56 protein-coding genes (2 of these 56 only partly in view) are annotated in these 56,807 nt (G+C 54.4%); 45 read left to right on the forward strand and 11 right to left on the reverse strand.

What is annotated here, in order from left to right:
- From ACTVIM_RS04885 to ptsP, 10 genes are all read left to right on the forward strand, one after another.
- A protein-coding gene (locus ACTVIM_RS04885) for a hypothetical protein (protein ID WP_445613850.1) crosses the window boundary here: on the forward strand, window positions 1-527 show its 3' portion. The gene continues 43 nt to the left of window position 1, outside the view; the window shows 527 of its 570 coding nt (coding positions 44-570); its start codon lies beyond the left edge, outside the window; its stop codon occupies window positions 525-527.
- A 564-nt stretch (window positions 528-1,091) separates the two neighbouring features.
- Window positions 1,092-1,841: an SDR family NAD(P)-dependent oxidoreductase gene (locus ACTVIM_RS04890; RefSeq protein WP_445613851.1), complete on the forward strand. Its 750-nt coding sequence runs from the start codon at window positions 1,092-1,094 to the stop codon at window positions 1,839-1,841.
- Between the two features lie 59 nt (window positions 1,842-1,900).
- The gene (locus ACTVIM_RS04895; RefSeq protein WP_445613852.1) at window positions 1,901-2,146 is read left to right on the forward strand and encodes a YueH family protein; all 246 of its coding nucleotides are present in this window, start codon (window positions 1,901-1,903) and stop codon (window positions 2,144-2,146) included.
- A gap of 44 nt (window positions 2,147-2,190) precedes the next feature.
- Window positions 2,191-3,453, forward strand: coding sequence for an ATP-binding protein (locus ACTVIM_RS04900; protein WP_445613853.1), 1,263 nt, complete (start codon window positions 2,191-2,193; stop codon window positions 3,451-3,453).
- A 192-nt stretch (window positions 3,454-3,645) separates the two neighbouring features.
- On the forward strand, window positions 3,646-4,794 hold the full coding sequence (locus ACTVIM_RS04905) for a cation:proton antiporter (protein WP_445613854.1): 1,149 nt from the start codon (window positions 3,646-3,648) through the stop codon (window positions 4,792-4,794).
- Window positions 4,795-4,839: 45 nt separating this feature from the next.
- The gene (locus ACTVIM_RS04910; protein WP_445613855.1) at window positions 4,840-5,130 is read left to right on the forward strand and encodes a hypothetical protein; all 291 of its coding nucleotides are present in this window, start codon (window positions 4,840-4,842) and stop codon (window positions 5,128-5,130) included.
- A gap of 258 nt (window positions 5,131-5,388) precedes the next feature.
- A complete protein-coding gene (glcT, locus tag ACTVIM_RS04915) occupies window positions 5,389-6,246 on the forward strand; it encodes a glucose PTS transporter transcription antiterminator GlcT (RefSeq protein WP_033843409.1) in 858 nt (285 codons plus the stop codon).
- 325 nt (window positions 6,247-6,571) lie between these two features.
- Window positions 6,572-8,587, forward strand: a complete 2,016-nt coding sequence (gene ptsG / locus ACTVIM_RS04920; protein ID WP_445613856.1) for a glucose-specific PTS transporter subunit IIBC — start codon at window positions 6,572-6,574, stop codon at window positions 8,585-8,587.
- 115 nt (window positions 8,588-8,702) lie between these two features.
- Entirely contained in the window at window positions 8,703-8,969 is a 267-nt protein-coding gene (locus ACTVIM_RS04925) for a phosphocarrier protein HPr (protein ID WP_144973457.1), read from the forward strand.
- The gene (gene ptsP / locus ACTVIM_RS04930) at window positions 8,969-10,690 is read left to right on the forward strand and encodes a phosphoenolpyruvate--protein phosphotransferase (protein WP_445613857.1); all 1,722 of its coding nucleotides are present in this window, start codon (window positions 8,969-8,971) and stop codon (window positions 10,688-10,690) included. The genes ACTVIM_RS04925 and ptsP overlap by 1 nt, the downstream gene beginning before the upstream one ends.
- Before the next feature lie 44 nt (window positions 10,691-10,734).
- On the opposite strand, the gene yyaC is transcribed toward ptsP, so the two are convergent.
- Both yyaC and ACTVIM_RS04940 read right to left on the reverse strand, forming a co-directional pair.
- Window positions 10,735-11,286 carry a spore protease YyaC gene (gene yyaC / locus ACTVIM_RS04935; RefSeq protein ID WP_445613858.1) on the reverse strand — a complete coding sequence of 184 codons (552 nt, stop codon included), beginning with the start codon at window positions 11,284-11,286 and terminating at the stop codon, window positions 10,735-10,737.
- Between the two features lie 90 nt (window positions 11,287-11,376).
- Window positions 11,377-12,045: a GNAT family N-acetyltransferase gene (locus tag ACTVIM_RS04940; protein ID WP_445613859.1), complete on the reverse strand. Its 669-nt coding sequence runs from the start codon at window positions 12,043-12,045 to the stop codon at window positions 11,377-11,379.
- Between the two features lie 233 nt (window positions 12,046-12,278).
- On the opposite strand from ACTVIM_RS04940, the gene ACTVIM_RS04945 reads away from it, so the two are divergent.
- The 14 genes from ACTVIM_RS04945 (at window position 12,279) to ACTVIM_RS05010 (ending at window position 28,981) form a co-directional block, all read left to right on the forward strand.
- Window positions 12,279-14,255, forward strand: a complete 1,977-nt coding sequence (locus ACTVIM_RS04945; protein WP_445613860.1) for a methyl-accepting chemotaxis protein — start codon at window positions 12,279-12,281, stop codon at window positions 14,253-14,255.
- Window positions 14,256-14,509: 254 nt separating this feature from the next.
- Entirely contained in the window at window positions 14,510-17,362 is a 2,853-nt protein-coding gene (locus tag ACTVIM_RS04950) for a 2-oxoglutarate dehydrogenase E1 component (RefSeq protein ID WP_445613861.1), read from the forward strand.
- A 31-nt stretch (window positions 17,363-17,393) separates the two neighbouring features.
- The gene (gene odhB / locus ACTVIM_RS04955; RefSeq protein ID WP_445613862.1) at window positions 17,394-18,668 is read left to right on the forward strand and encodes a 2-oxoglutarate dehydrogenase complex dihydrolipoyllysine-residue succinyltransferase; all 1,275 of its coding nucleotides are present in this window, start codon (window positions 17,394-17,396) and stop codon (window positions 18,666-18,668) included.
- A gap of 202 nt (window positions 18,669-18,870) precedes the next feature.
- A complete protein-coding gene (locus tag ACTVIM_RS04960; RefSeq protein WP_445613863.1) occupies window positions 18,871-19,092 on the forward strand; it encodes a hypothetical protein in 222 nt (73 codons plus the stop codon).
- 84 nt (window positions 19,093-19,176) lie between these two features.
- A complete protein-coding gene (locus tag ACTVIM_RS04965; RefSeq protein WP_324697014.1) occupies window positions 19,177-19,962 on the forward strand; it encodes an SDR family oxidoreductase in 786 nt (261 codons plus the stop codon).
- Between the two features lie 132 nt (window positions 19,963-20,094).
- Window positions 20,095-20,961, forward strand: coding sequence for an NAD(P)-dependent oxidoreductase (locus ACTVIM_RS04970; RefSeq protein ID WP_445613866.1), 867 nt, complete (start codon window positions 20,095-20,097; stop codon window positions 20,959-20,961).
- Window positions 20,962-21,325: 364 nt separating this feature from the next.
- Window positions 21,326-22,537, forward strand: a complete 1,212-nt coding sequence (locus ACTVIM_RS04975) for an acyl-CoA dehydrogenase (protein WP_033022047.1) — start codon at window positions 21,326-21,328, stop codon at window positions 22,535-22,537.
- Between the two features lie 19 nt (window positions 22,538-22,556).
- Window positions 22,557-23,339: an SDR family oxidoreductase gene (locus ACTVIM_RS04980; RefSeq protein WP_445613867.1), complete on the forward strand. Its 783-nt coding sequence runs from the start codon at window positions 22,557-22,559 to the stop codon at window positions 23,337-23,339.
- Between the two features lie 26 nt (window positions 23,340-23,365).
- On the forward strand, window positions 23,366-24,985 hold the full coding sequence (locus tag ACTVIM_RS04985; RefSeq protein WP_445613868.1) for a long-chain-fatty-acid--CoA ligase: 1,620 nt from the start codon (window positions 23,366-23,368) through the stop codon (window positions 24,983-24,985).
- 135 nt (window positions 24,986-25,120) lie between these two features.
- Window positions 25,121-25,450, forward strand: a complete 330-nt coding sequence (locus ACTVIM_RS04990; RefSeq protein ID WP_445613869.1) for a hypothetical protein — start codon at window positions 25,121-25,123, stop codon at window positions 25,448-25,450.
- 36 nt (window positions 25,451-25,486) lie between these two features.
- Entirely contained in the window at window positions 25,487-26,056 is a 570-nt protein-coding gene (locus tag ACTVIM_RS04995) for a TetR/AcrR family transcriptional regulator (protein ID WP_033022050.1), read from the forward strand.
- Between the two features lie 103 nt (window positions 26,057-26,159).
- The gene (locus tag ACTVIM_RS05000; protein WP_445613870.1) at window positions 26,160-27,218 is read left to right on the forward strand and encodes a phosphotransferase family protein; all 1,059 of its coding nucleotides are present in this window, start codon (window positions 26,160-26,162) and stop codon (window positions 27,216-27,218) included.
- Window positions 27,219-27,227: 9 nt separating this feature from the next.
- Window positions 27,228-28,010, forward strand: coding sequence for a 2-phosphosulfolactate phosphatase (locus ACTVIM_RS05005; RefSeq protein ID WP_445613871.1), 783 nt, complete (start codon window positions 27,228-27,230; stop codon window positions 28,008-28,010).
- Entirely contained in the window at window positions 28,007-28,981 is a 975-nt protein-coding gene (locus tag ACTVIM_RS05010; RefSeq protein ID WP_033022058.1) for a quinone oxidoreductase family protein, read from the forward strand. Before ACTVIM_RS05005 ends, ACTVIM_RS05010 begins: the two co-directional genes overlap by 4 nt.
- A 467-nt stretch (window positions 28,982-29,448) precedes the next feature.
- Here the strand turns inward: ACTVIM_RS05010 and ACTVIM_RS05015 are convergent, their stop codons facing one another.
- Both ACTVIM_RS05015 and ACTVIM_RS05020 read right to left on the reverse strand, forming a co-directional pair.
- The gene (locus tag ACTVIM_RS05015) at window positions 29,449-30,606 is read right to left on the reverse strand and encodes an aminotransferase A (RefSeq protein ID WP_445613872.1); all 1,158 of its coding nucleotides are present in this window, start codon (window positions 30,604-30,606) and stop codon (window positions 29,449-29,451) included.
- A gap of 155 nt (window positions 30,607-30,761) precedes the next feature.
- Window positions 30,762-30,989, reverse strand: a complete 228-nt coding sequence (locus ACTVIM_RS05020) for an IDEAL domain-containing protein (RefSeq protein ID WP_033022062.1) — start codon at window positions 30,987-30,989, stop codon at window positions 30,762-30,764.
- 198 nt (window positions 30,990-31,187) lie between these two features.
- On the opposite strand from ACTVIM_RS05020, the gene corA reads away from it, so the two are divergent.
- The 5 genes from corA to ACTVIM_RS05045 all read left to right on the forward strand — a co-directional run bounded on the left by corA (window position 31,188) and on the right by ACTVIM_RS05045 (window position 37,125).
- On the forward strand, window positions 31,188-32,180 hold the full coding sequence (gene corA, locus ACTVIM_RS05025; protein WP_445613873.1) for a magnesium/cobalt transporter CorA: 993 nt from the start codon (window positions 31,188-31,190) through the stop codon (window positions 32,178-32,180).
- Window positions 32,181-32,248: 68 nt separating this feature from the next.
- Window positions 32,249-32,899, forward strand: a complete 651-nt coding sequence (locus ACTVIM_RS05030) for a glycoside hydrolase domain-containing protein (RefSeq protein ID WP_445613875.1) — start codon at window positions 32,249-32,251, stop codon at window positions 32,897-32,899.
- A gap of 165 nt (window positions 32,900-33,064) precedes the next feature.
- Window positions 33,065-34,696: a diguanylate cyclase gene (locus ACTVIM_RS05035; protein ID WP_445613876.1), complete on the forward strand. Its 1,632-nt coding sequence runs from the start codon at window positions 33,065-33,067 to the stop codon at window positions 34,694-34,696.
- Window positions 34,697-35,722, forward strand: a complete 1,026-nt coding sequence (locus tag ACTVIM_RS05040; protein WP_445613877.1) for a HEAT repeat domain-containing protein — start codon at window positions 34,697-34,699, stop codon at window positions 35,720-35,722.
- Entirely contained in the window at window positions 35,722-37,125 is a 1,404-nt protein-coding gene (locus ACTVIM_RS05045) for a glycosyltransferase family 2 protein (protein WP_445614307.1), read from the forward strand. Before ACTVIM_RS05040 ends, ACTVIM_RS05045 begins: the two co-directional genes overlap by 1 nt.
- Window positions 37,126-37,306: 181 nt before the next feature.
- Here the strand turns inward: ACTVIM_RS05045 and ACTVIM_RS05050 are convergent, their stop codons facing one another.
- Both ACTVIM_RS05050 and ACTVIM_RS05055 read right to left on the reverse strand, forming a co-directional pair.
- A complete protein-coding gene (locus ACTVIM_RS05050; RefSeq protein WP_445613878.1) occupies window positions 37,307-37,741 on the reverse strand; it encodes a YkyB family protein in 435 nt (144 codons plus the stop codon).
- 162 nt (window positions 37,742-37,903) lie between these two features.
- Window positions 37,904-38,053 carry a hypothetical protein gene (locus ACTVIM_RS05055; RefSeq protein ID WP_445613879.1) on the reverse strand — a complete coding sequence of 50 codons (150 nt, stop codon included), beginning with the start codon at window positions 38,051-38,053 and terminating at the stop codon, window positions 37,904-37,906.
- A gap of 166 nt (window positions 38,054-38,219) precedes the next feature.
- Here ACTVIM_RS05055 and fadH point away from each other — a divergent pair, with 166 nt between their 5' ends.
- The 10 genes from fadH (at window position 38,220) to ACTVIM_RS05105 (ending at window position 46,473) form a co-directional block, all read left to right on the forward strand.
- Entirely contained in the window at window positions 38,220-38,987 is a 768-nt protein-coding gene (fadH, locus tag ACTVIM_RS05060; RefSeq protein WP_033022072.1) for a 2,4-dienoyl-CoA reductase, read from the forward strand.
- A 446-nt stretch (window positions 38,988-39,433) separates the two neighbouring features.
- Window positions 39,434-40,651, forward strand: a complete 1,218-nt coding sequence (locus tag ACTVIM_RS05065; protein ID WP_033022074.1) for an EAL domain-containing protein — start codon at window positions 39,434-39,436, stop codon at window positions 40,649-40,651.
- Window positions 40,652-40,701: 50 nt separating this feature from the next.
- Entirely contained in the window at window positions 40,702-40,935 is a 234-nt protein-coding gene (locus ACTVIM_RS05070; RefSeq protein WP_445613880.1) for a hypothetical protein, read from the forward strand.
- Between the two features lie 298 nt (window positions 40,936-41,233).
- The gene (gene abbA / locus ACTVIM_RS05075) at window positions 41,234-41,431 is read left to right on the forward strand and encodes an antirepressor AbbA (RefSeq protein ID WP_033022080.1); all 198 of its coding nucleotides are present in this window, start codon (window positions 41,234-41,236) and stop codon (window positions 41,429-41,431) included.
- 101 nt (window positions 41,432-41,532) lie between these two features.
- On the forward strand, window positions 41,533-42,009 hold the full coding sequence (gene cbpB, locus ACTVIM_RS05080; RefSeq protein ID WP_033022081.1) for a cyclic-di-AMP-binding protein CbpB: 477 nt from the start codon (window positions 41,533-41,535) through the stop codon (window positions 42,007-42,009).
- Between the two features lie 97 nt (window positions 42,010-42,106).
- Window positions 42,107-42,979 carry a LysR family transcriptional regulator gene (locus tag ACTVIM_RS05085; protein WP_445613881.1) on the forward strand — a complete coding sequence of 291 codons (873 nt, stop codon included), beginning with the start codon at window positions 42,107-42,109 and terminating at the stop codon, window positions 42,977-42,979.
- Window positions 42,980-43,052: 73 nt separating this feature from the next.
- On the forward strand, window positions 43,053-43,763 hold the full coding sequence (gene dapD / locus ACTVIM_RS05090) for a 2,3,4,5-tetrahydropyridine-2,6-dicarboxylate N-acetyltransferase (RefSeq protein WP_033022086.1): 711 nt from the start codon (window positions 43,053-43,055) through the stop codon (window positions 43,761-43,763).
- A 57-nt stretch (window positions 43,764-43,820) separates the two neighbouring features.
- Window positions 43,821-44,957, forward strand: coding sequence for an N-acetyldiaminopimelate deacetylase (locus tag ACTVIM_RS05095; protein ID WP_445613882.1), 1,137 nt, complete (start codon window positions 43,821-43,823; stop codon window positions 44,955-44,957).
- Window positions 44,958-45,002: 45 nt separating this feature from the next.
- The gene (locus tag ACTVIM_RS05100; protein ID WP_033022091.1) at window positions 45,003-45,245 is read left to right on the forward strand and encodes a YkuS family protein; all 243 of its coding nucleotides are present in this window, start codon (window positions 45,003-45,005) and stop codon (window positions 45,243-45,245) included.
- Window positions 45,246-45,810: 565 nt separating this feature from the next.
- Entirely contained in the window at window positions 45,811-46,473 is a 663-nt protein-coding gene (locus ACTVIM_RS05105) for a potassium channel family protein (protein ID WP_033022093.1), read from the forward strand.
- A 271-nt stretch (window positions 46,474-46,744) separates the two neighbouring features.
- Here ACTVIM_RS05105 and rnjA read toward each other — a convergent pair whose 3' ends face one another.
- From rnjA to ACTVIM_RS05120, 3 genes are all read right to left on the reverse strand, one after another.
- Window positions 46,745-48,412, reverse strand: a complete 1,668-nt coding sequence (rnjA, locus tag ACTVIM_RS05110; protein WP_033022095.1) for a ribonuclease J1 — start codon at window positions 48,410-48,412, stop codon at window positions 46,745-46,747.
- Window positions 48,409-48,624 carry a DNA-dependent RNA polymerase subunit epsilon gene (locus ACTVIM_RS05115; RefSeq protein WP_033022097.1) on the reverse strand — a complete coding sequence of 72 codons (216 nt, stop codon included), beginning with the start codon at window positions 48,622-48,624 and terminating at the stop codon, window positions 48,409-48,411. The genes rnjA and ACTVIM_RS05115 overlap by 4 nt, the downstream gene beginning before the upstream one ends.
- Before the next feature lie 135 nt (window positions 48,625-48,759).
- Complete coding sequence (locus ACTVIM_RS05120) at window positions 48,760-48,894, reverse strand: hypothetical protein (protein ID WP_268746098.1); 135 nt, start codon at window positions 48,892-48,894, stop codon at window positions 48,760-48,762.
- A gap of 185 nt (window positions 48,895-49,079) precedes the next feature.
- On the opposite strand from ACTVIM_RS05120, the gene ACTVIM_RS05125 reads away from it, so the two are divergent.
- Window positions 49,080-49,856, forward strand: coding sequence for a Cof-type HAD-IIB family hydrolase (locus ACTVIM_RS05125; RefSeq protein WP_033022099.1), 777 nt, complete (start codon window positions 49,080-49,082; stop codon window positions 49,854-49,856).
- A gap of 51 nt (window positions 49,857-49,907) precedes the next feature.
- Here ACTVIM_RS05125 and def read toward each other — a convergent pair whose 3' ends face one another.
- A complete protein-coding gene (gene def, locus ACTVIM_RS05130) occupies window positions 49,908-50,462 on the reverse strand; it encodes a peptide deformylase (protein WP_033022102.1) in 555 nt (184 codons plus the stop codon).
- 524 nt (window positions 50,463-50,986) lie between these two features.
- Here def and pdhA point away from each other — a divergent pair.
- The 5 genes from pdhA (at window position 50,987) to ACTVIM_RS05155 (ending at window position 56,248) form a co-directional block, all read left to right on the forward strand.
- Window positions 50,987-52,096 carry a pyruvate dehydrogenase (acetyl-transferring) E1 component subunit alpha gene (pdhA, locus tag ACTVIM_RS05135; protein WP_445613883.1) on the forward strand — a complete coding sequence of 370 codons (1,110 nt, stop codon included), beginning with the start codon at window positions 50,987-50,989 and terminating at the stop codon, window positions 52,094-52,096.
- A 3-nt stretch (window positions 52,097-52,099) separates the two neighbouring features.
- Window positions 52,100-53,077, forward strand: a complete 978-nt coding sequence (pdhB, locus tag ACTVIM_RS05140; protein ID WP_445613884.1) for a pyruvate dehydrogenase complex E1 component subunit beta — start codon at window positions 52,100-52,102, stop codon at window positions 53,075-53,077.
- A gap of 71 nt (window positions 53,078-53,148) precedes the next feature.
- Window positions 53,149-54,444 carry a dihydrolipoamide acetyltransferase family protein gene (locus ACTVIM_RS05145; protein ID WP_445613885.1) on the forward strand — a complete coding sequence of 432 codons (1,296 nt, stop codon included), beginning with the start codon at window positions 53,149-53,151 and terminating at the stop codon, window positions 54,442-54,444.
- Window positions 54,445-54,448: 4 nt separating this feature from the next.
- The gene (gene lpdA, locus ACTVIM_RS05150; RefSeq protein WP_445613886.1) at window positions 54,449-55,861 is read left to right on the forward strand and encodes a dihydrolipoyl dehydrogenase; all 1,413 of its coding nucleotides are present in this window, start codon (window positions 54,449-54,451) and stop codon (window positions 55,859-55,861) included.
- Window positions 55,862-56,005: 144 nt separating this feature from the next.
- A complete protein-coding gene (locus ACTVIM_RS05155; protein WP_033022113.1) occupies window positions 56,006-56,248 on the forward strand; it encodes a hypothetical protein in 243 nt (80 codons plus the stop codon).
- Window positions 56,249-56,469: 221 nt separating this feature from the next.
- Here the strand turns inward: ACTVIM_RS05155 and ACTVIM_RS05160 are convergent, their stop codons facing one another.
- A protein-coding gene (locus ACTVIM_RS05160) for a DUF1885 family protein (protein ID WP_033022115.1) crosses the window boundary here: on the reverse strand, window positions 56,470-56,807 show its 3' portion. It continues 40 nt past the right edge of the window; only the last 338 of its 378 coding nucleotides appear in the window; its start codon lies beyond the right edge, outside the window; the stop codon is at window positions 56,470-56,472.

The raw sequence follows: 56,807 nt of genomic DNA on the forward strand, positions 1-56,807 counted from the left end.
CTGCCGGCTATAGCGGCGAGACGGGCCCGGCCGAGCCGGCGATGCCGATGACCTACTATCCAGCGATGGTGCCGTACAGCTACTGGTGTCCGCCGGCGATGCCGATGGCGCCGTTGGTCAGCCCGGCTTATATGGGCGGGCTTGAGAGCTCGGATAGTTTCGACAGCCCAGACAGTTCGAACCTGATGCCGCCGCTCAGCCTAGGAACCATGCCGAATGTGGCGCCCGCTTCGGCCGGGTCGATGGGCGGAGAAGACAATGCGCCGCCTGCCGGTCATATGACTCCGTACGGGAGCATGGCGCCAGCTGTCGGCATGGGAGGCGGCCCGGCGCCAGCGTTCATTCCCTATATGTCGACGGGGGTGACGCCGGCTGCTGTCCCTAGTGCTGTCCCGTATGCGCCGATGTACTATCCGGTGCCGCACTCCACCATGCCATACGGTGGTTACGCCGCGCCGTGGCTGCCGTCATATGATGGCGGTCCCACCCCTTACGCCCCTGGATGGTCGACGCCGTATATTCCATAACTCATGGAAAAAGACCGCGATAAAGCGGTCTTTTTTTTGTGGGTGGACTCCGTGTCATTGCGCCGAAAAGGTCGGTGAAAACTGGCTGCCACAAGCAAATCTGCGTCATGGCGCCAAAAAAGAAGGCTCATTTCACTAGACTTTTCTAACCGGGAAACAAATGGAATCGCACGATTTTGTACGAAGTCACCGTCCCTCTAGAAGGGCGGTGATTTACTCGCGCAACTGCTCCCCGGCATTGTTTTTCAAATAGAAAAGCCTTACAACAATGCAAACTTTTTTTCGTCAACTAAAGGCAACCAATGTTTTTCATCAGCCTCCGAGCAGGGCGGTGATTTGCTGGCCCCACCGCTTCTTAGGATCGTTTCTCAAGTAGAAAAAACTTGCTGCATCAGTCTCTATGTTCACACGTTCCATCACCGATCAAGGCAAACAGCGGTTTTTCACCAGCCTCCTAAGGAGCGGGCGAATGTTTTGTGACGCTTCTGAATGGTATAATAAGCGGTAGTTTCCCTAGCAAGAAAGGATGGAATTTTTGAGAATGCGGAAAGGAGAACGGGTGGAATGGGAATGAAGGAAAAGACGGTGATTGTCACGGGTGGAGCAAACGGAATTGGCAAAGCCATCGCCATAATGTTCGCCAAAAACGGAGCGAATGTTGCCATCGTCGATATGGATGCGGAAAACGGGGAAAGGCTAGCCGAACAGCTGCGAGCGGAAGGGAGGCATGCGGCGTTTGTGAAAGCGGACGTGCGCCGGGCCGCTGAGATTGAGCGGTTTGTCAAGGAAGCGGCCGATCGTTTTGGCGGCATTGACTATTTGATCAACAACGCCGGCGTTTCGCGCTGGAAATCGCCGTATGAGTTGACCGTCGAGGAGTGGGATGACGTGTTGGCGACGAACTTGCGGAGCGCCTTTTTGGCTTCGCGTGAGGCGGCGAAATATATGCGCCGCAACGTCAAAGGAGGGGCGATCGTCAACATCGCCTCGACGCGGGCGCTGATGTCCGAGCCGAATTCGGAGGCGTATGCCGCGTCAAAAGGCGGGCTCATCGCGTTGACCCATGCGTTGGCGGTGTCGCTTTCCCAAGATCGCATCCGCGTGAACTGCATCAGCCCTGGCTGGATTGAAACCGGCGATTACCGCCAATTGCGGAGCATCGACCACGAACAACATCCGGCCGGCCGCGTCGGTCAACCGGATGATATCGCGCGCGCTTGTCTGTATTTGTGCGATGAAGAAAACGATTTTATCACCGGGACGAATCTCATCATTGATGGGGGAATGACAAGGAAAATGGTGTATATTGAGTAGGGAGCAGGGGTTTGCTAAAATAAATAAAATGGGAAGTCTTCAAAAGGTGGGATGAGGGAATGAAAATCCGCAAAACGCCGGTCGTGGACGGACAAGCTCCTACGCGCGTTTATCTTTATGAAAACCGAAAAGAGGAGTACATTCTTCTCGCTATTCCGGCGCTTGAGTGGTCCTTTTCATTCTCTTATGAGGAGGAAACGGAAGAGACGGTGCGGCGGTTGGAGGCATCGTTGGAAAAACGGCTCGGTCGCGAGCGCGCCGCCTTGCTGGCGGAGCAGCTGCTCGGTTGGGCGCGGGAAATGTAGCCCGGCGGCCCACGATTTTTGCATGTTAGGGGTTCGATGGGGACGTGTTCAACAAATCAAAAGTCATGGCAACCTATATGATCGGCAGTGTAGTATGGATCGTTGCCACCGATGTCTTGCTCAACGTGCTGCCGGTCGGCCGCGGCGTCTATACGGTGCTCAGCGCGGCCAAAGGAACGGTGTTTGTGTTGCTGTCGGCCGTGTTTTTGTATCAGCTGCTAAAAAAACGCGAGCAGCTGGAAAAAACGGAGGAAAACGAGCAGCAACTATTGACGCTCATTAACTCGATGCCTGATTTTGTTTGTTTTAAAGACAGCGAAGGACGATGGCTGCGCGTCAATGATTTTGGCCGGCGGCTGTACGGCTTGGAACAGATCGACTATATCGGGAAAACCGACCGCGAACTCGGCGAACGAATGCCGTTTTTCCAAAAGGCGTTTGAGCAGTGCATAGAATCGGATCGCGAGGCATGGGAAAGCGGAACGGTGACGCGCCGCGAAGAATCGTTCGAGACGCCGGACGGGGAAATGAAAACGTTTGATGTGATTAAAGTGCCGCTGTTTGAAGAAAACGGCAAGCGCAAGGGGCTGTTGACGATCGGCCGCGACATCACTCAACAAAAACGAGCCGAGGAGTTGTTGCGCAAGAAAGAAAAGCTGTCGGTCCTCGGCGAACTCGCGGCAGGCATTGCCCATGAAATCCGCAACCCGTTGACGTCCATGAAAGGGTTTATTCAAGTGATGCAGGAGACGCGGGAAGTAAACGATCACTATATGCGCATCATGTTGAGCGAACTCGACCGCATCAACCAAATTGTCAGCGAACTGTTGGTGCTGGCGAAGCCGCAAAGCCACGATTACCGCCCGTTTTTGCTTGGCGAGGCCCTTTCGTACGTGATCAGTTTGATCGGCCATGAGGCGACGTTAACCAATGTTTCCGTATCGGTCCATAACAACGCTCCGAAAGCGTATGTGCACGGCGATCAAAACCAAATTGTCCAAGTGCTTTTGAACATTATGAAAAATGCGGTCGAAGCGATGCCTAACGGCGGAACCTTGTATGTCCGCGTTTCTGAAGCTGAAGGGAGCGTCTGCATCGATATTGCCGACACCGGCATAGGCATTCCGAAAGAGCGGTTGCAAAAAATCGGCGAACCGTTCTTTACTTTGAAGGAAAAAGGGATGGGGCTCGGGTTGACGACGAGCATGAAAATTGTCCAAGAGCATAAAGGGACGATGCGGATTGAAAGTGAAGTGGGGAAAGGGACCGTCGTTCATTTAACTTTTCCGTCCGCCCGTGCATCTTAGGCGAACACATCGTTCGGAAGGGGCGAAAAAGATAAAGGGACAAACAGAAGGGAGCGCCGAATGGGAAGCGTTCTATAATCGGTTAAGCGAAACAGATAACAGAAGGGGCGGCCGCCATGTATGAAAACTGAAACCTTCCGCGCATGATAAACGTAATCAAGAAAGGAAAACTGCGCGAGAGGATGTGATGGAATGCTCATCGCCCAACTGGCTGTCATTTTATTCGCCGCCAAACTGGCCGGCGATGCGGCCGCGCGTCTTGGTCAGCCTGCTGTGCTTGGCAAGCTGCTGATCGGCATTGTGCTTGGGCCAAGCATGCTCGGAGTGATTGAAAATACCGATTGGTTGCACGAACTGAGTCAAATCGGTGTCATTTTGCTCATGTTTATCGCCGGCCTTGAAACGGATATCGACCAGTTTAAGCGAACGGGAAAAGCCGCGTTTGCCGTTGGTGTGCTCGGCATCGCTGTTCCGTTGCTGGCCGGGTATGCGGCCGGAGCAGCGCTCGGCATGGAGACGGGAGCGGCCTTATTTTTAGGTCTTTTATTATCGGCGACGAGCGTCAGCATTTCGGTGCAGGCGCTGAAAGAGATGGGACGCTTGCAGTCCAAAGAAGGATCGGCAATTCTTGGCGCCGCGGTGATTGATGACGTATTGGTTGTGATCGCTTTGGCGTTTTTGTTGAGTCTTACCGGCGGCGATGTCGATCTCGGCGCGGTTGTGTTGAAAAAAGTGGTCTTTTTTACCGTTGCGGTATTGCTCGCTTGGAAAGCGGTCCCGCTCATCTTGCGGTGGTTTGCCCCGCTGCGCGTGACGGAAGCCGTCGTCTCAGCCGGGCTGATCATCTGCTTTGCCTTCGCTTGGTTTGCCGAAGCTACCGGAGTGGCGGCGATCATCGGCGCTTATATCGCCGGGCTTGGAGCCAGTTTTACCGATTATCGGGAGGAAGTGTTGGATAAAGCTGAAACGATTGGGTATGCGTTGTTTGTCCCCGTCTTTTTTACCTCCATTGGGGTTGCAGCCGACTTTTCCGGGGTTTGGCAACATTGGCCGCTCATTTTCGGTTGGAGTGTGCTGGCCGTTTTGACGAAGCTCGTCGGTGCCGCGCTGGGGGCAAAATGGGCCGGGTTTTCGTGGGGAAGCTCGTTGGCGGTCGGTGCCGGCATGGTGTCGCGGGGCGAGGTCGCGCTCATTATTGCCGGCATTGGCTTGGAAGCCGGGCTGCTTGATGATGAGTTGTTTGCGACCATGATCATCGTCGTGCTGGTCACGACCATTGTGACTCCCCCGCTTCTCAAAGCGATTTTTAGCCGCTTGCAACCGGTTCGCCGGACCGCGTAAACAAGCTGACGGGCCGGCGATGAAGGGGGAGGATGTTGGCTTCGATTGAGAAACGAATGGAATCAGCAGTATTTTGCCTTAAATCACCAACCTTCTAGGCGATTGCTGTGGTTGCTGCTCAAAAAGCCGGGGCTGACGGAAAGCTGTCGAAAGGAGGGCTTTTTCCGTCCGCCCCGGTTTGATGGTGATGAGCGGTTTTTTTTCGCTTGTTTCGTTGTATCGACGCTGTCTTTAGCGAGTTCCGCTTCCGCTTTCGAGACGGTTGGATTGGCTACTTCTTGGCTGACCTTATTTTGTCTTCCTTTTTTGGACATCTCTGTTTCTCCTTTCATGTAAGCAGCCGCTTCCCGCTATCTAGCGGCAAGATGTTGTTTAGCTCTCGGTTTGGTCCGAATGGGATGAACCTGTTCGTTCATCGAGAGGTAAGGCATCCCATTCCCTCCCATCCGCGCCCTCTTGATAGTATGGAGAAAAGGGCGGCGTCTCATCCGGCAACGCACGATCTTTTTTCATTGAGTCTGACGGCCGGTCCGGTTTATAATGAGTTCGCATAGGCTCCGAAGCAAACGATCCGCATAGAAAGGAGGAGCTCGATTGGCACAGCCGTTTCGCGTCGAAAAAGCACTGAACAACAATGTGTTGATCGCCTCCCACCCGGCGTATGGCGAAGTCGTTTTGATCGGCAAGGGGATCGGCTTCGGCAAAAAACGGGGGGATGAAATTGCCGAGAGCGCAGTGGAAAAATGTTTTGTGCTGAAAAATGAGCGTGAACAAGAGCAGTATAAAAAGCTGCTGCCTGAACTGAGCGAGGAATTGATCGCCTTGATGAACGAGGTGATTCAGCATATTACACGGCGCGTGGACGCGCCGCTCGATGAGCATATTCACGTGGCGCTGACCGACCATATCGCCTTTACGCTCAAACGGCTCGAGCAAGGGCTTGACGTCAAAAACCCGTTTTTGGCGGAAACGAAAAGTTTGTATCCGCTCGAATATGAAATCGCTGGCGAAGTGGCCGGCATGATTGAACGGCGGCTTGGCGTCGTGTTGCCGGAAGGGGAAACAGGCTTTATCGCTCTTCATATTCATAGCGCCATTTCGAAGCAAACGGTATCGGAAGCCAACCAGTATTCGCAGCTGATCGCCAAGCTTGTTGAGATCGTCGAACAGCAGCTCGGGGTTGAGATCGACCGCGAGAGCATTCATTATTTGCGATTTGTCCGCCATTTGCGCTATGCGATTGAGCGGATGAAAAAAGGGGAAAAAGTCGAAGAACCAAAAAATTTGTCGAAAATCTTGAAAGAAGCGTATCCGCTATGCTACAATTTAGCGTGGAAGCTGATCAAAGTCATGCAGCAAACGATTCGTCAGCCCGCAGATGATGCGGAGGCGGTCTATTTGACGTTGCATTTGCAGCGGCTGGCGGAGAAAAAAAGCGAAACAACGGCATAACGCTGCCTTGCTTTACGTGTTACTGATTCGATCAGGCATGAGTAAAGAGGGCAAAAAGGGACGAAAGCAGCTGGCGTTTGCTGGCTGTTGTAAGCGTTCTTTTTTGCTGCTCTTTATTCATGCTTTTTTTGTTGTGCTGGCCGATCTCAAGGGCTGTTTCTGTGCCGGTGGGCTAGTTTTGCGCCGGCAAAGCCACGCCCTAGATCGAAGGCGCTTTCTCTCTGCTGCTCCGTTTTGCTGCGGATCGCCCACCGCGCCATTTTCGGTACATGAATTTGCCGTTTGCTGCAAAACTTAAGAAAAGGAACCTAAAGGAGGGTGTCACATGAAACGAGCGTTTGGCACGCTGCAAAAAGTCGGGAAAGCGCTTATGCTTCCGGTGGCCATTTTGCCGGCGGCCGGGATTTTGCTGGCGTTTGGTAACGCCTTGAAAAATCCGGCGCTGACCGATAAAATCCCGGCTTTAAAAGCCGATTGGATTGTGCTTGTCTCCAACGTGATGGAGCAAGCAGGCGGCATTGTTTTCTCGAATTTGTCGCTCTTGTTCGCCGTCGGGGTGGCGATCGGCTTGGCCGGAGGAGATGGAGTGGCCGGCTTGGCCGCGATCATCGGCTATTTGATCATGAACGTCACCATGAGCGTCATCTTAGGCGTCAGCGCCGATATGGTCGGATCTGACCCGTCCTATGCCAACATTCTCGGCATTCCGACATTGCAAACGGGTGTTTTCGGCGGGATCATCGTTGGGATTTTGGCGGCGTACATGTACAACAAGTATTTCAATATTGAGTTGCCGCAATATCTCGGCTTTTTCGCCGGCAAGCGTTTTGTGCCGATTGTGACGGCGGCATCGGCGGTCGTGCTTGGCATTTTGATGACGTTCATTTGGCCGCCGATCCAACACGGGCTCAACGCTTTCTCGCATAACATGATTGACGCGAACAAGCCGCTGGCGGCGTTCATTTTCGGCGTCATCGAACGGGCGTTGATCCCGTTTGGGCTTCATCATATTTTCTATGCGCCGTTTTGGTTTGAATTCGGCGAATATGTCAACAAGGCCGGCCAAGTCATTCACGGCGATCAAAAAATCTTTTTCGAGCAGCTGAAAGACGGGGGAAAGCTGACGGCTGGCACGTTCATGACCGGGAAGTTTCCGTTTATGATGTTCGGTCTTCCGGCAGCGGCGCTCGCCATTTATCATGAAGCGCGTCCGGAAAACAAAAAGGTCGTGGCTGGTATCATGGGGTCGGCGGCGTTAACGTCGTTTTTGACCGGGATTACCGAACCGATTGAATTTTCGTTCTTGTTCGTTGCTCCGGCGCTGTTTGCCATTCACTGCGTCTTTGCCGGCTTGTCGTTTATGATCATGCACCTGCTGAACGTCAAAATCGGGATGACGTTCTCCGGCGGCGTGATTGACTTCCTGCTGTTTGGCGTCTTGCCGAACCGGACGGCTTGGTGGCTTGTCATTCCGGTTGGCTTGGTGTTCGCCGTCATTTATTACTTCGGATTCCGCTTTGCCATCCGCAAGTGGGATTTGGCGACGCCGGGCCGTGAAAAAACGGTTGACGAAGCGCCGCGGACCGAGGCGGCCGCCGGCGATCTGCCGTATGAAGTGCTGGCCGCTTTAGGCGGGAAAGAAAACATCGAACATTTGGATGCGTGCATCACCCGCCTCCGCGTCTCGGTTCATGACATCGGTCAAGTGGATAAGGAGCGGCTGAAAGCGCTCGGCGCCGCCGGGGTGCTCGAAGTTGGCAACAACGTGCAGGCGATTTTTGGACCGAAATCGGACATCTTAAAAGGACAGATTCAAGACATTATGCAAGGAAAAACGCCGGTCAAAGCGAAAGAGGAAGTGAAGGAAGCGGCGCCGGCCGCAGCGCAGGCGGAACGGATCGCCTCGCCGCTCGCCGGGGAAATCGTCCCGCTGTCCGAGGTGCCGGATCAGGTGTTTTCACAAAAAATGATGGGCGACGGCTTTGCGGTTATGCCAACGGAGGGCACTGTCGTTTCCCCGGTGGACGGGAAAATTTTGAACGTATTCCCGACCAAGCACGCGATCGGCATTCAATCCGTCGGAGGCCATGAAGTGTTGATCCACTTTGGGATTGACACCGTGAAACTGAATGGCGAAGGGTTCGAGGCGCTCGTGAAAGAGGGCGACGCGGTAACAAAAGGACAGCCGATTTTGCGCGTGGACCTCGACTATGTGAAGCGGAACGCGCCATCGATCGTGACGCCGGTCATTTTCACGAACTTGCAAGCGGGCGAGACGGTGCGCGTCCATAAACAAGGTACGGTCGCCCAAGGAGAAGACGGTGTGGTGGAAATCGGCTGAACAGCCGGCTGATCGGTTGGGGCGGGAGGACAAGCATTTTCCGTTGCCTCCTCGCCCCAGCATTTGATATGATGGCAAGGAAAATAATGATGAAAGAAAAGGGGATTGATGAACGATGGCAGAAAAAACGTTTCAAGTCATTTCCGACTCCGGCATCCATGCCCGCCCGGCAACGATTTTAGTGCAAACGGCGAGCAAATTTAACAGTGAAATCCAACTTGAATACAACGGGAAAACCGTCAACTTGAAATCGATCATGGGCGTGATGTCGCTTGGCATTCCGAAAGGGGCAACGATTAAAATTACGGCGGAAGGGGCCGATGCAGCAGAAGCGATGGCAGCATTGACGGACACGTTGGCGAAAGAGGGTCTCGCGCAGTAATGGAAAAAACCATCCATGGGATTGCTGCATCGAGCGGTATCGCCATTGCCAAGGCGTACCGCTTAGAAACCCCTCATTTGGCGGCTGAAAAGCGAACGATCGCTGACGTCGAGGCGGAAGTGGCGCGGCTTGAGGCGGCGGTCGCCAAGGCGAAAGAAGAGCTCGAGGCGATCAAACAGCACGCGTTAGAGAAGCTCGGCGAAGACAAAGCTGCCATTTTTGCCGCCCATTTGCTTGTGCTTGATGATCCGGAACTGTTGAACCCGATCAAAGAAAAAATTCAAACCGAACAAGTGAATGCCGAGTATGCGCTTGAGGAAACCGCCTCGTTTTTCATTTCCATGTTCGAAGGAATGGACAATGAATACATGAAGGAGCGGGCCGCCGACATCCGCGATGTCACGAAACGCGTCCTCGCCCATCTGCTCGGGGTCACGATCTCGAACCCGAGCCTCATTTCTGAGGAAGTCGTCATTATCGCCGAAGATTTGACGCCGTCCGATACGGCGCAGCTCGACCGGCAATATGTCAAGGGGTTTGCGACCGACATCGGTGGACGGACATCGCATTCGGCCATTATGGCCCGCTCGCTCGAAATCCCGGCCGTCGTCGGCACGAAGGCAGTGACGGCGGAAGTGAAAAACGGCGATATCGTCGTCATCGATGGGCTCGATGGACAAGTCGTCATCAATCCGTCGCCGGAGCGGCTCGCCCATTATGAAGAAAAACGAGCCCGCTATGAGGCGCAAAAGGCGGAATGGGCGAAACTCGTCGATGAGCCGACGGTGACGGCCGACGGCGTCCACGTCGAGCTGGCGGCCAACATCGGCACGCCGGACGATGTAAAAGGGGCGCTGACGAACGGAGCGGAAGGCATCGGCTTGTACCGGACCGAGTTTTTATACATGGGCCGCTCGGAGCTGCCGACGGAGGAAGAGCAGGTTGCTGCCTACCAAACGGTGCTTGAACAAATGAATGGCAAGCCGGTCGTCGTCCGCACGCTTGACATCGGCGGCGATAAAGAGCTCCCGTATTTAAACTTGCCAAAAGAAATGAACCCGTTTTTAGGGTTCCGGGCGATTCGGCTTTGCTTGGAAATGCAAGACATGTTCCGCACCCAGCTGCGCGCCTTGCTGCGGGCGAGCGTGCACGGCAACTTGAAAATCATGTTCCCGATGATTGCCACGCTCGAGGAATTCCGCCAAGCGAAAGCGATTTTGCTTGAAGAAAAAGAGGCGCTCCTCCGCCAAGGTGTGCCGGTCGCCGATGGGATTGAAGTCGGCATGATGGTGGAGATCCCGGCCGCGGCGGTGATGGCCGATCAGTTCGCGAAAGAAGTCGACTTTTTCAGCATCGGCACGAACGACTTAATCCAATATACGATGGCCGCCGACCGGATGAATGAGCGCGTTTCGTATTTATATCAACCGTACAATCCGGCGATTTTGCGGCTCATCAGCCACGTCATCGACGCCGCCCACCGCGAGGGGAAATGGGTTGGCATGTGCGGGGAAATGGCCGGCGACCCGATTGCGATTCCGATTTTGCTCGCCCTTGGCCTCGATGAGTTCAGCATGAGCGCCACTTCGATTTTGCCGGCGCGCGCTCAGTTGAAACAGCTGACGAAAGAAGAAGCGGCCCGCATTAAAGAGACGGTGCTGTCGCTCGGCACGGCGGAGGAAGTTGTGGCGTTGATCAAACAAACGTTCCATATCGCCTAAATAAAGGCGCGGCGACATTCGTGTTCGCCGCGCTTTTTTGGTCCTTACGCGAGCAACGGAGCGGACGTCTCGTAACCGTAGCGCTGCCTAACGGTAAGGGAAAGGCCGATGGCGATGACTTTCGCCATTTGATAAACAATGTGCAAATTCGTATACGGAAGCACGCTCATATCAGCCGTATCCTCCATCATCACTCCCATGATGCTGAGATCGCCGAGCGATGGAAGGGAATGACCAAGCGCCGTGCCGGGAGCGAGCGCCCCGGGGCGAATGGCGATCGTATGGACAAACGGCCGCGGACCGACGACGATACTGTCGATCGCCAGCACGTAGGAGCCGCGTTCGTTCAGCCGCTCATGCACGAAGCGGAGATTGGTGGCATCGACGGGCGCTTGCAGCGTGCCGATGACGGTCAGATGATCGGGATACACATTCTCAAGCAGCGTGCCGACAAACGGCCCTAAACTGTCGCCGTTAATGCGGTTGCTGCCGATGCAAACAACCGTCAAATGGCCGATGTGCGCCGGCAGCAACGAAAACAGTTCATTGCGAATGAGCAAAGGAGCGAGCGGATCGCTGTAAGGAATCGGTCTCATCGCTTACGAGTCCTTTCCGTTTTTGTTCTTGCTGTCTTATTCGCGACCGCCGCCAGCGATTCCTTTCTGTTCACGATTAAAAATTTTTCCTCATGTTTGCTTCAACGGATTGCGCCACTCCATTAACACCGCGTGATTGAGCGATTCTTCGTCTTCCAAATAATTGCGGACAACCGCAAGCGGTGTGCGCCCGCAGCGAAGCAAAAACGTAATAACCGGGTCTTTCAACTCACCGGCTGTCACTTTGCGAATGTATTCTTCCGGGGACAGTTCGTTCGCATAGCGGTGATAACCGGGCATCCGTCCGCCGCCGAGCAGCCGGTCGAGCCCGAGATGAACGACGACTTCATACATCGACTGCATGAGCCACTTGCCAAGGCCGAGCTTCCGATACGGCGGGGAAACACAAATGTCAACGACATAAAGCGTGTTGCCGTCCGGGCGATGGTTGCGAATATAGCCGCCGTCGGTTATTTCTTCCCACGTATGGTCGGCATGGTTCGGGTCAAAGTCGACGATGAGCCCGGTCATAGATCCGACGATGCGCCCATCGACTTCGGCGCATAGCGCCCCTTCGGGAAACAAGGTGACATGGTTTTCCAGCTGCGCCTCGTTCCACCACAGTTCGGACGGAAACGGAGGCGGAAAGCTTTCCTGCTGCACGCGGATGAGGGCGGAAAAATCGCTTTTCGTATAGTTGCGAATGACGGCTTGCCGCGGCGTGTCGCCGTCAAACACGTATAGCCGTTTTTGGTACACGCCGATCCCCCTTTCGTTCGTTTTACCTTCATCATAACCGAAAGCTAGAAAAGACGCTAAGAAAAGGTTCATCCAAGAGGAAACCGACCGTTGGCCGATGAATGAAAGGAATCAGCGTTTTTCACCAACCTTATGTATGAATTAAGAAGCTAATCCTATAGACGGGGGCCGATTGTCCTTCTATAATGAAACATAGTTCGACAAAAAGAGGAAGAAGAGGGGAGAAATAGCGAGTGTTTCGGACATTGCGCAGCAAACTCATTGTCTTAATGGCTTTATTGTTGGTCATTTCGTTGGCCGCCGTGCAGCTCGTCGGCGTGATCCAAACGCGGCAGCTCGTGGACGCTGACGTGAAACAGCGCGCTCAGTCAGCGCTGCAAGGGCTGCTTGGCGACATTCGCACCAGCTTTCAAAGCGAGGAAAACAGCCTTGTCCAATTCAGTGAGTCGCCTTCGGTCTTGCAAATGGTTCAAGATGAAAACGCATGGCCGCAGTTGGAAAAGCAGTTCCGCACGTTTTTGCGCATTCATGAAAACGTCCAGTTCATTTATATCGGCACGGAGCGGAAAAGCATGTACATAACGCCAACGACAGAGCTTCCGGATGGATATGATCCGACGAGCCGCCCGTGGTACAAAAAAGCGATGGAGAAGCCGGACGAGGTCGTGTGGACGGAGCCTTACGTCGATGCCATCACCGGTAAACACGTCGTGACGCTGGCGAAAGCGGTGAGCGAAAACGGCCACATCTTGGCCGTCGTCGGCATTGATATGACGCTGGATACAGTCACAAGAATTGTCAATGCGAGCGATGTCGGCTACCACGGCTATCCCGTGTTGTTTGACGAAAAAGGGGTGGCGGTCGTTCATCCTCAGTATAAAGGGAAAAACATGGCGAAAAACCCGATTGTTCGCTATATGCTTGAGCATGACAAGGGGATGCGGGAATACGAACAGAATGGCGAACAGCGGGTGATGTATTTTACGACCATTCCGGAGCTCGGCTGGAAGGTGGGCGTCGTTTATAAGGAAGCGGACTTGTCGGCGATGAGCCGCACGATCGGAACGAATATGTTTGTCATTACGGTGATCGCCCTCATTGTCGCGCTTGTTGCCATTTACTTTTTGGCCCGTTCGATTACGAAACCGGTGATCGTTCTGCAAGAGCAAGTCGAAAAGGCAGCAGCCGGTGACTTGACGGTGCAGGCGCGGGTGACGGCCAAAGATGAGATCGGGCGCCTCGCCCACCATTTCAACGACATGATCGGACATATGCGGGCGCTGATCGGAGAAGTGAACCGCTCTGTTAATGAATTGGCGGCTTCCGCTGACCATTTAAGCGCTGTCTCCGAGGAAACGATGGCCACAAGCGAACAGGTGGCGAAAGCGATCGGTGAAATTGCCAAAGGGACGACCGATCAAGCCGGAAGTCTTGATACGATCAATGACCAGACGTCAGCGCTGTCACGGCAAATCGAAGCGGTCACCGGTGCAACAGCTGACATGGAGTCGCTGTCGCACGAAACGAAAACGGCTAGCTATGACGGATTGGAGCATTTAAATCGTTTGCAGCAAAAATCCGAAGAAGCAAAACAGGAGCTGTCCGGCGTGGAAAACGTCATCAGCGATTTAGTGAAAAAAATGGGCGAAATTGACGAAGTGATTCAAACGATTACCGCCATTTCCGGCCAAACGAACTTGTTGGCGCTGAACGCCAGCATTGAAGCGGCGCGCGCCGGGGAACACGGCAAGGGGTTTGCCGTCGTTGCCAATGAAGTGCGCAAGCTGGCGGAACAATCAGCGAAGGCGACGGAAATGATCCGCGCAACGATCGCGGCTATTCAGCAGCAGGCCGGATTGGCGATCGAGGCGGTCGGCCGCTCCAAACAAGCGTACAACGAGCAGCGGGAAGCGGTGCACACGACCGGCGATTCGTTCGTCAAAATCACCGACATGATGGAACAATTAACGGCCGCGCTCGCCAATGTAATGGAGGGAGCGAAGCGGATGAACGGAAGCAAGGACGATGTGATTGCCGCGATGCAAAACATCGCCGCCATCGCCCAGCAATCGGCGGCAGCAGCCGAAGAAGTGGCCGCTTCGGCCGATGACCAGCTGCAGGCGCTCGCGACGGTGACGCAATCAGCGGAAACGTTAAGCGAGATGAGCCAGCAATTAAAGCAGCTCGTAGAAAAATTCAAGCTCTCGTAACAGAAAACGCAGCCGTTGTCCGGCTGCGTTTTTCATTATTCGAACTATTCCAACAATGATAATGAGTTGAATTTTTTTAAGTTTCTGCGTCGATTTTAACGGGCAATAGTGTTAAAATAAACAGTGAAAACGTTTATTGTCGTTAATTTGCCGTTCATTCGGGAATAATGGTAGCCAAATGGGAGTGCGGCGTCTTGCTAACTGCTGTTAGCTTGACCCGAGGGATACGAAAACAAGTTGGAGGTTTTCTCACGATGGCAAATCAGACCAACTATGCTCAACCGTGGAGCCAGTTTTACGGGCCGAACCTCGGTTACGTCATCGAAATGTACGAACAGTACCTCGATGACCCGAACAGCGTCGACCCAGAACTGAAGCAGCTGTTTGAACAGTGGGGGGCGCCGCTGTTGGAAGAACCGGTTTCTTCCGAAGCGGAGGAAGCAATGAAAACGCATCAAACGTTCCGGCTGCCGGAAACACCGACCGTATTCAGCAAGCTTGTCGCCGCCGTCAAGCTGGCGGACAGCATCCGCCATTACGGTCACTTGGCAGCGGACACGAATCCGCTCGCCAAAGAGGAGAAAACGTTGCGCCGTTTAGAGCTGGAGGAGTATGATTTAACGGAAGACGATTTGAAGCGCATTCCGGTTGCGTTTCTTTGCCCACATGCCCCGGCGCATGTCAAAAACGGCTGGGACGCCATCTTGCACTTGCGCAAAATCTATACCGATAAAATCGCCTTTGAATTCTCGCAAGTACATAATCTAGAAGAACGGAACTGGCTCATCCAGCAAATTGAATCCGGAGCGTACTACCCGAGCTTGGCGAACAAAGAGCGGGTCGCTTTGTTGCGCCGTCTGACGGAAGTGGAAGGATTTGAAAAGTTCATCCATCGGACGTTTGTCGGGCAAAAGCGGTTTTCCATTGAAGGCTTGGACGCCATGGTGCCGCTATTGGACGAGTTGGTTCGCCAAGCGATCGAGCATGAAGTCGACGCGGTCAACATCGGCATGGCGCACCGCGGCCGGCTGAACGTGCTGGCCCATGTGCTTGGCAAGCCGTACGAAATGATTTTCGCTGAATTCCAGCATGCCGAAAGCAAAAACTTTATCCCGTCAGAAGGAGCCGTTTCCATCACTTATGGCTGGACGGGCGACGTCAAGTATCACTTGGGAGCTGCCCGCCGTTTGCGCAATCAAAACGCCCATACGATGCGGATCACGCTCGCCAACAATCCAAGCCATCTTGAGGTCGTCAATCCCGTTGTGCTCGGCTACACGCGCGCCGCTCAGGAAAATCGGACGAACCCAGGCGCGCCGGCGCAAAATACGGATGCGTCATTTGCCATTTTGATTCACGGTGATGCGGCGTTTCCGGGGCAAGGCATTGTGGCTGAGACGTTCAACCTCAGCCAGCTGCGCGGCTATACGACCGGAGGGACGATCCATATCATCGCCAACAACATGATCGGCTTTACAACGGAAAGCCATGACTCGCGCTCGACGACGTATGCGTCCGATATGGCGAAAGGGTTCGAAGTGCCGGTGGTGCACGTCAACGCCGACGATCCAGAGGCCTGTTTGGCGGCGGCGTGCTTGGCGTTTGCGTACCGCCAGCGGTTTAAGAAAGACGTTGTCATCGATTTGATTGGCTATCGCCGCTTCGGCCATAACGAAATGGATGAGCCGATGGCGACGAATCCGACGATGTATCAACTCATCAACCAACATCCGACCGTGCGTCAATGGTATGCCCAAAAATTGGTTGAAAAAGGGATTTTGACGGAGCAAGAAGTGGAAGAAATGGAGCACGAGGTCGCCGAACGGCTGAAAATCGCTTATGAGCGGGTGCCGAAAAACGAAGATGAGCTCGATTTCATTATGGATCCGCCGAAACCGGTCGTCGACCGGCTGCCGGAAGTGAAAACAGGTGTGGCGAAAGACGTGCTTCATCGCATCAACGAGGAGCTGCTCCAGTTCCCGGCCGACTTTCATGTGTTTACCAAGCTGGAGCGCATTCTCAAACGGCGCAGCGGCGTCTTTGCCGAAAATGGCAACATCGACTGGGCGCACGCGGAAACGTTGGCGTTTGCCACGATTTTGCAAGACGGCGTGCCGATCCGCTTGACCGGCCAAGATTCGCAGCGCGGCACGTTTGCCCAGCGCCATTTGGTGCTGCACGATGTGAAAACGGGCAAAGAGTATGTTCCGCTTCATCACATCAGCGGCGCGAAAGCTTCGTTTGTCGTGTACAACAGCCCGTTGACAGAAGCGGCCGTGCTCGGCTATGAATACGGCTATAACGTCTACGCGCCGGAGACGCTCGTGCTTTGGGAAGCGCAGTTTGGCGATTTTGCCAACATGGCGCAGGTGATGTTCGACCAGTTTATCTCATCAGGACGGGCGAAATGGGGGCAAAAGTCCGGGCTTGTCATGCTTTTGCCGCACGGCTACGAAGGGCAAGGACCGGAGCATTCAAGCGGGCGCGTCGAGCGGTTTTTGCAGCTGGCCGCGGAAAACAACTGGACGGTCGCCAACTTGTCTACTTCGGCGCAATATTTCCATATTTTGCGCCGGCAAGCGGCACTGTTGCAAAAAGAAGAGGTGCGTCCGCTCATCATCATGACGCCGAAGAGCCTGCTTCGTCACCCGCTGGCTTCATCGGATGCCGATGCGTTCGTGAACGGCTCGTTCTCTCCGGTGCTTGAGCAGCCGGGGCTAGGGACGAACGCCGGCAAAGTGGAGCGAATCGTATTCGGCACCGGCAAACTGATGATCGATTTGGCGGAGCAGTTGAACAAAATGGAAGGGCTAGATTGGCTGCACATCGTGCGCATCGAGGAGCTGTACCCGTTCCCGGAAGAAGCGTTGAAAGGCATCATCGCCCGCTATCCGAACGTGAAAGAGATCGTCTGGGTGCAAGAAGAGCCGAAAAATATGGGCGCTTGGACGTACATGGAACCGCGTTTGCGGGCTTTGGCGCCCGATGGCGTCGATGTCAGCTACATCGGACGGCGCCGGCGCGCGAGCCCGGCGGAAGGCGATCCGGTCGTTCACCGGAAAGAGCAGGAGCGCATTATCCGCTGTGCATTAACGAAATATGAATGATGATTATGGAACGTTTGAGGAGGGCATCAACGTGGCTGAAATCAAAGTCCCGGAACTAGCAGAGTCCATCACCGAAGGCACCATCGCTCAATGGTTGAAAAAGCCGGGCGACTACGTGGAAAAAGGCGAGTCGATTTGCGAGTTGGAAACGGATAAAGTGAACGTTGAAATCATGGCCGAAGAGTCGGGCGTTTTGCAGCAGCTGTTGGCAAATGAAGGCGACACGGTCGCCGTCGGCCAAGCGATCGCCGTTATTGGTGAAGGAGCAGCAGCCCCAGCGGCCGCCCCGCAAGCGGCATCGCAGCCGGCCGCTGAAACGGAGCCGGCCATGCCGGACGCCCGCGCGGACCAACAGGCGGCGCAGCCGCAGCCGGCCGCTGTCGCCCAAGCGCCAGGACAGCGCCCGATCGCTTCGCCGGCGGCGCGGAAAATGGCGCGCGAAAAAGGCATTGATTTGACGCAAGTGCCGACCGTTGATCCGCTTGGGCGCGTCCGCAAGCAAGATGTAGCTTCGTTTGCCGCTCAGTCGGCCGCCATGCCGCAAGCGGCGCCGCAACCGGCTCCGACGGCGCCATCCGTTTCGACGCCAACTCCGGAAAGCGGCAAGCCGGTTATCCGCGAAAAAATGTCGCGCCGTCGGCAAACGATCGCCAAACGGCTGCTCGAAGTGACGCAAACGACGGCGATGTTGACGACGTTTAACGAAATTGATATGTCCGCCGTCATCGAGCTGCGCAAACGGAAAAAAGACAAATTTTTCGAAGAGCATGACGTGCGCCTCGGCTTCATGTCGTTTTTCGTCAAAGCAGCCGTGGCAGCGCTGAAAAAATATCCGTATGTCAATGCCGAAATTCAAGGCGATGAAATTTTGCTGAAAAAATATTATGATATCGGCGTTGCCGTATCGACCGACGAAGGGCTTGTCGTTCCGGTCGTGCGCGACTGCGACCGGAAAAACTTCGCCGAAATCGAGCGCGATATCGCCGAGCTGGCGGCGAAAGCGCGCAGCAACAAGCTGTCGCTCGCCGATTTGCAAGGCGGCACGTTTACGATCACAAACGGCGGCGTGTTCGGCTCGCTTCTGTCGACCCCGCTCTTAAATGGCCCGCAAGTCGGCATTTTAGGAATGCATTCCATCAAACTGCGCCCGGTCGCCATCGATGAGGAACGGATTGAAAACCGACCGATGATGTACGTCGCCCTGTCGTACGATCACCGCATCATCGACGGCAAGGAAGCGGTTGGGTTCTTAAAAACGGTGAAAGATTTGATCGAAAATCCGGAAGACTTGCTGCTGGAAAGCTGAGACTGACAACGAAGAGCCTGCAACGCGCAGGCTCTTCGTTTTAACGGAATAAAACACGGATGGGGCGAGCCGCTCTTTAATCTGCGCACCGCAGGCGCGTTGTTTGAACGCCCAAGCGGTGAAGGAAGCGGCGGGGCGGCAGGGTGAATGATCCCGCTGGTTTTACGGAAAACTACAGTTGCCAAAAAAGGAGGGAGATTCAATGCCAGAACGAGGACGGAATGACCACCCCCATGTGTTTTACCGTGATGGCGTTCGCGAAAGTGTGGTGAACGATGCGACCGCTGACGGTGCCGAGGCCCTTGGGGTGCGGACGGATGCCGATCCAATGCAAGCGGCGAATCCACATCCGTTTCATGTCGATGAGGTGAAAACCGAAGAAGGGATGAAACGGTTTCGCGAACTGATGGAAGGGGAGTCGTGACCGCTTTTTCGCGGGGCGAAAGAAGGAAAATCGAGCATAGCCGCGAATATTATGACTTGCGATGATTTTTTTGGGGGGATGACGATGGAACTTGGATTGGCGGGAAAAACAGCGTTGGTTGCCGCCTCAAGCCAAGGGCTCGGCAAGGCAATCGCTCGGGCGCTTGTGCTCGAAGGGGCGAACGTGATGATCACGAGCCGAAGCGAAGAAAAACTGCAGCAGGTTGCTGAGGAGCTGAACGGTTTACATAAGGGGCGCGTCGCTTACGTGCGCACCGATGTGACGAAAGCGGACGAGATTCGCCAGCTGGTCGCCAAAACAGTGGAGACGTTTGGGACGATCGATTTGCTCGTCAATAACGCCGGCGGTCCCCCCGCGGGGACGTTTGAAACGGTGAGCGACGAAGACTGGCAATATGCGTTCGAGCTCAATTTATTGAGCTATATTCGGCTCATTCGCGAAGCGCTTCCGTATTTAAAGAAAAAGGGCGGAAAAATTGTCAACATCGCCTCCTCATCGATCAAAGAGCCGATTCCGGGCTTGATTTTATCCAACACGTTCCGCACCGGCATCGTCGGGCTGACGAAAACGTTGGCTGGGGAGCTGGCCCGAGATGGCATTTTGATCAATACGGTGGCCCCAGGGCGAATCGCGACGGAACGGGTCGCCTTTTTGGACAAGGTGAACGCCGAAAAATTAGGCATTACGAAAGAAGAGATGGAAGCGCGCATGAAAAGCGCCATTCCGCTCGGTCGCTACGGAACTCCCGAAGAGTTTGCCAACATCGTCGTTTTCTTGCTGTCAGAGGCGAACTCGTATGTTACCGGGCAGGCGCTCATTGTCGATGGGGGCATGGTGAAGGCCATCTAAGGCGAGCGGATCGGTAGCGTCAAAACGGTCATGAAATCTGCACGATCCCATTGAGCATGGGGGATAGGTGGGGAGAAGCTAGACTCGCCCTTGACCAACACCCGCCAAAGCGGATCGGAGGGGAGAAACAACATGAAAACAATCGGGTTTATCGGACTTGGTGTGATGGGGAAAAGCATGGCGCGCCACTTGCTAAAAGCAGGCTATCCCCTTCTCGTCTATACGCGAACGAAAGAAAAGGCAAACGACTTGCTGGCAGAGGGGGCGGCATGGAAGGAAACGGTCGCTGATTTGGCCCGGGAGGCGGATGTCGTGATGACGATGGTCGGCTATCCGCGTGATGTTGAGCAAGTGTATTTCGGTGAGGACGGCATTTTGGAGAACGCGCGGCCGGGAACATACGTCATCGATATGACCACATCGACGCCGACGCTGGCGCAATCGATTTACGAAGCGGCGAAGCGAAAAGGCATTCATGCGTTGGACGCGCCGGTGTCCGGCGGCGACATCGGCGCGCGCGAAGGAACGTTGACGATTATGGTCGGCGGTGACGAAGACGTGTTTTTGGCGTGCAAGCCGATCCTTGAGCGGCTCGGAACTAACATCATTTTGCAAGGGAAAGCGGGAGCTGGCCAACACACGAAAATGTGCAACCAAATCGCCATTGCCACGAACATGATCGGGGTGTGCGAGGCGATCGCCTATGCCAAGCGGGCTGGTCTTGATCCATTCAAAGTGCTTGAAAGTATCGCTAAAGGGGCGGCCGGCAGCTGGTCGCTGAGCAACTTGGCGCCGCGCATGCTCGCTGGCGATTTTGCCCCCGGATTTTACGTGAAGCATTTCCTCAAAGATATGAACATTGCCCTTGAAGAAGCGGAGCGGATGAACTTGCCGCTGCCGGGCTTAGCGCTTGCGAAGCGGCTTTACGAGGAGCTGGCACAAGCCGGCGAGGAAAACAGCGGCACGCAGGCGTTGTACAAACGGTACGCGTCAGAATGATGGCGCGCGTTTTGGGCTGCCCTAGCGTCCGTTGCCCCTAAGGCGCGACGAACGCTAGGGCTTGCTGCTGTTTGGCCGCTAGTAAGCTGGTGAACACCAGCGGTTTTTCCCGACCATGAGCAAACGGGTGAAAACGAAAACCGGATGCTACGAGGTTTTTCGATGAGGGAAACGATGCTCGGAAGCGGGATGTTCGATTCAATCCCGGTCCTGCTAGAAGGCCGGCGTTGGCGTGGGAAAAGCCGTTCAGACCGACGGAGAGTGCAGTGATTATTCGTCAAAAAATATTGAATATTGTTTCTTGGCAAGGTATAGTAGTAGTAAGGGGACATACCAACCGGTTAGTATAAAAGGAGGGGAGCAGATGGACTTTTCCTATTCGCCCAAAGTGAAAGAGTTGATCAAAAAATTAAGCGCTTTCATGGAAGAGTACATTTATCCGAACGAGAAGGTGTATGAGGAGCAGCTGAACGCCCAAGAGTCGAGATGGGCCGGCGTGCCGCCGATCATCGAAGAATTGAAGGAAAAGGCGAAAAAAGAAGGGCTTTGGAATTTGTTTTTGCCAGACAGCGAATACGGCGCGGGATTAACGAATGTCGAGTACGCGCCGCTTTGCGAAATCATGGGTCGCTCGCTCATCGCCCCGGAAGTGTTCAACTGCAATGCGCCCGATACCGGCAACATGGAAGTGCTCGTCCGCTACGGCACCGAGGAGCAAAAGAAAAAGTGGCTCATCCCGCTCTTGAACGGAGAAATCCGCTCGTGCTTTTCGATGACGGAGCCGGATGTGGCGTCGAGCGATGCGACGAACATTCGCGCTTCGATCGTTCGCGACGGCGATGAGTATGTCATCACCGGACGGAAATGGTGGTCATCTGGGGCCGGCGACCCGCGCTGCAAAGTCGCCATCGTCATGGGAAAGACGAACCCCGATGCGCCAAAACATGAACAGCAGTCGATGATCATCGTTCCGCTTGATACGCCGGGCGTGAAAATCGAACGGATGCTGCCGGTGTTCGGCTTTGACCATGCGCCGCACGGGCATGCGGAGATTACGTATGACCATGTGCGCGTGCCGAAGGAAAACATCATTTGGGGCGAAGGAAAAGGGTTCGCCATCGCCCAAGGCCGGCTCGGTCCGGGGCGGATCCATCATTGCATGCGCTTGATTGGGGCGGCGGAGCGGGCGCTTGAACTGATGTGCCGCCGCGTGCAGTCGCGGGTGGCGTTCGGCAAACCGCTCGCCGAGCACGGCGTCATCCGCGAGTGGATCGCCCAGTCGCGCATCGAGATCGAGCAGGCGCGCCTGTTGACGCTCAAGGCGGCGTACATGATGGATACGGTCGGCAATAAAGTGGCGCGCAAAGAAATTGCGATGATCAAAGTGGTCGCGCCCAATGTCGCGCTCAACGTCATCGACCGCGCCATTCAGGCGTTTGGCGCCGCCGGGGTGAGCAACGATTTTCCGCTTGCCGCCATGTGGGCGAACTCGCGCACGCTTCGTTTGGCTGACGGGCCGGACGAAGTGCATAAAGAGCAAGTGGCGAAGCTTGAATTGCGGCAATACCAACCATAAGGGAGAGGAAGAGGAGCTTATGCATGTGCTGGATTTATTCAAAATCGAAGGAAAAACGGCCATCGTGACGGGCGGTGGGCGCGGGCTCGGTGAGCAAATCGCCATCGGCCTCGCTGAAGCCGGAGCGAACGTCGTCGTCTGCTCGCGCAAGGTTGAGGCGTGCGAGCAGGTGAAAGAAAAGCTCGAACAGCTCGGCGTCCGTTCGCTCGCATTGCGGTGCGATGTGACGAATCCGGAGGACGTCAAACATGTTGTGGAAACGACCGTCAACGAGTTCGGCGGCATCGACATTTTAGTCAACAACAGCGGGGCGACGTGGGGGGCGCCGGTCGAGGAAATGCCGCTTGAGGCATGGCAGAAGGTGCTCAACGTCAACGTCACCGGCACATTTTTGATGAGCCAGGCGGTCGGCAAGGTGATGATCGCCAAACAAACGGGCGGCGCCATTGTCAATATCGCGTCGGTCGCCGGTCTTGGCGGCACGCATCCGGACATTTTGAATACGATCGGCTACAACACGAGCAAAGGGGCGGTCATTACGTTTACGAAAGATTTGGCCGCCAAATGGGGAAAACACGGCATTCGCGTCAACGCGGTAGCGCCGGGCTTTTTCCCGACGAAAATGTCCCAAGTCGTCCTGAAGCATGTCGGCCAAAAAGTGCTCGAGCATACGCCGCTTGGCCGTTTCGGCGGCGACGATGACTTAAAAGGCGCGGTGCTGTTCTTGGCTTCTCCGGCTTCCGCGTTTGTCACCGGCGCGCTTCTTGTCGTTGATGGCGGCAGCCATGCTGCTGGAATGTAATCCAAAATGGAAGGGGGAAAAAAATAATGAGCGAAAAACGGGCGTTGTCTCTTTATCCGGAACATGTGTCGTTTCATATCGAGATTCCGAACAAAACGGTGTGCGAGGTGCTCCATGAACGGGCGGCGGAATTTGGCGCTCAGCCGGCGTTGACGTTTTACAGCCAAACGATCACTTACGCTGAGCTCGCCGCGGCGGTCAACCGCTTCGCTTCCAGCCTGCAAGCGCTCGGAGTGCAAAAAGGCGATCGGGTCGCGATCATGCTGCCAAACTGCCCGCAATACGTCATCGCCTACTACGGCATTTTGCAGGCGGGCGCCATCGTCACCCAAGTGAATCCGATGCTCGTTGAGCGCGAGCTTTCCTACTTGCTCAATGATTCGGGAGCGGAGATGATCGTCATTTACGAGCCGCTTTATCCGCGTCTAGCTGCCGTGAGACAAGAGACGGCGGTCAAGCGGGCGGTCACTGTCCAGTTCGGGGCGCCGGCTTCTGTCCCGCTCGCTGAAGGCGATTTGACGTTTGAACAGTTTTTGGCCCAAGGGGATGGACAAGTGCGCCCGGTGCCGATCGAGCCGGCGCATGATATCGCTGTGCTGCAATACACAGGCGGAACGACAGGGCGCTCGAAAGGGGCGATGCTCACCCACCGCAACATTTTCGCCAACGTCTTGCAGTGCGCCGAATTTTTCAAAGGAACGTTTGAATTTGGAAAAGAGCGGTATTTAACCGTCATTCCGTTGTTCCACGTATTCGCGATGACGTCCGGCATGAACTTGGCGATTTACCAAGGGGCGGAAAACATTTTGTTGCCGCGCTTTGAGCTGAAAGAAGTGCTCGAGACGATCCGCGACAAGCAGCCGACCGTGTTCCCCGGCGTGCCGACGATGTACGTCGCCATCACAAACACCCCCGGGGTTGAGCAGTACGGCATCAGCAGCATCAAGACGTGCAACAGCGGCAGCGCGCCGATGCCGCTGGAGCTCATGCGCGATTTTGAGGCGAAAACGGGCGCGGTTGTGCTTGAAGGATACGGGTTGTCTGAAGCCTCGCCGGTGACGCACTGCAACCCGCCGTTTGCGGCGCGCAAGCCGGGGACGGTCGGCATCGGCATGCCGCTCACTGAGTACAAAGTCGTCGATGTGGCGACCGGCACGCGCGAACTGCCGCCGGGCGAAGTCGGCGAGCTCATTATCCGCGGGCCGCAAGTGATGAAGGGGTATTGGAACATGCCGGAGGAAACCGCGGTGACGCTGCGCGACGGTTGGCTGTACACCGGGGATTTGGCTTCGATCGATGAGGAAGGGTATGTGACGATCGTCGACCGGAAAAAAGATTTGATCATCGCGGGAGGGTACAACATTTATCCGCGCGAAATCGAAGAAGTGTTGTATGAGCATCCAGCGGTGAGAGAAGCGGCGGCCGTTGGAGTGCCTGATCCGTACCGCGGCGAAACGGTGAAGGCGATCATCGTCGTAAAAGAGGGGATGCAGGCAAGCGAGGAAGAGATCATCGCCCATTGCCGGAAAAACTTAGCGGCGTACAAAGTGCCGCGCATCGTCGAGTTTCGCGCCGAGCTGCCGAAAACGAACGTTGGGAAAATTTTGCGCCGCGCGTTGCGTGAGGAGGCGGCGCGCTCACAATAACGGCACCTTTGTCGGCTAACGCCAAGAAGGCTGGTGAAAAGCCGCTACTTGCCTCGATCGGAGCGAAAAACGCGGCAGATGTTGCTCGCTTCATCGTGCGAACAACCGCTGGTTCCCAGCAGCGATGGGGAACGCGTGAAAAGCAGGATCGATGCGACAAGGCTTTTCGGTGAAAATGCCGAACTGGCGCGGATTTTCATCCCCGGGTGGAGGGCAAACCATTGCCCATGGATCTTTTCGGTGAAAATGCTGAACTGGCGTGGATTTTCATGCCTAGGTGGAAGGCAGGTTGCGCTGCCTATGGAACTTTCTGTGAAAATCTCGTCGGCAAGCGTTGATTTTCATACCGGGACGGAGGGCAAAACGTTGCCCGTGGAACTTTCTGTGAAAACGATACGGCAAAGCGGTATCCATCATTTTATCACCAGCCTTTTAGGCAAGACGGGCCATTTTATGGTACAATAGCTGGCAGTGATGACGCAGGGCAAGAGGTGGGAGAACATGAGGGAAAAGATTATCGCTGCCAGCATTGAATTGTTTGAGCAAAACGGGTTCAGCGAAACGTCGATTCAAGATATTGTCGACGCGCTTGGGGTAACGAAAGGGACGTTTTACTATTATTTCAAAAGCAAAGAAGAGCTGCTGATGGATATTCATCTTCGCTACATTGAAGGGCTGCTTCGCGAACAGCAGCGCATTATCAATGACGGGCGGCGATCGGTGCGGGAAAAGCTGTATGCCATTGTGTATATGCTTATTCACAACGTTGAGCGCCAAGGGCGGCAAGCGCGCATTTTTTTCCGCGAAATGAAACATTTGAACGAGGAGCATTTGCAAAAAGTGAAGGAAAAGCGCGATTTGTTTCGCTATCAGCTGCAGGCGTTAATTGAGGATGGAATGAAAAGCGGCGAACTGCGCCGCGATTTGTCGCCATCGATTGCCGCGCTCACGGTGCTCGGGGCGGCCAATTGGAGTTACCATTGGTTTCGCCCGGACGGCGGGCTGACTGATGCGGAAGTGGCCAAACAGATGATCACCATTTTGATCGATGGGATGGGGCCGGCGTCTTAACAAGCACTATGCGTCCGCCATAGAAGTCAAGGTCGCCGTTCATGTCGCTCGTTTGTCGATGTTTGACCAAACAAAACGCGCTCGCCAAAAGGGGGAGAGGGAAATGAGCGCCATTATTCCGGTGCGCAAAGGGGAAGAATTGCCGGTTGGAAAATTGGCCGCGTTTTTGCGCTCAGTGCTGCCGGACATGCCGGATGGGGAGCTGGAGATTCGGCAATTTTCCGCCGGCCGCTCGAATTTGACGTATTTGCTCCGCTGCGGGGAGTGGGAGGCGGTGCTGCGCCGGCCGCCGCTTGGCCCGGTGCCGCCGAAAGCGCATGATATGAAGCGGGAGAGCACATGGCTTGCCGAAATCCATCCGCTCTTTCCGCTGGCGCCGAAGCCGCTGTATTTTTGTGACGATGAGTCGATCATCGGCAGCCCCTTTTTCGTGATGGAGCGGCGTGATGGCGTTGTCATTGACGACGATTTTCCGGCCGGCGTTGTGCCGACAGAAGACGTCTGCCGCGGCATTTCCGAAACGATGGTCGAGACGTTAGTTCGCATCCATCAAATCGATTATACGAAAACGCGGTTGGTGCACATGGTCAAGCCGGAAGGATTTATGGAGCGGCAAGTGCACGGATGGATTCAGCGGTACGAGCGGGCGAAAACCGACGATGTTCCAGCGGCTGAGGCGCTGACGAAGTGGCTCGCTTCCCACATTCCGCCGCAGCGGGAGGCGACGGTTATTCATTACGATTTTAAGCTGAACAATGCTATGTTTGCGAAAGATGATATCACTAACATGGTCGGCTTGTTTGACTGGGAAATGTCGACCGTCGGCGATCCGCTGGCCGATTTGGCGGTGGCGATGAGCTATTGGATTGAAGAGGATGATCCGCCGCTGGTGAAAAATGGATTTGGTCGCGCACCGGCCACCGTCCGGCCTGGATTTTACACGCGCGAACAGTTTATTGACGCGTACGCGAGAAAAAGCGGCCGCGATGTGTCCGACGTGCACGTGTATTTGACGTTCGCCTACTTTAAATTAGCGGTCATTTGCCAGCAAATTTATTATCGTTATCGCCGCGGGCAGACGAACGATGAGCGGTTTCGCCATTTCGGCCAGTTTGTCGAAGCGCTTATCGAGCATGCATGGCAGCTGGCGACGGGACGGTGAGGCAGCGTGATGACGAACGTGCATGTCGTGCTGCGCAAGGAAGACATTGATGAGACGGCGCTCGCTGATGGGAAAGTTGCTGTTGTGTTTGACATTTTGCTTGCCACCTCATCGATTGCCGCCGCGCTTTCGGCCGGCGCTCGTTCGGTGATCCCGGTCCGCGACGCCGAGGAGGCGAAGGCGGTCGCGATTCACTTGCCCGAGAAAAGTTATGAGCTCGTCGGTGAATGGGAGGGACGGACGATCGATGGCTTCCATCCTCCGGCGCCGCTGTTTTTGCAAACGATCTGTCCGGGAAAAACGGTCGTGTTGTCGACGACCAACGGCACGGTGGCGGTTCATAAAGCGCAGTCGGCGAGCGCGGTATACACGGCGAGTTTGCTGAACAGCCCGGCGGTCAGCGAGCATGTTTGCCGATGGCATCGCGACAAAACGATTATCGCCATCTGCTCCGGCTCGTCGGGTCGTTTTTGCCTCGAAGACTTTTACGGCGCCGGCTATTTCGTGCATTGCCTCGTCGAGCAAGGGATCGATGCGGCCAAGCTGTCCGACAGCGCGATGGCCGCATGGCTCTTTTACCGGCAATATTCGGGGGAAGAAAGGGCGAAAGAAGTATTGTTCGCCTCGCGCGTCGGCCGCTGGATGGCGGCGTACGGTTTGGAATCAGAAGTGGATTACATTAACCGGCACGGGGCGCTTTCTTCCGTTCCGAAACTTGAACGAGGATCGTTCGGTTTGGAGCTGCGCGATATCGCGCCAACAAGATTCATGAAAGAGGGGATATCGTCATGAAATTTGTCCAATTCGTTGAATACGGTGGGCCCGATGTCTTGCGTGTTTGCGAAGGAGAACGCCCGAAGCCCACAGGTCGGCAAGTATTGATCGAAGCCGAAGCGATCGGTGTCAACTATGCCGATACAGCCCGGCGGGAAGGGCGCTACGTGGTGCCGACGCCGCTTCCGTTCATACCGGGGACGGAGGTGGCCGGCGTTGTTTGCGAGGTTGGTCCGGAGGTGCAAACGGTCCGTCCAGGGCAGCGCGTCGTCGCGTTGATTGAGTCGGGGGGCTACGCCGAGTGTGTCGCTGTTGACGAGCGGGCGGTCGTGCCGCTTCCGGACGGCATGGATGCCCGGCAGGCGGCGGCTTTGCCGGTGCAAGGGCTGAGCGCCTACCATATTCTCAAAACGATGGGCCGCTTAGAGGAAGGAGAAACCGTGCTCGTTCACGCCGCCGCCGGCGGCGTTGGAACGATCGCCGTCCAGCTGGCGAAACGGTTCGGCGCCAAAACGGTCATCGCCACGGCGAGTACGGAGGAAAAACGGGCGCTCGCCCAACAGCTTGGCGCTGATGTTGCCATTGATTATACAAAAGACAGCTGGGCCGCGGACGTGATGGAGGCGACCGGTGGCCGCGGCATCGATGTCGCCTTGGAAATGGCGGGCGGCGATGTTTTTCATCAGACGCTCGATTGCCTCGCTCCGTTCGGCCGTCTTGTCGTCTACGGGGCGGCGAGCGGGGAGATGACGCGTCTCAATCCGGTTCGTCTCATGGCGAAAAACTGGTCCGTCATCGGTTTCTTTTTGCCGCAAATCATGCGAAAGCGGGCGCTGTACGAACAAAGTTTGCGCGAATTGCTTTCATGGGTGCAAGACGGGAGCTTGCAGCTGACGATCGGCGGCGTCTACCCGCTTGAGCAGGCGCCGATGGTACACAAACTTCTTCAAGAGCGGAAAACGCACGGCAAGCTGCTGCTTGTGCCATAAGGAACGAAAAGGGTGTCCAGACACGGAGCTGGACACCCGCAACTTCCTGAACGTAGTCGGCATCCGCCAGCTACGTTTAGAAGGTTGGTGAAACGTCGCTGCTTCCCTTCATCAAATGAGTGAAAAAACAGACCGATGCAACAAGGTTTTTCTCGTTGAGAAATGAGATGGAAAAGCACGAGTACCCCACCGGCCTCTTAGGAGACCGGTCATTGAAGAGAGCAAGCCGCTGATCAAGCCCGTTTCTCCAATAGAAAAGCCTTGTCGCATTAGGATCGTCTGTCAAACGATTCCCCATTGCTTAAAAGAAACAACCGTTTTTCACCGGCCTTTTCGCGATGTATCGACTAGCCTCTGTTTTGGCTGTTAGGAGGAACAAGCCGTGAACTACTCCCACTTCGCTTTGCTTGAAGTGGGAGACTTCTTTCGCAATTATGTTAAAAAAGAACCGGTGTGGATCGCGCCCATTACGGCCGCCGCCGTTTTTGTTGAATGTACCGCTCGAGCCGATCGAGTCCTTCCTTTAACACATCGAGCGAATAGGCGTACGACAGTCGGACGTGGCCTTCACCGTAGTCGGAAAAGGCGCTGCCGGGAACGAGGGCGACGCCGGCGTTTTCGACGGCATCGAGGGCGAAATCGAACGAAGACATGCCAAAGGCGGCAATCGACGGAAACAAATAAAACGCCCCGTCCGGCTTTTCCACCGGCAGCCCCATGGCGGTCAGACGACCGTAGGCGTACTCAAGCCGCTCCAGATAGGCGGCGCGCATCGTCTCGGCGTCGTTTTTGCCGGCGGTGAGCGCCTCGAGCGCCGCTTTTTGGCTGATCGATGATGTGCACGAGACGCTGTACTGGTGCACTTTGATCATTTGTTCAACGGCGAACGCCGGGGCGAAGACGAAACCGATGCGCCAACCGGTCATCGAGTGCGATTTGCTTAAGCCGTTGATGACGATCGTCTGCTCCGGCAGCCATTCGGCGATCGAGCGGTGGCGTCCGCGATAGACGAGCTCGCTGTAAATTTCATCAGACACGATCCAAATCGGCCGTCCTTTCAAAAGCGAAGCGATGCGGGCCAGCTCTTCAGCCGACAGCGCCGTCCCTGTTGGGTTGGATGGATAGGGAAGGATCACGCAGCGCGTCTTTTCTGTCAAATAAGGCGCAATGAGCTCAGCCGACAGACGGAACCCGTTTGGCCTTGTGTCGATGTACACCGGTTTTGCCCCGCACAAACGGATGAGCGGCTCATAGCCGGGATAGACCGGTGCGGGAAGGAGCACTTCCGTCCCTTCTTCTAAAATGGTGCGGAACGTGATATCAAGCGCTTGGCTGGCGCCGACGGTGGCGATCACTTCGTCCGGCGTGTAGCGGAGGCCGTACTTGTTAGCAACGAATTGGCAAGCCGCTTGGCGCAGTTCGAGCAGCCCGGCGTTGGCGGTGTACGTGGTGAAATCAGCGGCGATCGCTTCCTGGGCGGCGGTTTTGACATGTTCGGGCGTTGGAAAGTCGGGCTGGCCGATCGTCAGTGAGATCACTCCTGGTCGGCCGGCGACGAGGTTGAAAAACTGCCGGATGCCTGATATTTGGATGGATTGGACGCGTGGCTGAATGAGGTGTTTCATGGCGTGTCCACCTTTCTTTTTTTCTCTATTGTATCATTGTTCAACGCAAACGGAAAAACGAAAATCAGCCCCATTTCCGTTTGGGTGGTTTCCGCAGACGGAAAGGGGGCCTACGTTGCGATGGATGATTCACACTCCAATTTCGTTCGCTCCTTTTACGCGCCGTATTTTTTCAACAAGTCATTGTATTGGGCGGAAAGCTGCAAAAACAGCGGCTTGTTGCCGGCGGCGAGCGCCTCGTCGATTTGCTCCATTAATTTTTTTCGCTGAAATTGGAAAATCGCTTCGTTTAGCACCTGTTCGGCGATCGGTCCGTAGCTGCTTTTTTCTTCCGGTTGGTTGAACAAGACGGCGCCTTCGTTTGGATATTGTTTTTCGTACATCGTTGATTCCCTCCTATACGGGAACGAAATGGTTCCCTTTTTTATATTATCCTCGTTTTTGAAGCTAATGTAAAGAAAATTTAGATAAATATTTTTTGTCAATTTTTTCTCTACATGATTTGAATACCCGTTTTTTCTTGGGCGATAACAGACTTTTCGGTTATGATAAAGAGAAGAAACAATGGCAGGGTGATGGAAATGATTCGCACATGTATCGTGACAAAAGAATTTGAGATTTTGGCTGGGGTAGATCTTACGATGGTCAACAGTCCGGACGTTTCTTGGTATTGGGTCGACTTTCATGAGCCGACGGATGAGGAGTCGGAGCTGCTCGCGTCGTTTTTTCGCTTTCACCCGCTCGCGATTGAAGACTGCTTGGAATATGTGCAGCGGCCGAAGCTCGATTTTTACGACCGCTACTTGTTTGTCGTTCTCCATGCGATCGCTGGGATGACGCTCGAGGCTGAGGAAGTGGATTTGTTTGTCGGACAAAATTTCATCGTTTCGTTTCATAAGTCGGCCATCCACGCGGTCGATGAAGTGTGGGAGCGGCTCAAACATGAGGCGGATGTTCAGCAGGGACCGTTTCATGTGATGTATCGGCTCATTGACAAACTCGTTGACGATTATTTTCCGCCGTTGTACCATATTGAAGACGTGCTGAACGATTTAGAGGAGAATACGAACAACGAACCGATTCATGACATCATTGAAAAAGTGTTCGACATTCGCAGCGATTTGTCAAAACTGCGGCGGACGATTGTGCCGATGCGCGACTTATTGTACCGTATCACCCATTCCGACCGGCTGCAGCGCATGAAGGAGCGGCAGCTGTATTTCCATGATATTTACGATCATTTGCTCAAGCTGTCGGAAATGATTGAGACGAACCGGGAAATTACCGCGGACATCCGCGACAGCTATTTGTCGCTCAACTCGAATCGGATGAACAATATTATGATGACGTTTACCGCCATCACGACGATTTTCATGCCTCTTACCTTCATCGCTGGCATTTATGGGATGAACTTTGACTATATGCCGGAGCTGCGTTGGAAATACGGCTATTTCGCCGTATTAGTGATCATGGCCGTAATCGGCATGACGATGTTCGTTTGGTTTAAACGCAACGGTTGGTTTCAGCTGCTCAAGAGCGACTGGGCGGATGAAGAACGGAAGCGGCGCCCCTAGCCGTATAAGCCAAGCGGTTCCCTTCATATACATAGCTATAGCGATGCGATCGCAAAGGAGGGAAACGGGTGGCAAAGGGAATTTGGGGAGTCGACTCGGCTCAGTCTGTTACGGAGCAACTGTTGCAATGCGTCCGGACCGAGCTAGGCGCTCCGAAATTTTGGGGCCGTTATTTAGTTCGGGTTCCAAACGTATCGGAAGGGTTGACACGGGAGGAAATCACGCGCATCCGCAACGACGGCATCAAAGTGTTGCCCATTTACAATGCGTTTCGCGAGGCGGTCGGCTATGCGAGCGGACAGGTGGCCGCGCGCAATGCGGTGTTCCATGCGCGACGGCTCGGCATTCCGAAAAACAAGCTGCTGTTTGCCAACATTGAAGATTTTTTCGCCGTAGACGCTGCTTGGATCGCCGCTTGGGTGGAAACGCTCTATCCGACCGGGTACCGGCCGGGGCTGTACGCTGACCCGACGAAAGGGGACTTTGCTGCCGCTTATTGTGAGGCGGTCAGCCGGAACAACCAAGTGGCCGTGCAAGCGGTCATTTGGAGCGCCGCACCAAGGCCGGGGGCGACGAAAGAGCAAAAAGCGCCCCGATACCAGCCGGCCGCCCCGTCTTGCAGCGCCAATGTCTGGGTGTGGCAGTACGGGCGCGACGCGGAGGTGTGTCCGGTCGATACGAATTTGGCTGACCGCCGCCTGCTTGATTTTTTGTATTGAGCGAAGCCGTTGCCGACAGCAGCGGCTTTTTGTATGGCGGTGAAAAGTGGAGCGGTTTTGAGTTTATTTTCTTTCATGTTTTGCTTCAGATCGATTATATTAGTAATAGGAAAAAGGACGGATTGGCGATTGGACGCAGACATATAGTCGGAAAGGAGGGGGAGCGTGGATCGATCGACCGCGTTGTTATTGGCACGCATGAAGGAGCAGTACGAACGATGGAAGGCGGGACCGCTGACCAGCCGGGAATTCGCCCGGTTTTTGCGCGCCGTTGGCCGGGCGGCAACCGTGATCGGACGGCCTGACATCGCCGCCGAGGCCGAACGGTTGAGCCGTCAGGTGAACAGCGGCAAAGAGAAGGAATGGACGGCTGAAGAAGCGCTGGTGGAAATCGCTCCTCTTCTTCGCTGTTTCTATGAAGAGAAGGAAACGCCCTTTCCGCTCCCTCTCATCAAAAGCGAACAGGAATCGGAAGCGACGATCCTCCTGTGCGGAAATGATCCGCTGTTTTTTACGTATCTTTGCCGCGCGCTGGATGCCGCGCCATGGCGGCTGCTCACGGTGCCGTCGCTCGAGCAGGCGGCGGCTTCGATCATTTGTCTTAGTCCGGACTGCCTCGTGGTCAGTCTTAGCGAGGAAGACGGGGAACCTTCTGCGTTGGCTAGTTTGTTGGAGAACGCCGGACGGCACCCGTATCTTCCCGTTGTGGTCATCAGCGCCGATGGGCGGAAAGAGACGCAGTTGAAATGCTATGAGCTCGGCGCCGATGATGTCGTGACCCCGACGGCCGCCGATGAGCTGTTTATCCGCATCCGCCGGTTGATCGAAAAAAAGAGAAAAATTGATGAGCTTGTATTGGTAGATGAATTGACAGGCGTCTATAACCGGAAATATTTGCCGCGCGTGTATGCCCGCCTCCGCAGCGATTTGGAACGTTCCGGCACGCCGAGTTGTTTAGCGCTCCTAGACCTCGACCATTTCAAACAGATCAACGATCGCTTCGGCCATTTGGCCGGCGACGCCGTGTTAAAGAAACTGGCTGATGTGCTCCTTCAGCATACGCGCGGCTTGGATACCGTCATTCGTTTTGGCGGGGAAGAGTTCATCGTTTGGCTGGCCCAAACGTCGAAACAGGAAGCGCGGGCGGTGCTTGAGCGTCTGCGGCACCAGTTCGAAGGCGAAGAAATCGTAGCTGACGGGTTCCGGCTGTCGTGCACGTTTTCTGCCGGTTTGGTGGAATGCGATCAAGCTGATGAATCGCTCGATCATTGGCTGCGTCTCGCTGATGCCGCGTTGTACGAAGCGAAAAAGAAGGGCGGCAATCGCATCGAGGAAGCTGGCGCGCCGTCCGCCCCTCACGATGGCGGCCAAGAGCGAAGCCAGCGCCGGCGAACGAGCGGGCGGCGGTGGGCGGTGGCCATCGTCGATGATGATGAACTGGCGCGGGCGGTCATTGCTGATCTTGTTCGCAAGTTGGCGGCTGAACAACAGCGGGAAGTGGACGTTGAGGAGTTTGGCGACGGGCTTTCCTTTTTGCAGTCCCCGCTGTACCGAGACGGTCGGCGGTTCATTGTGATTCTTGACCGGGTGATGCCGAAAATGGACGGTCTAGAGGTGCTTGAACGCCTCCGCCAAGAGCGGAAGCGATGCAAGGTGATGATGTTGACATCGCGCCACGATGAGCGGGAAATTGCCCATGCGTTGGAGCGCGGGGTGGATGAATATGTGACCAAGCCGTTCAAATGGCTTGAGCTGGAGGCGCGGCTGCGCCGGCTGCTGAGGGGGCTCGATTCGTAAATGGCGCTGAAGATTGCCGTTTCCCTCACCTTCTTTTTGTTTGGGACGTTGACCGCGGTGTTTGCGTATTTGATGGTGCGCAAGCGGCGGGAAAACCGGCGCCAAGCGGCGCTGTGCGCTGGCAAGGAACAGCTTCGGCTTCCGTTGCTCCGCTACTTGCTTGGCGACGAGGAACAGCCCCCTTGGCCGGCTTCTTTGCTGGAACGAGAGGCGCTGCTTGAGCTGCTGGACGATTTTGCCGCGCTGTTGAAAGGGGAGCAAGTGCAGGCAAGGATTCGGGCGTTTGCCGAAGAATATTTTGAAGGCTGGCTGCGCCGCCGGTTGGCAAGTCGACATTGGGGAGAGAGAATGAACGCGCTGTTTTTCATTGAGGATTTGCAGATGAAGGCGCTGCTAGCCGACATCGAGCGGCTGTATCGCTCCCGGATCGCTACCAAAGGGGAAGTGGTAAAAATTTTGACGATTTTCGCCAAATTTGATTACCGCCCGGTTGTTGTGTACGTGCTTCAACCGAAACATGAGCTGACGGAATTTGCGTACCGCGTCATTTTTGGCCATATGAGCGAAAGGCTGCTCCAACAAGTAAAAAGGCGGTTTGCCGAGCTCCCGCCGGCAGGCCAATATGCATTGATCGACATCATCGGCATCCGCCGCCGTCAGGAACAGTCGTTTTTGCAAGAGCGGCTGGCATCGGAAGAGCTGGAAATCCGTGTCCGCGCGCTCAAGGCCATGGCGGAAATCGGCGCGCCGCTTCATGCGCGTCAGCTCGCGCACCATCTAAGTTCCCCGCACTGGCAGGAACGGTTGATGGCCGCCCGCCTTGCCGGTCGATGCCGCGAAGAACGGCTGCTTCCGCTTTTGTATGAACGGCTGTCCGACCGCTCCTTTGCGGTTCGTGCGGAGGCCGCTGCCGCTCTCGCGCGCCTCCCTGATGGCCGCATCGCGTTGAACCGGGCGGCTCAGCAAGCCGATGACCGTTATGCTCGCGATATGGCCCGACAATGGTTGGAAGGCGGGGAAGGATGATGGCGTTCTGGCAGTCGGTTGTATCGTTCGTTGGGAACGCGGTGCTTGTTTATATGATCGGGGTAGTCGCTTTTTATACGTTTTTGCTTGTCGTGTCGTTTTGGCATTTGCGCCGCCTCCATCGGCTTGACGACTGGGAGCCGTATGAAGAGCTGCTTGAAGCCAGCTACGCCAAGCCGGTGTCCATTCTTGTGCCTGCCTATAATGAAGAAGCCGGCATCGTCGGTTCGGTTCGCTCCTTGCTCGCCATTGAATATCCGCAATACGAGGTGATCGTCATTAACGACGGTTCCACAGACCGGACGCTCGAGCGGCTGATCGAACATTTTGAACTTCGCCCGGTCTATCGCGTCATTCGCCGCCAACTGGCGACAAAAGAAGTCAAAGCGATTTATCAATCGCCGGCTTATCCGCATTTGTTTGTTCTTGACAAGGAAAACGGGGGGAAGGCTGACGCGCTGAATGCCGGCATCAACGCTGCCCGCTATCCGTATATTTGTTCCATTGACGGCGATTCGGTTTTGGAACGGCACGCGTTTTTGAAAGTGATGAAGCCAATGCTCGAATCCGATGGCGAGGTCATCGCCTCCGGAGGGACGATTCGGGTCGCCAACGGCTGTCAGATTGAACGCGGTGAGATTGTCAAGGTTGGGTTGTCGCGGCAGCCGCTCGTAGTGATGCAGACGATTGAATATTTGCGGGCGTTTTTGCTCGGCCGCCTTGGTTTAAGTCGTCATAACTTGCTGCTGATCGTCTCCGGGGCGTTTGGCGTCTTTTCCAAACCGTGGGTGATTGAGGCTGGAGGGTATGCCGACACAGCCGGTGAAGATATGGAGCTGGTCGTCCGTCTGCATCGGCTGGCCCGGGAAAAAAACGAGCCGAAAAAAATCATCTACATCCCAGATCCCGTTTGCTGGACAGAGGCGCCGGAAACGTACCGCGATTTGCGGAAGCAGCGGCGGCGTTGGCATCGTGGGCTGCTTGAGAGTCTGTGGCGGCATCGCGCCTTGTTGTTCAATCCGAAATACGGCTCGATCGGCCTTTTGTCGCTCCCGTATTTTTGGGTTATTGAGCTTCTTGGCCCGGTCGTTGAACTGGTGGGGTATATAGTGATCATCCTTTCATTGTGTTTCGGCACCATCTACATCGAGTTTGCTCTTCTTTTGTTGACTGTTTCTGTTTTGTATGGCTCGCTTTTGTCAGCGGCCGCAGTGCTGCTTGAGGAATGGACGGAGCGGAAGTTTCCGAACGTCTCGGATTTGGTTCGGCTGTTTTTCTTTTCATTGACGGAGACGTTTTGGTACCGTCCGTTGACCGCATGGTGGCGGTGCGAAGGGATCATCGATGCGTTTCGCCGGCAAAAGCAATGGGGAAGCATGAAACGAAAAGGGGTGTCCGCTTAATCGGACTTGAGGTGTTGCCGCTGGCATGGTTTACGGTTCGGTTCGTGAATTCCCCGCCATGAAGAAAAGGGTGTCCCAAGCAGCGGGACCCCCTTTTTTCATCGGAAATCAAGGACATGAACGGAGGGGAGTCTGAGCAAAGCGGTCTGTCATCGCGATGGGCATTGAGAGCGTTCTTTGGTCAATAGCGGTCGCCGAGCCGCCTAAACACGGGTTTGGTCGCCCGTTTTGGGGTCCGCTCCAACGGCTCGTTCAATCCGGTGTAGGCGATGAGAATGGCCTTGGCTTCCGACAAAGGCATGCGAGCCGGAGGATTGCGGTACGAATCATTGAGTGCGCCAAGATGTGGGAGGACGGCGAAATCTTGTTTCGTCGGAGGGATGTGGAAATAGTAATCGCCGACGGCAACGAGCACATCCGACTGCTGTTGGCTGTATTTTGGGTTACGGGAAAAATGGAGGCCGACCTTTTTTGCCTTGCCTTCTGCGAGCAGTTTTTCGATGGCTTTTTTCTTGAGCAGATAAAGAAACGAAGGGTTTAATGCCGTTTTGGCGTGGCGGTTGACCGTAAAAATGGCTTTGGCGATATTGTCGACCGACAATTGCAATGGTTTCATCGGCATATCTCCTTTTTTTCTTTCTATTATAGCATACGGACGCCCGGCTTGGCTTCTTTTTCGAAAGGGACGGGCAACGACGGCGTTTGTTCGTTTGCGACCCAAAAAGCCGCTATGTCCCCTCTTTCTTTGAGCGGCTTTCGATCACTGACTCGCCAACGCTCACCGGCAGGCGAGCGAAAAAACGGTCAGTTCCGGCGGGGCGAGAAACCGAGCGGCACTCCAGCGCGCGTCGCCAAAGGAGGAAGACGCCGTCAATGCGGCCGTGGGGCCAGTGCGCGCCCCTTTTTTGAAAAACGCGCGTCGGTTCATATAGGTTGGTTCCATGTGAGGCATAATGTCGCCGTCCTTTCATAAGCAGTTTTATTATAACGAAAAAGGAAAGAGAAGGACAACCAGAGAAAAATATCGAATATTCAATGATTATGTAGTATGATGAAAATATGAATGAATCATCACTCACAGGAGGGGAAAAACGATGAATGGAAAGGTCGTCATTGTGACCGGCGGGTCGAGCGGAATGGGCAAGTATATGGCGAAGCGGTTTGTCGCTGAAGGGGCGGACGTCGTCATTACGGGAAGGCGGGCGGAAGCGCTGGAAGAGGCGAAGCGGGAAATGGAAACGCCCGGCGGCGGGCGTGTGCTTGCCGTCCCGATGGATGTGCGCAACCCGGAGCAAGTCGCCGACATGGTCGCGCGGGCTGACGCCGAGTTTGGCCGCATTGATGCCCTCGTCAACAACGCGGCCGGCAACTTTATTTGTCCGGCGGAAAAGCTGTCGATCAACGGTTGGAACAGCGTCATCAACATCGTGTTAAACGGCACGTTTTACTGCAGTCGGGAAGTGGGAAACTACTGGATTCAGCGCGGTTTGAAAGGGAACATCATCAACATCATCGCGACGTACGCGTGGCATGCCGGCGCCGGAGTCATTCATTCCGCCTGCGCCAAAGCCGGGGTGTTGGCGATGACGCGCACGCTTGCGGTCGAATGGGGGAAAAAATACGGGTTTCGCGTCAACGCCATCGCTCCGGGGCCGATTGAGCGCACCGGAGGCGCGGAACGTCTTTGGGAGTCGGAAGAAGCGGAGCGGATGACGTTGGAAAGCGTGCCGCTCGGGCGGCTCGGAACGCCGGAAGAAATCGCGGCGGTCGCTTCGTTTCTGCTTTCTGATGAAGCCGCTTACATCAACGGCGCTTGCATCACCGTCGACGGCGGCCAATGGCTCAATCGACGGCCGTTTTAACGTCATTTCCGACCGAAGCCTCCCACCTCAAGGAATGGACGGGACAACGCCCAATGAGGAGGTGGGGGATACATGTCGGTTGACGATTGCCGACCGATGTGGTTATTGTTCGAACGGACGCTTCCGAGCGAAGGAAAGCGTAAAGGGTTCTTGTGTGCGGCTTGCCGTTTGGCCAACACGCACAAGCCGCTTGAAGCTTCCGCCTCCAAGCGAAGCGCAGGTGGCGGGTGAGCGCTAAGCGAAAGCGACGGCGCGCTGACAGCGCGCGGATCCGCGTCCAAACCGTGCCTCTCATCCTTTTTGTCGCAACGGATGGGAGGCTTTTTGTTTCGAGTTTGGTGGGGAGGAGGACAGTCTGTTCAGGTCGCTGTTTTTCCGTCAGGAACGACGAAGCCGTTGTGCTATAATAAAAGCAGAGATGGTCGACGAGAATGAGGTGAGCGCAAATGGATGCATTAGACGTGATGGCCAACTTGTCGCAAGTCGTTCCGCACTACCAGCCGATTTTCAGCGCCGATGAGCATGGAGTCATCGGATATGAAGTGCTCGGGCGTTTTCAAACCGAGGAAGGGCCGGTCAGCCTCGGTCCGTTTTTCCACGATGAGACGATTCCGGAAGAGTTTCGCATGGAAGTCGATGATGTGATTACTAAAAAGGCGCTTGATTATTTTTTGTCGCTCGATGACGAAGCCCTGCTCATCTTTTTCAACCGTGACGCCAATTTGTTGATGCTTGACCGCGGCGAATCGTTTTTGCAGCTGCTTTTTGCTTATCAAGCCAAAGGGCTGGCGCTTGACCGCATCGTGTTGGAAATCAACGAGCAGCATTTTAAAGGCGATTTGGATCAACTCAGCCACCTGTTGACGTACATTCGCACCTACGGCATTCGCGTGGCGGTTGACAATATCGCCGAACATAGCATTCATCTCGAGCGAATCGGCGTGTTGTCGCCTGACATTTTAAAAATCGATTTGCACGAATTGCGGAAAACATCGGTCCACCAAGCTTACCAAGAAATCGTTCACTCCATTTCGTTGCTAGCGCGCAAAATCGGAGCGACGCTGTTGTATGAGGATATCGAAACTTCCTTTCAGCTCCAATACGCTTGGCGGCATGGCGGCCGCTATTATCAAGGATATTATTTGGCAAAACCGGGGCCTGAAGTCGTGCCGCGCGATTTGCTGAAAGACTTGCTGCGAAAAGAGTGCCATCGCTTCATTCAGCAGGAAAAGAAAAAGCTTGAGACGCTGTATCACATTTCCGAACAGTTTCAGCAACGAATTGCTGCGCTGCTTGGCAAATACAAAAAAGCGGGCGGCTTCAACGAACTCATTTCACTGTTGGCCGATGAGCTGGATGACGTTTGCTTCCGCATTTACGTTTGTGATGAAGACGGCTTTCAGCAGTCGGGCAATATGTTCAAGCGCGATGGGCGCTGGACATTGGAGCCGCAGTACTATATGAAAAATTGGAGCTGGCGCCCGTATTTTTTGGAAAACATTATTCGGATGCGCTCGCGCCGAAGAGGCATTTTGTCCGATTTGTATACGGACATCGAAACGGGCGAAACGATTCGGACGTATTCGTACCCGATCGATGAGCGCCATTATTTGTTCATCGACTTGTCGTACAGCTATTTGTTTGAGCACGATGCTCATTATTAAACCGTATAAAATCTCCTCGGTGCGGCAAAGTATAGATGAGGTGAACGAAGATGGCACAGCTTGCCTTTGTCTTATCGATTTTGTCCGTCTTGATTGCAGTGATCGGATTCGTTTATACAGTTCGCCTTGGCCGCCAGCAGCGCTGGCAAGGGGAGCTTGACGGGCCGATTCCGAAACCGGTGGAGGAACATGCTTATTTGCGCAATCCGATGCTTCTCGCCTACGTGCTCGCTGCTTTGCTCGCCGCGTTTGCCATCGGGTATTTGGCGCTCCGATCTTATTGAACAAAGAGGCTGGCCCAAAAGGTTGACGTCTTCAAGATGAATTCCTTGACGAAACAATTTCGTCATCATCAGAAGGATGAAAATCCCTTTGCCCATTTTCGAACGGCAGGTATTTTCACGATCGGCACAACCGATCGTGCGGCAGAGGCAGCCAGCACGTATATAGTGCAACGAAAGAGGGATCCCGATCCTTGGGACACCCTCTTTCTGTTTGCCTCTACATGACGCTTTTTTCCATGACTTTTTTTCGTGGCCGGCGAATATATATGGAAGCGGAAGAGGCAAAGGGGGAATGGAGATGGCCAAGCGGCTGCCGCCGGAGCTGTCGGGCGAGGAAGCGATGCTGTTGCTTGACGTGTTGTTCAGTCAGCAATATGCGCTAGAGCTCGTCCGTTCCGAGCTGGCGGATATCGAAAACGGTGATAAAAAAGCCGATGAACAACGATACCGGCAGCTGTTGCGCTTATATGACCGTCTGTTTACTGAAGAAGCGTAAAAGATTGTCTCGCGCTATCGCTTGGCAAGAAGCGATAGTCTTTTTTATGATATGATGATGAGGGAGAGGAGAAGACAAACAGAGAAAGGCGGAACAACGGTATGACATGGTTGAAAGACAAAGAGGCAATTCCTATGACAGTCAAACCATTTCTTATTTCTGCGGATAAAGTGGCGCATGTCCAGCCGGAAAACTATTTGGATCACGCGCTGCTCGTTCTCACTAAAACCGGTTATTCAGCGATTCCGGTGTTGGATACATCCTACAAGCTGCAAGGGCTGATCAGCATAACGATGATCATGGATGCGATTTTAGGATTGGAGCGCATCGAATTCGAACGGCTCGAAACGATGAAAGTGGAAGACGTGATGAACCGAAACATTCCGCGTCTGCGGCTTACCGACAGCCTGACGAAAGCCATCGGGCTCATTGTCAACCATCCGTTCGTCTGCGTCGAAAATGACGATGGCTACTTTGCAGGCATTTTCACTCGCCGGGAGATATTGAAACAACTGAATAAACAGCTGCATAAATCTAACGGCGGCCGGAAGACAGACCGAAAAGAAGCTGAACAATGAGCAAGAAAGTCGCCATCTGCAACATGGTCATCGTTTGTTCCGACCATCGCCTCGGCGATCGTCCCCCGCCGAGGCGGAAAGGAAAAGGAGGATCGTTTTGAACAGTTCAGAGTATGAAATCCTCGCCGTTTTGGCGGAAGAATTGAATATGAGAAAAGCGGCCGCCCGGCTGTATGTGACGCAGTCGGCGTTGTCTCAACGGCTGCAGGCGATCGAAGCGGGCTGGAATGTGAAAATATTTATCCGGTCCCAGCGAGGGTTGCTGTTAACGCCAGAGGGGGAAAAAATCGTCCAACTGGCGAAAGAAACCGTGCAGAAAACGAAGCGAGTCAAAGAGGAGATCCAACGACGGGTCGGACAAATCAGCGGGACGTTAACGATAGCGGTCACGTCCATTGTTGCCCAGCATTGGCTGCCCCCCGTTTTAAAAACATTCATCAAATTATATCCGGATGTCAACGTTTCGTTGACGACGGGATGGACAAGCGAAGTGCTGAGCCATATGTACGAAAATCGGTTTCAGCTTGGGATTGTTCGCGGAGAGCCGAACTGGAGCGGGATCGCGACGCGGCTATTTAGCGATCAGCTCTATTTGGTCGACCAAGAAATTCACGATTTGGAGCAGCTGCGCCACACCGAGCGCCCGTTCATTCAATTTAAAAGTGATTCGACTTATTCGCTGCATATTCAACAATGGTGGCATGAACAATTTCAAGCTTTGCCGGCGCGCACGGTGATGGTTGATCAAATTGAAACGTGCAAACAGCTCGCTTATCATGGCGTTGGTTATGCGATTTTACCGGAAATCGCTTTAGATGACCGCGAACAATATGTTGTTCATATGATCCCGTTAAAAAATAAGCGCGGTGAGCCGATGACGAGAGATACGTGGCTGATCAGCTCGGAAGCGGCGTGGCAGCTTCCGCAAGTACAAGCCTTCGAAAAGGTGCTGCGCCGTTTTGTCCCGTGAATTTATGCTTGTCACGATGAACTCTCGTTTGCTAAAGTAAAAAAGAATACAGCTGCAAAGGAGGATGTCGCCCATGAAGATGATGGACGCCAATGAAATCATTTCGTTTATTCAAAACAGCAAAAAATCCACGCCTGTGAAGGTATACATAAAAGGAGAGCTTGATGGCATCGATTTCGGCCCAAGCGCGAAAACGTTTATGACCGGCAACGTCGGCATCGTGTTTGGCGAATGGCAAGACATTCAAGCCGCCATCGAGGCGAATCAAGACAAAATCGAAGACTATGTCGTCGAAAACGACCGCCGCAACTCGGCCATTCCGCTCTTGGATTTGAAAGGCATTAAGGCGCGCATCGAGCCGGGCGCGATCATCCGCGACCATGTCGAAATCGGCGACAACGCTGTCATTATGATGGGAGCGGTGATCAACATCGGCGCCGTCGTCGGCGAAGGAACGATGATCGACATGAACGCCGTGCTTGGCGGCCGGGCGACGGTCGGGAAAAACTGCCATATCGGTGCTGGTGCGGTGTTGGCGGGCGTGATCGAGCCGCCATCGGCCAAGCCGGTTGTCATTGAAGATGATGTGCTTGTCGGGGCGAACGCCGTCATTTTAGAAGGCGTCACCGTCGGCAAAGGGGCGGTCGTCGCTGCGGGCGCGGTCGTCGTCGAAGATGTGCCGCCGTATACGGTGGTCGCCGGCGTGCCGGCGCGCGTCATTAAGCAAATTGACGAGCAAACGCGGGCGAAAACGGAGATGAAACAGGAGCTTCGCCAATTGTAATCACACGAAAGGCTGTCCCTTGACGAGGACAGCTTTTTTCCCATGGAGGAGAAGAAGATGGAAGCGATCAGCCGATTTGTCGCCATTCGCCGCGACTTGCATCAAATCCCGGAGCTTGGGTTTCAGGAGGTTAAGACGCAGCATTATTTGCTGCGTTATATCCAATCGTTGCCACAAGAGCGGCTTCAAGTCCGGACGTGGAAAACCGGAATTTTTGTCAAAGTCAACGGAACGTCACCGCGCAAAACGATCGGCTATCGCGCCGATATGGATGGGCTGCCGATTCGCGAGGAGACGGGCTTGCCGTATCGGTCGACGCATGACGGCTGCATGCATGCGTGCGGCCACGATGTCCATATGAGCATCGCCCTTGGCGTGCTCACCCATTTTGCTCATCATCCAATTCAAGATGACTTGCTGTTTATTTTCCAGCCGGCGGAGGAAGGGCCGGGCGGAGCCAAGCCGATGATCGAAAGCGACATCATGCAGGAATGGAAGCCGGATATGATCCTTGCCCTGCATATTGCCCCGGAATATCCGGTCGGCACGATCGCAACGAAAGAAGGGCTGCTGTTTGCCAATACGTCGGAGCTGTTTATCGACTTGAAGGGAAAAGGCGGCCACGCGGCGTTTCCGCATTTGGCGAATGACATGGTCGTCGCCGCTTGCGCGTTGGTGACGCAGCTGCAGTCGATTGTCGCCCGCAACGTCGACCCGCTTGACAGCGCGGTCATTACGATCGGAAAAATTACCGGCGGGACGGTGCAAAACGTCATCGCCGAGCGCGCTCGGCTCGAGGGAACGATTCGGACGCTGTCGGCCGCGGCGATGCAGAAGGTGAAACGGCGGATTGAAGCGATCGTGCACGGCGTTGAAGTCGCGTACGAATGTGAAGCCGCTATTGATTACGGGGCGATGTACCATCAAGTGTACAACGATCCGGAGCTGACAGCGGAATTTATGAAGTTTGCTGCGGCGCACGGCGGCGTGAATGTCATCAGTTGCAAAGAGGCGATGACTGGCGAAGATTTCGGCTACATGCTGGCCGACATCCCGGGGTTTATGTTTTGGCTCGGCGTTGAGTCGCCATACGGGCTGCACCATGCCAAACTCGCTCCGAACGAGGAAGCGATCGACCGCGCGATTGCGTTTTTGATCGACTATTTTTCCTGGAAGGGGAATTCAGAAGTATAGTTCCACCTCTGACAAGGCACATTATGGGTGAGGAGGTGGAGTGGGATGGCGAAAATTGGTGTTGAGCCATCGCTGACCGATGTGCAAGAAGCGTTGAGAGAACGAGGGCATGACGTTGTGCCGCTCCGTGGGGAGCAAGACGCAAAAGGTTGCGACTGCTGCGTCATTACCGGTTTGGATGCAAACGTTGCCGGCATGCAAAACGCGGTCACGTCCGGCCCGGTGGTGGAAGCGAGCGGGCTCAGCGCGGAAGAGATTTGCCAAAAAGTTGAAGAAAAACTTCGTTGATGATCCAAAAACCGGGCTAGGCGCGCTGACAGCCCGGTTTTTTGTGCGCCAAGCGGCTAGGCTCTCGACACCTAGAAGGCCGGCGATTTACTCGCGCAACTGCTTTCCAGCATTGTTTCTCAAATAAAAAAGCCTTACAACAATGCAAACTTTTTTCGTCAACTAAAGGAAACCAATGTTTTTCACCAACCGTCTAGAAGGCTGGTGAAAAACCGCTGTCACACCAATTGGCGGCATGATCCATGGGCAATGGTTTGCCCTCCACCCGGGGATGAAAATCCGCGTCAGGACGGCATTTTCACGGAAAGGAGAGCTGATTTTGTAAGGTTTCTCTCATTGAGAAATGGGGGGAATTCAGCAGTATTTTGCCCGAAATCACCGGACTCCTAGTTCGCCTTGATTTTGCCTCGTTGTCAGTGCGGACGCATGGCGGTTTTGACTTCTGGCGACCAAGAGGATGGTCTTTCACCCCCTACCGAAGAGGCGGAAACAGCAGTCAGTGGCCGCATTTTTTGGTACAATAGGAGCGAAGAACGATGAATTGACGAACGATGGAGGAGAAACGATGAAAAAGAAACAATTTGCCGTCATCGGACTCGGGCGTTTTGGCGGAAGCATTTGCCGTACATTGAGCGAACAAGGAATGGAAGTGCTCGCCATCGACATTGATGAGGATCGGGTGAACGAGTTTGCATCCATCGCTTCGCACGCCGTCGTCGGTGATACGACCGATGAAAACGTGCTGAAAAGCTTAGGGATCCGCAACTTTGATCACGTCATTGTCGCGATCGGCGACAACATTCAGGCGAGCATTTTAACGACGCTCATTTTAAAAGAGCTCGGTGTCCATCATATTACCGTCAAGGCGACCAATGACTATCATGAGAAAGTGCTGAAAAAAATCGGTGCCGATCAAATCGTGCACCCGGAGCGGGATATGGGCGAACGGATTGCCCATAATTTGATTTCCAACAACGTGTTGGATTATTTGGAGCTCTCTGATCAATATAGCATCGTCGAGATCGTGGCGAGCCAACGGCTTGACGGTCATTCGCTCTTGGAACTTGACATCCGCGCCCGCTACGGCATCAACATCGTCGCCATCAAGCGCGGGGCGAGCGTTATCGTGTCGCCGCTCGCCTCGGAAATCATCCGCAAAGGCGATGTGTTGGTTGTGATCGGCTCCGACAGCGACATCGACCGATTTGAGGAAGAAGTCGTCGGGTGACGGTGAATCGGAGACGTCGGCAGCGAAAAAAGGGCTGTCCGATCAGTCCCTAATAATGAAGCAAGTGGAGAAAAACGATTCGTTCTCTCCACTTGCTTTTCTATTTTTCGATATTGATCTGAAAGTAGTCGGCGGATGCCACAATCCTTTTTTAGGAGGCTGGCGATTGACTCGCCTAACCGCTTCTCGGCATCGTTTCTCAAGAGAAACCGTTGTTGCCTCCCCCGCTACAATCAACGATCAAGGGAAACGGCGATTTTTCGCCAACCTGTTAGATTTCCATGATGATCGGCAAAATCATCGGCCGCCGTTTTGTCCGCTCGTATAAGAACGGGGCAAGCGTTTCGGTAATTTCATTTTTAATTTCCGACCATTGGTTCGTTTTTCGTTCGAGCACTTTCGCGAGATGTTTGGCAATAAGCGCCTGCGCTTCGTTGATCAAATCGCCTGATTCGCGCATATAGACGAAGCCGCGAGAGATAATATCAGGGCCGGCGGCGATTTTAAAGTCTTTCATGTTGATGCTGACGACGACGATCACGAGCCCTTCCTCTGACAAAATGCGGCGGTCGCGCAAGACGATGTTGCCGATGTCGCCGACGCCGCTGCCATCGATGTAGACCGAACCGGACGGAATTTTGCCGACGATGCGCGCTTCTTTGTCGCTGATGCCGAGCACTTCGCCGTTGTCCATAATAAAGCAGTTTTCCTCCGGCACGCCGCAGTCGATGGCGAGCTTGGCGTGCATTTTTTGCATCCGGTATTCCCCGTGGATCGGCATGAAATATTTCGGCTTCATCAACCGGATCATCAGCTTTTGTTCTTCTTGTCCGCCGTGGCCGGAGGTGTGGATATCGTTGAGCGGCCCATGAATCACCTCGGCGCCGGCTCGGTACAGCATGTTGATCGTTCGGTTGACGCTCACGGTGTTGCCCGGGATCGGCGATGAAGAAAAGACGACTGTGTCGCCCGGGATGATTTGAATTTGCCGGTGCGTGCCGCTCGCGATGCGCGACAAGGCGGCCATCGGTTCCCCTTGGCTGCCGGTGCACAAAATCGTCACCCGATGCGCTGGCAGGCGGTTGATTTCGTTCGCGTCGACGAACGTGCCTTTCGGGCATTTAATGTAGCCGAGATCTTGTCCGATTTCAATGGCCGCTTCCATGCTGCGGCCGAAGACGGCGATTTTCCGGTTGTTGGCGACAGCCGCTTCCGTCACTTGCTGAAGCCGATGGATGTTGGAAGCAAAAGTGGCGAAAATGATGCGCCCTTCCACTTTGCGAAAAATGTCGTGGATGCTTTCGCCGACGCGCCGTTCGGACATCGTAAAATGCGGAATCTCGCTGTTTGTGCTGTCTGATAATAAGCAAAGAACGCCTTCTTTCCCGATTTCGGCCATTTTTGTCAAGTTGGCTGGCTCGCCAACGGGAGTAAAGTCGAATTTGAAATCTCCGGTATGGACGATTTGGCCAACCGGCGTTTTGACGACGATGCCGTAGCTGTCCGGAATGCTGTGTGTCGTCCGGAAAAAGGTAACGGCCGTTTTTTGAAAGCGGATGACATCGTCTTCGCGAATTTCAATAAGCTTTGCTTGGCGCAGCAACCCGTGCTCTTCCAATTTGTTGCGAATCAGCCCGAGCGCCAGTTTGCCGCCGTAAATCGGGATGTTCACCTGCCGGAGCAAGTACGGAATGCCGCCAATGTGGTCTTCGTGCCCGTGGGTGATGAACAGCCCTTTCACCTTGTCGGCATGCTTTACTAAATACGAATAGTCGGGAATGACGTAATCGATGCCGAGCAACTCATCTTCCGGAAACTTGATGCCCGCGTCAATCACGATAATTTCATCTTGGAATTGTACGCCGTATGTATTTTTGCCGATTTCACCCAGTCCGCCGAGGGCAAAAACGCCAACTTGTTCGTCTGTCAATAGTTTCATGATGACGTCTCCAATACTTGAAAATTAGGGCTTTTCTTTTCGTAGTCTAAATGCGCTCCCTCTAACGGCTGAATATATTCGATGTTGATCGAACGGCCATCGAGCTTTCGGCGTACTTCCCGCTCTGATTCTGCTTCGATATAGAGCGTTTTTGTTTTTTCTCTTACGGGCACCTCGTCCGCGTTTTCTTGGTAAAACACTTTGAAAATCATCGCAAAATCTCTCCTTATCGTGCAATCGTTGCTTTATTTATTATATAGGAATGGAATGCCATTTTCATGTGTTTTGTTGCAAAAAGCAAAAAAACAGGCCGACGATATGTACATCTTTGACGAACATCGGCCGTTTCATTCGTCAAAGTGGGAAAGAAGCCCTTCAAGCGGAAGGGCTGTCGTTGTAGCGGTTAGGCGATTGATTTTTTTCGGAGCAGATCTTTCCACTGTTGAAGCAGCTTTTTTTTCAGCTTTTTCAACATGTTTCATCACTCCTTACCTTTTATTGTACTCATTTTGTGGCGAAAGTAAATGTTCTATTATATATGATATGTAGACAAGGGCTTGTTTTTCATGGGTAAAAATGGAACCTCGCGTCTTTTCGATTGACATTTTTGCGCTTTTTCAGTACGGTAAACGAATGAAGAATCGATTTTCAGCAAGGGGAAGAGAATATGGATCAAAAAATAGTGTTTTTCGATATCGATGGGACGCTGCTTGACGAACGAAAACAGCTGCCGCCGTCAACGATCGAGGCGATCCGGCGCTTGAAGCAATCGGGCGTGTATGTCGCCATTGCCACAGGGCGAGCGCCGTTTATGTTTGAGCACGTGCGCAAGCAGCTTGGCATTGATTCGTTCGTCAGCTTTAACGGTCAGTACGTCGTTTTTGAAGGGAATGTGCTATACAAACAGCCGCTTCGCCGCGAGAAGCTTCGAGAGCTGGCCCGCGCCGCTCATGAAAACGGCCACCCGCTCGTTTTTATGGATGCTGAAGAAATGCGGGCCAGCGTCGGCGACCATCCGCACATTCACGTCAGCATGGGCAGCTTAAAATTTGCCCATCCGCCTGTTGATCCCCTCTACTATGAAAACAATGACATTTATCAAGCGCTGCTGTTTTGCCACGCGGCGGAGGAACAGCCGTATGTGCGCCAGTATCCGGAATTCCGCTTTGTCCGTTGGCACGACGTTTCGACCGATGTGCTGCCAGCAGGAGGCTCGAAGGCGGAAGGCATTCGCCTGATGATCGAAAAGCTCGGGATCGATAAGAAGGATGTGTATGCGTTCGGCGACGGATTGAATGACATTGAAATGCTCTCGTTCGTCGGAACCGGGGTGGCCATGGGCAATGCCCATGAGGAAGTGAAAAGGGTCGCCGACTTCGTTACGAAGCCGGTCGATCAGGAAGGCATTTGGTATGGATTGAAACAGCTGCAGCTCATCCGATAAAAAGCGGCCTTGGCCTTTTCGGCTGGGCCGCTCGCCATTTACAGGGGGCTTTTAGCGCCCAATTGGAATCGCCCCGTCCGGAACTTGAAACGGGTCATCGGGATTGATGCGGTCATAGAACATAATGCCGTTTAAGTGATCGATTTCATGCTGAAAGACGATCGCCGGCAACCCTTTCAAGCGCAGTGTGACGTCTTCGCCGTCGATCGTCGTCCCGGTCACAGTGATGCGCGCATAGCGCGGCACATATCCCGGCACGTCGCGGTCGACCGACAGGCATCCTTCCCCGGTCGTCAAGTAGCACTGCTGAACGGAGTGGCTGACGATTTTCGGATTGAACAGCGCGTAGCTGTGCAATGTCCCGTTTTCATCGGTGACATGGACGGCGATCATCCGCTTTGAGACGTTGATTTGCGGGGCGGCGAGCCCAATGCCGGGCCGCAGCCCGTATTTGGCTGCCAGCTCAGGGTCTTGACTCATTTTCACATAGTCGAGCAAGCTTTGCAAAATGCGCTGATCTTCTTCCGAAGGCGGCAGCGGAACAGGTTCGGCCACTTTCCGCAGCGTCGGATGCCCTTCTTTAATAATATCTTTCATCGTGATCATTCGCTCGTTTCACTCCTTGTCTTCGGCATCGCTGTCTATCGTCTAGTCTAACAAAACGCCCACCGTGCGTAAATGAAAATGCAACGGAACGGATACATTATTGGAGAATAAAGAAGTTCAGCAACAAAAATCAGAAAACGCTTTCATTTTCTTAGACAAATCATCATGCATCTTCTATTGTGGAAAAATATAATACAGGACTTAGACAGGGTTTGGTTCATGTAATATAACAGTTTTGGCCGAGAAGTTTTTTTATCCAAATTCATCCATAGAAAAGAAAGAGAATCGCGATAAATCAAAGTCGTTGACGGTTGGAAAAAGAACGTGTAAACTAAAACTTGCAAATGCACGTTGTATTAGTCGGGACAAAAAAAACAGTAATACAGGTTTGGTGTCTCGTTTTGCGACCGAGGGCGCCTGCGGGTGATTGTTTTTTATTTCTTCTTCCGTTTGGGTACAGTAATAGTATATGGATGGATGCAGCCAAATTTCCAAATTACCGATGAAAGGCAGAGGTGAACAAAATGGGTGTGAAAACCTCCCAATTTCGATTCACGGAGCAGCTCGAAAAAGTGGCTGAGCAGTTTCCGATGTTCCAAATTTTGAATGAAGAAGGCGAAGTCACTAACGAAGAGGCGATGCCGGAGTTAAGCGATGAACAGCTGAAAGAGCTGATGCGCCGCATGGTGTATACGCGCATTCTTGACCAGCGCTCCATTTCGTTGAACCGCCAAGGCCGCCTCGGCTTTTACGCGCCGACTGCCGGACAAGAGGCGAGCCAAATCGGCAGCCATTTTGCGCTTGAAAAGGAAGATTTCATTTTGCCGGGATATCGTGACGTTCCGCAAATCATCTGGCACGGGCTGCCGCTGTATCAAGCGTTTTTGTTCTCGCGCGGTCATTTTCACGGCAACCAAATTCCGGAAGGTGTCAACGTCTTGCCGCCGCAAATCATCATCGGGGCTCAATACATCCAAGCGGCTGGCGTGGCGCTCGGCCTGAAAATGCGGGGCAAAAAAGCGGTAGCCATTACATATACGGGTGACGGCGGCACATCGCAAGGCGATTTCTACGAAGGGATCAACTTTGCGGGGGCGTTTCAAGCGCCGGCCATCTTCGTCGTGCAAAACAACCGCTTTGCCATTTCGACGCCGGTTGAAAAGCAGACGATCGCCAAAACGTTGGCGCAAAAAGCGGTCGCGGCCGGCATTCCGGGCATTCAAGTCGACGGCATGGATGTGCTGGCGGTTTACGCGGCGGTGAAAGCAGCTCGCGAGCGCGCGGTGAACGGCGAAGGGCCGACGCTCATCGAAACGCTTTGCTTCCGTTACGGTCCGCACACGATGTCCGGCGACGATCCGACGCGCTATCGTTCGAAAGAGCTCGAAAACGAATGGGCGAAAAAAGACCCGCTGGTGCGTTTCCGCAAGTTTTTAGAAGCGAAAGGATTGTGGAGCGAAGAAGAAGAAAACCGCGTCATCGAGCAGGCGAAAGAGGACATCAAAGAGGCGATCAAAAAAGCGGATGAGACGCCGAAACAAAAAGTGACCGACTTGATCAGCATCATGTACGAAGAGTTGCCGTTCAACTTGAAAGAGCAGTACGAAATTTATAAAGAGAAGGAGTCGAAGTAAGCCATGGCGCAAATGACAATGGTTCAAGCGATCACCGATGCGCTGCGCATCGAGTTGAAAAACGATCCGAACGTGCTCGTGTTTGGGGAAGACGTTGGGGTCAACGGCGGCGTCTTTCGGGCCACGGAAGGCCTGCAAGCGGAATTTGGCGAAGAGCGCGTCTTTGATACGCCGCTGGCTGAATCGGGGATCGGCGGCTTAGCGATCGGCTTGGCCTTGCAAGGATTCCGCCCGGTGCCGGAAATTCAGTTTTTCGGCTTCGTCTATGAAGTGATGGATTCGATTTGCGGACAAATGGCGCGCATCCGCTACCGCACCGGCGGCCGCTACCATATGCCGATTACGGTTCGTTCGCCGTTCGGCGGCGGCGTCCATACGCCGGAATTGCACTCGGACAGTTTGGAAGGGCTCGTCGCCCAGCAGCCGGGGCTGAAGGTCGTGATTCCGTCGACGCCGTATGACGCCAAAGGGCTGCTCATTTCGGCGATCCGCGACAACGATCCGGTCATTTTCCTTGAACATTTGAAGCTGTACCGTTCGTTCCGCCAAGAAGTGCCGGAGGGCGAGTATACGATTCCGATCGGCAAGGCGGACATTAAGCGCGAAGGAAAAGACATTACGATCATCGCGTACGGGGCCATGGTGCATGAATCGTTAAAAGCGGCGGCAGAATTAGAGAAGGAAGGCATTTCCGCTGAAGTTGTCGACTTGCGCACCGTGCAGCCGCTCGATATTGAAACGATCATCGGTTCGGTGGAGAAAACAGGCCGCGCCATCGTCGTTCAAGAAGCGCAGCGGCAGGCCGGCATCGCCGCCAACGTGGTCGCCGAAATTAACGAACGGGCCATTTTAAGCCTTGAAGCGCCGGTGCTTCGCGTTGCCGCACCGGATACGGTGTATCCGTTCGCCCAAGCGGAATCGGTGTGGCTGCCGAACTTTAAAGACGTGATCGAGACGACGAAAAAAGCGATCAACTTCTAATCAGGACAAGCCGGGGGAACGAAGCGCTCTCCCCCGCTCATTTTCGGCAAACGATAGGAGGTCGACCTACAGTGGCATTTGAATTTAAGCTGCCGGACATTGGCGAAGGCATTCATGAAGGCGAGATCGTCAAATGGTTCGTCAAGCCGGGCGATGAAGTGAACGAAGATGACGTATTGTGCGAAGTGCAAAACGACAAGGCGGTCGTGGAAATTCCCTCCCCGGTGAAAGGGAAAGTGCTTGAGATCGTCGTCCCGGAAGGAACGGTGGCGACGGTCGGACAAACGCTCATTACGCTCGATGCGCCCGGATATGAAAACATGACGTTTAAAGGGCAAGAGCACGAAGAAGAGACGAAAAAAGAGGAAAAAGCGGAAACGGTGTCGAAAGAGGAAAACGGTGGGACCGCCGCTTCAGCTGCCGCCGACGCGGAACCGAACCGCCGCGTCATCGCGATGCCGTCCGTGCGCAAATACGCGCGGGAAAAAGGCGTGGACATCCGGCTTGTGCAAGGAACGGGCAAAAACGGCCGCGTTTTGAAAGAAGACATTGACGCCTTCCTCACCGGCGGCGCCAAAACTGCAGCTCCTTCGGCAGCGCAAGCGCCGGAAGAGGAAGCAGCGCCGCAAGCGCCAACGGCGAAACCGGCTGTGCCGGAAGGCGAATTCCCGGAAACGCGCGAGAAAATGAGCGGCATTCGTCGCGCGATCGCCAAAGCGATGGTGCATTCGAAACATACGGCTCCGCACGTGACGCTCATGGACGAAGTCGACGTGACGAAGCTCGTTGCTCATCGGAAAAAGTTCAAAGCGATCGCGGCGGACAAAGGAATCAAGCTGACGTTCTTGCCGTACGTCGTCAAAGCGCTTGTTTCCGCGCTGCGTGAATATCCGGCGCTCAATACGTCCATTGACGATGCCAGCGAAGAAATCATCCATAAGCACTATTACAACATCGGCATCGCCGCTGACACGGACCGCGGCTTGCTCGTCCCGGTCATTAAACATGCCGACCGGAAGCCGATTTTCGCCTTGGCGAAGGAAATCAACGAACTCGCGGAAAAAGCGCGCGACGGCAAGCTGGCGCCAAATGAAATGAAAGGCGCCTCGTGCACGATCACGAACATCGGCTCGGCCGGCGGGCAATGGTTCACTCCGGTCATCAACCATCCGGAAGTGGCGATTCTCGGCATCGGCCGCATCGCGGAAAAACCGATCGTCCGCGACGGGGAAATTGTCGCCGCACCGGTCTTGGCGCTCTCGCTCAGCTTCGACCATCGGATGATCGATGGGGCGACGGCGCAGAAGGCGCTCAACCATATCAAACAGCTGTTAAGCGACCCAGAACTCTTATTAATGGAGGCGTAAAACGATGGTAGTTGGCGATTTTGCAATTGAAACGGAAACGCTCGTTGTCGGCGCCGGCCCTGGCGGTTATGTGGCCGCCATTCGCGCCGCGCAGCTCGGGCAAAAAGTGACGATTGTCGAAAAAGGGAATTTAGGCGGCGTCTGCTTAAACGTCGGCTGCATTCCGTCAAAGGCGTTGATCTCGGCCGGTCACCGGTATGAGCAAGCGAAACATTCCGAAGAGATCGGCATTAAGGCGGAAAACGTCACGGTCGATTTCGCCAAAGTGCAGGAATGGAAAGCAAGCGTCGTCAAAAAACTGACAAGCGGCGTAGAAGGCTTGCTGAAAGGCAACAAGGTCGAGATTGTCAAAGGGGAAGCGTATTTCGTCGACGCCAACACGGTGCGTGTCGTCAACGGCGACAGCGCGCAGACGTACACGTTTAAAAACGCCATTATCGCGACCGGCTCGCGCCCGATTGAGCTACCGAACTTCAAGTTTTCCAACCGCATCCTCGATTCGACCGGAGCGCTCAACCTCGGGGAAATCCCGAAATCGCTTGTCGTCATCGGCGGCGGCTACATCGGCATCGAACTTGGCACCGCCTACGCCAACTTCGGGGCGAAAGTGACGATTTTAGAAGGGGCCGGGGAAATTTTATCCGGCTTTGAAAAGCAAATGGTCAGCATCATTAAGCGCCGTTTGCAGAAAAAAGGCGTCGACGTGGTCACGAACGCGCTCGCCAAAGGGGCGGAAGAGCGCGCAGACGGCGTAACGGTCACGTACGAAGCCAACGGTGAAACGAAAACGGTTGACGCGGACTACGTGCTGGTGACGGTCGGCCGCCGTCCGAACACTGACGAGCTCGGCCTTGAACAAATTGGCGTCAAAATGACCGAGCGCGGCTTGATTGAAGTGGACGACCAATGCCGCACCAGCGTGCCGAACATTTTTGCCATCGGCGACATCGTTCCGGGACCGGCGCTCGCCCATAAAGCGTCGTATGAAGGAAAAGTGGCGGCGGAAGCGATCGCCGGCCACCCGTCGGCGGTCGATTACGTCGCGATTCCGGCGGTCGTCTTCTCCGATCCGGAATGCGCCTCGGTTGGTTACTTTGAGCAGCAAGCGAAAGAGGAAGGCATCGATGTCATCGCGGCGAAGTTCCCGTTTGCCGCCAACGGCCGCGCCTTGTCGCTCAACGATACCGAGGGCTTCGTGAAACTGGTCGTTCGCAAAGAAGACGGCGTCGTCATCGGTGCACAAATCGTCGGCCCGAACGCTTCGGACATGATCGCCGAGCTTGGGCTGGCGATTGAAGCCGGCATGACGGCTGAAGACATCGCCTTGACGATCCACGCCCACCCGACGCTCGGTGAAATCGCCATGGAAGCGGCGGAAGTGGCGCTTGGCACGCCGATTCATATTGTCACAAAATAAGCCGAAAGCGGCTGGGCTTGAAACCGTTCAAGCTCAGCCGCTTCGTTTTTTAGCCGGTTTTGATCCACTTTTGTCCCATTCCCATACTATTTTGTGGCCTTGTCTCATATCGTTATGGTAAAGAAACGCGGGAGAAGGGATCAGATGAAAGCGTATGTGGCGTTTTTAGTGCAGATGATGATTTGGAGCAGTTTTTCAATCATTGAGTGGCTGTCCGGACGAGATCGGCCGTTTTTCCGCGGGGTGATGCTATGCGTGTTTATGTATATCGCCTTTTTGTTGGCGCGGCGGCTCGGTCTGGCGACGCGCCAGGCAGCATTGACGACGATTGGGACAGCGGCGGTGTACTTTGCCGGTCAGCAATGGGTGTGGCAAGCGGTGCAGTGACGGAGGGCAGGGGCGGAACGGTCGTCACCCCCGCCCTTTCCCAACGAGAAAAACGTTGTTGCATCGGCGCTGCTTTTCACGCATATGAAGGGAATTCGCCGTTTTTCATCAGTCTGATGAAGGGAATCTGCCGTTTTTTCACCAGCCTTCAAGGCAAACCGCGGTTTTTCACCGACTTTCTTGATGAATGCCTTCGATCGTTTCATCGGCCGTCTGCCTGTTTATGAGGCGTCAAACACCATCGTCCGGCCGCTAAACAAATGCCATTCGCCGCCAAGCGTTTTGGCCAGCCATCTGCCGAACTCATTCGCCTTGCCTTTGTCTCCGTGCGTGGCGCCCGGCGGCAGCGCGATGTCGATGAAACATTGTTCGCCGGCGGTGCGCACGGAAACGGCCATCCCTCGATACAGGCGGCCGTCGCCTTGCAAGTACAGCACTCCTTCGCGCTCATGCACTGTATATGGAAAAGCCGCTTGTTCATACGCCCAGCTTAGCTGTTCTCCCGTCTTGCCGAGCGCCGCCCGGTAGCGTTCAAGCAGCTGTTTCACTTCATCGAGCG

This window comes from Geobacillus sp. YF-1 (assembly GCF_052692335.1).

What these genes read in the sequence shown, in the direction of transcription:
- ACTVIM_RS04890 (WP_445613851.1), top strand. Translation starts at nt 1,092, where the DNA reads ATGGGAATGAAGGAAAAGACGGTGATTGTCACGGGTGGAGCAAACGGA.
- ACTVIM_RS04895 (WP_445613852.1), top strand. Translation starts at nt 1,901, where the DNA reads ATGAAAATCCGCAAAACGCCGGTCGTGGACGGACAAGCTCCTACGCGC.
- ACTVIM_RS04905 (WP_445613854.1), top strand. Translation starts at nt 3,646, where the DNA reads ATGCTCATCGCCCAACTGGCTGTCATTTTATTCGCCGCCAAACTGGCC.
- ptsG (WP_445613856.1), top strand. Translation starts at nt 6,572, where the DNA reads ATGAAACGAGCGTTTGGCACGCTGCAAAAAGTCGGGAAAGCGCTTATG.
- ACTVIM_RS04925 (WP_144973457.1), top strand. Translation starts at nt 8,703, where the DNA reads ATGGCAGAAAAAACGTTTCAAGTCATTTCCGACTCCGGCATCCATGCC.
- ptsP (WP_445613857.1), top strand. Translation starts at nt 8,969, where the DNA reads ATGGAAAAAACCATCCATGGGATTGCTGCATCGAGCGGTATCGCCATT.
- yyaC (WP_445613858.1), bottom strand. Translation starts at nt 11,286, where the DNA reads ATGAGACCGATTCCTTACAGCGATCCGCTCGCTCCTTTGCTCATTCGC.
- ACTVIM_RS04950 (WP_445613861.1), top strand. Translation starts at nt 14,510, where the DNA reads ATGGCAAATCAGACCAACTATGCTCAACCGTGGAGCCAGTTTTACGGG.
- ACTVIM_RS04960 (WP_445613863.1), top strand. Translation starts at nt 18,871, where the DNA reads ATGCCAGAACGAGGACGGAATGACCACCCCCATGTGTTTTACCGTGAT.
- ACTVIM_RS04965 (WP_324697014.1), top strand. Translation starts at nt 19,177, where the DNA reads ATGGAACTTGGATTGGCGGGAAAAACAGCGTTGGTTGCCGCCTCAAGC.
- ACTVIM_RS04970 (WP_445613866.1), top strand. Translation starts at nt 20,095, where the DNA reads ATGAAAACAATCGGGTTTATCGGACTTGGTGTGATGGGGAAAAGCATG.
- ACTVIM_RS04975 (WP_033022047.1), top strand. Translation starts at nt 21,326, where the DNA reads ATGGACTTTTCCTATTCGCCCAAAGTGAAAGAGTTGATCAAAAAATTA.
- ACTVIM_RS04980 (WP_445613867.1), top strand. Translation starts at nt 22,557, where the DNA reads ATGCATGTGCTGGATTTATTCAAAATCGAAGGAAAAACGGCCATCGTG.
- ACTVIM_RS04985 (WP_445613868.1), top strand. Translation starts at nt 23,366, where the DNA reads ATGAGCGAAAAACGGGCGTTGTCTCTTTATCCGGAACATGTGTCGTTT.
- ACTVIM_RS04995 (WP_033022050.1), top strand. Translation starts at nt 25,487, where the DNA reads ATGAGGGAAAAGATTATCGCTGCCAGCATTGAATTGTTTGAGCAAAAC.
- ACTVIM_RS05000 (WP_445613870.1), top strand. Translation starts at nt 26,160, where the DNA reads ATGAGCGCCATTATTCCGGTGCGCAAAGGGGAAGAATTGCCGGTTGGA.
- ACTVIM_RS05005 (WP_445613871.1), top strand. Translation starts at nt 27,228, where the DNA reads ATGACGAACGTGCATGTCGTGCTGCGCAAGGAAGACATTGATGAGACG.
- ACTVIM_RS05010 (WP_033022058.1), top strand. Translation starts at nt 28,007, where the DNA reads ATGAAATTTGTCCAATTCGTTGAATACGGTGGGCCCGATGTCTTGCGT.
- ACTVIM_RS05015 (WP_445613872.1), bottom strand. Translation starts at nt 30,606, where the DNA reads ATGAAACACCTCATTCAGCCACGCGTCCAATCCATCCAAATATCAGGC.
- ACTVIM_RS05020 (WP_033022062.1), bottom strand. Translation starts at nt 30,989, where the DNA reads ATGTACGAAAAACAATATCCAAACGAAGGCGCCGTCTTGTTCAACCAA.
- corA (WP_445613873.1), top strand. Translation starts at nt 31,188, where the DNA reads ATGATTCGCACATGTATCGTGACAAAAGAATTTGAGATTTTGGCTGGG.
- ACTVIM_RS05040 (WP_445613877.1), top strand. Translation starts at nt 34,697, where the DNA reads ATGGCGCTGAAGATTGCCGTTTCCCTCACCTTCTTTTTGTTTGGGACG.
- ACTVIM_RS05045 (WP_445614307.1), top strand. Translation starts at nt 35,722, where the DNA reads ATGGCGTTCTGGCAGTCGGTTGTATCGTTCGTTGGGAACGCGGTGCTT.
- ACTVIM_RS05050 (WP_445613878.1), bottom strand. Translation starts at nt 37,741, where the DNA reads ATGAAACCATTGCAATTGTCGGTCGACAATATCGCCAAAGCCATTTTT.
- ACTVIM_RS05055 (WP_445613879.1), bottom strand. Translation starts at nt 38,053, where the DNA reads ATGAACCGACGCGCGTTTTTCAAAAAAGGGGCGCGCACTGGCCCCACG.
- fadH (WP_033022072.1), top strand. Translation starts at nt 38,220, where the DNA reads ATGAATGGAAAGGTCGTCATTGTGACCGGCGGGTCGAGCGGAATGGGC.
- ACTVIM_RS05065 (WP_033022074.1), top strand. Translation starts at nt 39,434, where the DNA reads ATGGATGCATTAGACGTGATGGCCAACTTGTCGCAAGTCGTTCCGCAC.
- ACTVIM_RS05070 (WP_445613880.1), top strand. Translation starts at nt 40,702, where the DNA reads ATGGCACAGCTTGCCTTTGTCTTATCGATTTTGTCCGTCTTGATTGCA.
- abbA (WP_033022080.1), top strand. Translation starts at nt 41,234, where the DNA reads ATGGCCAAGCGGCTGCCGCCGGAGCTGTCGGGCGAGGAAGCGATGCTG.
- cbpB (WP_033022081.1), top strand. Translation starts at nt 41,533, where the DNA reads ATGACATGGTTGAAAGACAAAGAGGCAATTCCTATGACAGTCAAACCA.
- dapD (WP_033022086.1), top strand. Translation starts at nt 43,053, where the DNA reads ATGAAGATGATGGACGCCAATGAAATCATTTCGTTTATTCAAAACAGC.
- ACTVIM_RS05095 (WP_445613882.1), top strand. Translation starts at nt 43,821, where the DNA reads ATGGAAGCGATCAGCCGATTTGTCGCCATTCGCCGCGACTTGCATCAA.
- ACTVIM_RS05100 (WP_033022091.1), top strand. Translation starts at nt 45,003, where the DNA reads ATGGCGAAAATTGGTGTTGAGCCATCGCTGACCGATGTGCAAGAAGCG.
- ACTVIM_RS05105 (WP_033022093.1), top strand. Translation starts at nt 45,811, where the DNA reads ATGAAAAAGAAACAATTTGCCGTCATCGGACTCGGGCGTTTTGGCGGA.
- rnjA (WP_033022095.1), bottom strand. Translation starts at nt 48,412, where the DNA reads ATGAAACTATTGACAGACGAACAAGTTGGCGTTTTTGCCCTCGGCGGA.
- ACTVIM_RS05115 (WP_033022097.1), bottom strand. Translation starts at nt 48,624, where the DNA reads ATGATTTTCAAAGTGTTTTACCAAGAAAACGCGGACGAGGTGCCCGTA.
- ACTVIM_RS05120 (WP_268746098.1), bottom strand. Translation starts at nt 48,894, where the DNA reads ATGAAACATGTTGAAAAAGCTGAAAAAAAAGCTGCTTCAACAGTGGAA.
- ACTVIM_RS05125 (WP_033022099.1), top strand. Translation starts at nt 49,080, where the DNA reads ATGGATCAAAAAATAGTGTTTTTCGATATCGATGGGACGCTGCTTGAC.
- def (WP_033022102.1), bottom strand. Translation starts at nt 50,462, where the DNA reads ATGATCACGATGAAAGATATTATTAAAGAAGGGCATCCGACGCTGCGG.
- pdhA (WP_445613883.1), top strand. Translation starts at nt 50,987, where the DNA reads ATGGGTGTGAAAACCTCCCAATTTCGATTCACGGAGCAGCTCGAAAAA.
- pdhB (WP_445613884.1), top strand. Translation starts at nt 52,100, where the DNA reads ATGGCGCAAATGACAATGGTTCAAGCGATCACCGATGCGCTGCGCATC.
- lpdA (WP_445613886.1), top strand. Translation starts at nt 54,449, where the DNA reads ATGGTAGTTGGCGATTTTGCAATTGAAACGGAAACGCTCGTTGTCGGC.
- ACTVIM_RS05155 (WP_033022113.1), top strand. Translation starts at nt 56,006, where the DNA reads ATGAAAGCGTATGTGGCGTTTTTAGTGCAGATGATGATTTGGAGCAGT.